Origin of the sequence: uncultured Aquimarina sp., from assembly GCF_947495315.1 — a bacterium.
GTDB lineage: Bacteria > Bacteroidota > Bacteroidia > Flavobacteriales > Flavobacteriaceae > Aquimarina.
On record NZ_CANLYD010000014.1, the window covers coordinates 115,344 to 171,907 of the forward strand.

General features: G+C 32.0%; 67 protein-coding genes and 1 tRNA gene (1 of these 68 only partly in view). 7 read left to right on the forward strand and 61 right to left on the reverse strand.

The features are described 5' to 3' along the window. From Q0910_RS21215 to Q0910_RS21225, 3 genes are all read right to left on the reverse strand, one after another. Nucleotides 1-899 carry the 5' portion of a Gfo/Idh/MocA family oxidoreductase gene (locus Q0910_RS21215; protein ID WP_299221133.1) on the reverse strand. It extends 190 nt beyond the left edge of the window, so 899 of the gene's 1,089 nt are visible here — the first part of the coding sequence; the start codon lies at nt 897-899; the stop codon falls past the left edge of the window. Between the two features lie 210 nt (nt 900-1,109). Beyond that, on the reverse strand, nt 1,110-1,475 hold the full coding sequence (locus Q0910_RS21220) for a cupin domain-containing protein (protein ID WP_299221136.1): 366 nt from the start codon (nt 1,473-1,475) through the stop codon (nt 1,110-1,112). A 15-nt stretch (nt 1,476-1,490) separates the two neighbouring features. Continuing rightward, nucleotides 1,491-1,886 (reverse strand): acyl-CoA thioesterase, encoded by a 396-nt coding sequence (locus tag Q0910_RS21225; protein WP_299221139.1) that lies wholly within the window; start codon nt 1,884-1,886, stop codon nt 1,491-1,493. Nucleotides 1,887-2,010: 124 nt separating this feature from the next. Here Q0910_RS21225 and Q0910_RS21230 point away from each other — a divergent pair, with 124 nt between their 5' ends. Continuing rightward, entirely contained in the window at nt 2,011-2,190 is a 180-nt protein-coding gene (locus Q0910_RS21230) for a hypothetical protein (protein WP_299221141.1), read from the forward strand. Between the two features lie 80 nt (nt 2,191-2,270). Here Q0910_RS21230 and mgtE read toward each other — a convergent pair whose 3' ends face one another. The 8 genes from mgtE to serS all read right to left on the reverse strand — a co-directional run bounded on the left by mgtE (nt 2,271) and on the right by serS (nt 10,618). Continuing rightward, nucleotides 2,271-3,626, reverse strand: a complete 1,356-nt coding sequence (mgtE, locus tag Q0910_RS21235; protein WP_299221144.1) for a magnesium transporter — start codon at nt 3,624-3,626, stop codon at nt 2,271-2,273. Between the two features lie 86 nt (nt 3,627-3,712). Beyond that, a complete protein-coding gene (gene rsmA, locus Q0910_RS21240; protein ID WP_299221147.1) occupies nt 3,713-4,579 on the reverse strand; it encodes a 16S rRNA (adenine(1518)-N(6)/adenine(1519)-N(6))-dimethyltransferase RsmA in 867 nt (288 codons plus the stop codon). Between the two features lies 1 nt (nt 4,580). Beyond that, on the reverse strand, nt 4,581-5,009 hold the full coding sequence (locus tag Q0910_RS21245; protein ID WP_299221149.1) for a hypothetical protein: 429 nt from the start codon (nt 5,007-5,009) through the stop codon (nt 4,581-4,583). A 2-nt stretch (nt 5,010-5,011) separates the two neighbouring features. Further along, on the reverse strand, nt 5,012-5,320 hold the full coding sequence (locus tag Q0910_RS21250) for a DUF4286 family protein (protein WP_299221152.1): 309 nt from the start codon (nt 5,318-5,320) through the stop codon (nt 5,012-5,014). A 324-nt stretch (nt 5,321-5,644) separates the two neighbouring features. Beyond that, nucleotides 5,645-6,517, reverse strand: a complete 873-nt coding sequence (locus tag Q0910_RS21255; RefSeq protein ID WP_299221155.1) for a helix-turn-helix domain-containing protein — start codon at nt 6,515-6,517, stop codon at nt 5,645-5,647. Between the two features lie 67 nt (nt 6,518-6,584). Beyond that, complete coding sequence (locus Q0910_RS21260) at nt 6,585-6,887, reverse strand: antibiotic biosynthesis monooxygenase (protein ID WP_299221158.1); 303 nt, start codon at nt 6,885-6,887, stop codon at nt 6,585-6,587. A gap of 353 nt (nt 6,888-7,240) precedes the next feature. Continuing rightward, nucleotides 7,241-9,028 carry a tetratricopeptide repeat protein gene (locus Q0910_RS21265; RefSeq protein ID WP_299221161.1) on the reverse strand — a complete coding sequence of 596 codons (1,788 nt, stop codon included), beginning with the start codon at nt 9,026-9,028 and terminating at the stop codon, nt 7,241-7,243. A gap of 318 nt (nt 9,029-9,346) precedes the next feature. Beyond that, nucleotides 9,347-10,618, reverse strand: coding sequence for a serine--tRNA ligase (gene serS, locus Q0910_RS21270; RefSeq protein WP_299221164.1), 1,272 nt, complete (start codon nt 10,616-10,618; stop codon nt 9,347-9,349). Nucleotides 10,619-10,875: 257 nt separating this feature from the next. Here serS and Q0910_RS21275 point away from each other — a divergent pair, with 257 nt between their 5' ends. Beyond that, entirely contained in the window at nt 10,876-14,019 is a 3,144-nt protein-coding gene (locus Q0910_RS21275; protein WP_299221167.1) for a CHAT domain-containing tetratricopeptide repeat protein, read from the forward strand. Here Q0910_RS21275 and Q0910_RS21280 read toward each other — a convergent pair. Both Q0910_RS21280 and Q0910_RS21285 read right to left on the reverse strand, forming a co-directional pair. Next, nucleotides 13,999-14,751 (reverse strand): hypothetical protein, encoded by a 753-nt coding sequence (locus tag Q0910_RS21280; protein ID WP_299221170.1) that lies wholly within the window; start codon nt 14,749-14,751, stop codon nt 13,999-14,001. The genes Q0910_RS21275 and Q0910_RS21280 overlap by 21 nt on opposite strands. Nucleotide 14,752: 1 nt before the next feature. After that, nucleotides 14,753-15,349, reverse strand: coding sequence for a hypothetical protein (locus Q0910_RS21285; protein ID WP_299221173.1), 597 nt, complete (start codon nt 15,347-15,349; stop codon nt 14,753-14,755). Nucleotides 15,350-15,646: 297 nt separating this feature from the next. On the opposite strand from Q0910_RS21285, the gene Q0910_RS21290 reads away from it, so the two are divergent. Continuing rightward, nucleotides 15,647-15,889 (forward strand): hypothetical protein, encoded by a 243-nt coding sequence (locus Q0910_RS21290; protein WP_299221175.1) that lies wholly within the window; start codon nt 15,647-15,649, stop codon nt 15,887-15,889. A gap of 242 nt (nt 15,890-16,131) precedes the next feature. Further along, nucleotides 16,132-16,713 carry a M23 family metallopeptidase gene (locus Q0910_RS21295; RefSeq protein ID WP_299221178.1) on the forward strand — a complete coding sequence of 194 codons (582 nt, stop codon included), beginning with the start codon at nt 16,132-16,134 and terminating at the stop codon, nt 16,711-16,713. A gap of 233 nt (nt 16,714-16,946) precedes the next feature. Here the strand turns inward: Q0910_RS21295 and Q0910_RS21300 are convergent, their stop codons facing one another. The 6 genes from Q0910_RS21300 to Q0910_RS21325 all read right to left on the reverse strand — a co-directional run bounded on the left by Q0910_RS21300 (nt 16,947) and on the right by Q0910_RS21325 (nt 23,729). Beyond that, nucleotides 16,947-18,845, reverse strand: coding sequence for a histidine kinase (locus Q0910_RS21300; protein WP_299221181.1), 1,899 nt, complete (start codon nt 18,843-18,845; stop codon nt 16,947-16,949). Next, on the reverse strand, nt 18,832-20,151 hold the full coding sequence (locus Q0910_RS21305) for an HTTM domain-containing protein (protein WP_299221184.1): 1,320 nt from the start codon (nt 20,149-20,151) through the stop codon (nt 18,832-18,834). Before Q0910_RS21305 ends, Q0910_RS21300 begins: the two co-directional genes overlap by 14 nt. After that, nucleotides 20,148-21,080 carry a bifunctional riboflavin kinase/FAD synthetase gene (locus Q0910_RS21310; protein WP_299221187.1) on the reverse strand — a complete coding sequence of 311 codons (933 nt, stop codon included), beginning with the start codon at nt 21,078-21,080 and terminating at the stop codon, nt 20,148-20,150. Before Q0910_RS21310 ends, Q0910_RS21305 begins: the two co-directional genes overlap by 4 nt. A gap of 209 nt (nt 21,081-21,289) precedes the next feature. Continuing rightward, complete coding sequence (pth, locus tag Q0910_RS21315; protein ID WP_299221190.1) at nt 21,290-21,922, reverse strand: aminoacyl-tRNA hydrolase; 633 nt, start codon at nt 21,920-21,922, stop codon at nt 21,290-21,292. Nucleotides 21,923-22,137: 215 nt separating this feature from the next. Continuing rightward, entirely contained in the window at nt 22,138-22,761 is a 624-nt protein-coding gene (locus tag Q0910_RS21320; RefSeq protein ID WP_299221193.1) for a 50S ribosomal protein L25/general stress protein Ctc, read from the reverse strand. Nucleotides 22,762-22,787: 26 nt separating this feature from the next. Further along, entirely contained in the window at nt 22,788-23,729 is a 942-nt protein-coding gene (locus Q0910_RS21325; RefSeq protein WP_299221197.1) for a ribose-phosphate pyrophosphokinase, read from the reverse strand. Between the two features lie 156 nt (nt 23,730-23,885). On the opposite strand from Q0910_RS21325, the gene Q0910_RS21330 reads away from it, so the two are divergent. Then, nucleotides 23,886-23,967 (forward strand) — tRNA-Leu (locus tag Q0910_RS21330). Between the two features lie 386 nt (nt 23,968-24,353). Here Q0910_RS21330 and Q0910_RS21335 read toward each other — a convergent pair. The 23 genes from Q0910_RS21335 to Q0910_RS21445 all read right to left on the reverse strand — a co-directional run bounded on the left by Q0910_RS21335 (nt 24,354) and on the right by Q0910_RS21445 (nt 41,337). Then, nucleotides 24,354-24,722 carry a hypothetical protein gene (locus Q0910_RS21335; RefSeq protein WP_299221200.1) on the reverse strand — a complete coding sequence of 123 codons (369 nt, stop codon included), beginning with the start codon at nt 24,720-24,722 and terminating at the stop codon, nt 24,354-24,356. A gap of 122 nt (nt 24,723-24,844) precedes the next feature. Further along, a complete protein-coding gene (locus tag Q0910_RS21340) occupies nt 24,845-25,348 on the reverse strand; it encodes a hypothetical protein (RefSeq protein WP_299221203.1) in 504 nt (167 codons plus the stop codon). Between the two features lie 98 nt (nt 25,349-25,446). Further along, complete coding sequence (locus Q0910_RS21345) at nt 25,447-25,647, reverse strand: hypothetical protein (RefSeq protein ID WP_299221205.1); 201 nt, start codon at nt 25,645-25,647, stop codon at nt 25,447-25,449. 156 nt (nt 25,648-25,803) lie between these two features. After that, nucleotides 25,804-26,205 carry a hypothetical protein gene (locus tag Q0910_RS21350; RefSeq protein WP_299221208.1) on the reverse strand — a complete coding sequence of 134 codons (402 nt, stop codon included), beginning with the start codon at nt 26,203-26,205 and terminating at the stop codon, nt 25,804-25,806. A 186-nt stretch (nt 26,206-26,391) separates the two neighbouring features. After that, nucleotides 26,392-27,186, reverse strand: coding sequence for a hypothetical protein (locus tag Q0910_RS21355; protein WP_299221211.1), 795 nt, complete (start codon nt 27,184-27,186; stop codon nt 26,392-26,394). Between the two features lie 101 nt (nt 27,187-27,287). After that, nucleotides 27,288-27,911 carry a hypothetical protein gene (locus Q0910_RS21360; protein ID WP_299221214.1) on the reverse strand — a complete coding sequence of 208 codons (624 nt, stop codon included), beginning with the start codon at nt 27,909-27,911 and terminating at the stop codon, nt 27,288-27,290. A 14-nt stretch (nt 27,912-27,925) separates the two neighbouring features. Next, nucleotides 27,926-28,297 carry a hypothetical protein gene (locus Q0910_RS21365; RefSeq protein WP_299221217.1) on the reverse strand — a complete coding sequence of 124 codons (372 nt, stop codon included), beginning with the start codon at nt 28,295-28,297 and terminating at the stop codon, nt 27,926-27,928. A 16-nt stretch (nt 28,298-28,313) separates the two neighbouring features. Then, a complete protein-coding gene (locus Q0910_RS21370) occupies nt 28,314-28,865 on the reverse strand; it encodes a hypothetical protein (protein ID WP_299221219.1) in 552 nt (183 codons plus the stop codon). 248 nt (nt 28,866-29,113) lie between these two features. Continuing rightward, complete coding sequence (locus Q0910_RS21375; RefSeq protein WP_299221222.1) at nt 29,114-29,509, reverse strand: Imm7 family immunity protein; 396 nt, start codon at nt 29,507-29,509, stop codon at nt 29,114-29,116. Nucleotides 29,510-29,663: 154 nt separating this feature from the next. Beyond that, nucleotides 29,664-29,846 carry a hypothetical protein gene (locus tag Q0910_RS21380; protein WP_299221225.1) on the reverse strand — a complete coding sequence of 61 codons (183 nt, stop codon included), beginning with the start codon at nt 29,844-29,846 and terminating at the stop codon, nt 29,664-29,666. A 73-nt stretch (nt 29,847-29,919) separates the two neighbouring features. Continuing rightward, entirely contained in the window at nt 29,920-32,883 is a 2,964-nt protein-coding gene (locus Q0910_RS21385) for a type I restriction enzyme HsdR N-terminal domain-containing protein (RefSeq protein WP_299221228.1), read from the reverse strand. A gap of 137 nt (nt 32,884-33,020) precedes the next feature. Beyond that, entirely contained in the window at nt 33,021-33,479 is a 459-nt protein-coding gene (locus tag Q0910_RS21390) for a hypothetical protein (RefSeq protein WP_299221231.1), read from the reverse strand. Between the two features lie 14 nt (nt 33,480-33,493). Then, entirely contained in the window at nt 33,494-33,838 is a 345-nt protein-coding gene (locus Q0910_RS21395; protein ID WP_299221233.1) for a hypothetical protein, read from the reverse strand. A gap of 14 nt (nt 33,839-33,852) precedes the next feature. Further along, nucleotides 33,853-34,614 (reverse strand): Abi-alpha family protein, encoded by a 762-nt coding sequence (locus tag Q0910_RS21400; RefSeq protein WP_299221236.1) that lies wholly within the window; start codon nt 34,612-34,614, stop codon nt 33,853-33,855. Nucleotides 34,615-34,824: 210 nt separating this feature from the next. Then, nucleotides 34,825-35,091, reverse strand: a complete 267-nt coding sequence (locus tag Q0910_RS21405; protein WP_299221238.1) for a hypothetical protein — start codon at nt 35,089-35,091, stop codon at nt 34,825-34,827. Between the two features lie 51 nt (nt 35,092-35,142). Continuing rightward, a complete protein-coding gene (locus Q0910_RS21410; protein WP_299221240.1) occupies nt 35,143-36,213 on the reverse strand; it encodes a hypothetical protein in 1,071 nt (356 codons plus the stop codon). A gap of 272 nt (nt 36,214-36,485) precedes the next feature. Next, entirely contained in the window at nt 36,486-36,704 is a 219-nt protein-coding gene (locus Q0910_RS21415) for a hypothetical protein (protein WP_299221242.1), read from the reverse strand. After that, nucleotides 36,701-38,617, reverse strand: coding sequence for an AAA family ATPase (locus Q0910_RS21420; protein ID WP_299221244.1), 1,917 nt, complete (start codon nt 38,615-38,617; stop codon nt 36,701-36,703). The genes Q0910_RS21415 and Q0910_RS21420 overlap by 4 nt, the downstream gene beginning before the upstream one ends. After that, complete coding sequence (locus Q0910_RS21425) at nt 38,607-39,125, reverse strand: ABC-three component system middle component 5 (RefSeq protein WP_299221246.1); 519 nt, start codon at nt 39,123-39,125, stop codon at nt 38,607-38,609. The genes Q0910_RS21420 and Q0910_RS21425 overlap by 11 nt, the downstream gene beginning before the upstream one ends. Next, complete coding sequence (locus Q0910_RS21430; RefSeq protein WP_299221248.1) at nt 39,122-39,697, reverse strand: ABC-three component system protein; 576 nt, start codon at nt 39,695-39,697, stop codon at nt 39,122-39,124. Before Q0910_RS21430 ends, Q0910_RS21425 begins: the two co-directional genes overlap by 4 nt. Beyond that, entirely contained in the window at nt 39,697-39,879 is a 183-nt protein-coding gene (locus Q0910_RS21435) for a hypothetical protein (protein WP_299221250.1), read from the reverse strand. The genes Q0910_RS21430 and Q0910_RS21435 overlap by 1 nt, the downstream gene beginning before the upstream one ends. 257 nt (nt 39,880-40,136) lie before the next feature. Then, nucleotides 40,137-40,802 carry a recombinase family protein gene (locus Q0910_RS21440; RefSeq protein ID WP_299221252.1) on the reverse strand — a complete coding sequence of 222 codons (666 nt, stop codon included), beginning with the start codon at nt 40,800-40,802 and terminating at the stop codon, nt 40,137-40,139. 217 nt (nt 40,803-41,019) lie between these two features. After that, nucleotides 41,020-41,337 carry a hypothetical protein gene (locus Q0910_RS21445; RefSeq protein ID WP_299221254.1) on the reverse strand — a complete coding sequence of 106 codons (318 nt, stop codon included), beginning with the start codon at nt 41,335-41,337 and terminating at the stop codon, nt 41,020-41,022. A gap of 230 nt (nt 41,338-41,567) precedes the next feature. On the opposite strand from Q0910_RS21445, the gene Q0910_RS21450 reads away from it, so the two are divergent. Beyond that, the gene (locus Q0910_RS21450) at nt 41,568-42,650 is read left to right on the forward strand and encodes a hypothetical protein (RefSeq protein ID WP_299221256.1); all 1,083 of its coding nucleotides are present in this window, start codon (nt 41,568-41,570) and stop codon (nt 42,648-42,650) included. A 43-nt stretch (nt 42,651-42,693) separates the two neighbouring features. Here the strand turns inward: Q0910_RS21450 and Q0910_RS21455 are convergent, their stop codons facing one another. From Q0910_RS21455 to Q0910_RS21475, 5 genes are all read right to left on the reverse strand, one after another. Further along, nucleotides 42,694-43,341, reverse strand: coding sequence for a hypothetical protein (locus Q0910_RS21455; RefSeq protein ID WP_299221258.1), 648 nt, complete (start codon nt 43,339-43,341; stop codon nt 42,694-42,696). Next, nucleotides 43,338-44,573, reverse strand: coding sequence for an antirestriction protein (locus Q0910_RS21460; protein ID WP_299221260.1), 1,236 nt, complete (start codon nt 44,571-44,573; stop codon nt 43,338-43,340). The genes Q0910_RS21455 and Q0910_RS21460 overlap by 4 nt, the downstream gene beginning before the upstream one ends. 126 nt (nt 44,574-44,699) lie before the next feature. Further along, nucleotides 44,700-46,631 carry a VCBS repeat-containing protein gene (locus Q0910_RS21465; protein WP_299221262.1) on the reverse strand — a complete coding sequence of 644 codons (1,932 nt, stop codon included), beginning with the start codon at nt 46,629-46,631 and terminating at the stop codon, nt 44,700-44,702. Nucleotides 46,632-46,808: 177 nt separating this feature from the next. Beyond that, nucleotides 46,809-48,032, reverse strand: coding sequence for a DNA (cytosine-5-)-methyltransferase (gene dcm, locus Q0910_RS21470; RefSeq protein ID WP_299221265.1), 1,224 nt, complete (start codon nt 48,030-48,032; stop codon nt 46,809-46,811). Beyond that, on the reverse strand, nt 48,029-48,661 hold the full coding sequence (locus Q0910_RS21475) for a JAB domain-containing protein (protein WP_299221268.1): 633 nt from the start codon (nt 48,659-48,661) through the stop codon (nt 48,029-48,031). The genes dcm and Q0910_RS21475 overlap by 4 nt, the downstream gene beginning before the upstream one ends. 285 nt (nt 48,662-48,946) lie before the next feature. Here Q0910_RS21475 and Q0910_RS21480 point away from each other — a divergent pair, with 285 nt between their 5' ends. Beyond that, entirely contained in the window at nt 48,947-49,168 is a 222-nt protein-coding gene (locus tag Q0910_RS21480) for a hypothetical protein (protein ID WP_299221270.1), read from the forward strand. Nucleotides 49,169-49,312: 144 nt separating this feature from the next. Here Q0910_RS21480 and Q0910_RS21485 read toward each other — a convergent pair whose 3' ends face one another. From Q0910_RS21485 to Q0910_RS21550, 14 genes are all read right to left on the reverse strand, one after another. Continuing rightward, nucleotides 49,313-49,543: a DUF4248 domain-containing protein gene (locus Q0910_RS21485; RefSeq protein WP_299221272.1), complete on the reverse strand. Its 231-nt coding sequence runs from the start codon at nt 49,541-49,543 to the stop codon at nt 49,313-49,315. 1 nt (nt 49,544) lies between these two features. Then, nucleotides 49,545-49,772: a hypothetical protein gene (locus tag Q0910_RS21490; RefSeq protein WP_299221274.1), complete on the reverse strand. Its 228-nt coding sequence runs from the start codon at nt 49,770-49,772 to the stop codon at nt 49,545-49,547. Between the two features lie 178 nt (nt 49,773-49,950). Beyond that, nucleotides 49,951-50,637: a hypothetical protein gene (locus tag Q0910_RS21495; RefSeq protein ID WP_299221276.1), complete on the reverse strand. Its 687-nt coding sequence runs from the start codon at nt 50,635-50,637 to the stop codon at nt 49,951-49,953. A gap of 24 nt (nt 50,638-50,661) precedes the next feature. After that, complete coding sequence (locus Q0910_RS21500; RefSeq protein WP_299221278.1) at nt 50,662-51,102, reverse strand: CHAP domain-containing protein; 441 nt, start codon at nt 51,100-51,102, stop codon at nt 50,662-50,664. Nucleotides 51,103-51,155: 53 nt separating this feature from the next. Next, a complete protein-coding gene (locus Q0910_RS21505) occupies nt 51,156-51,548 on the reverse strand; it encodes a hypothetical protein (RefSeq protein ID WP_299221281.1) in 393 nt (130 codons plus the stop codon). Between the two features lie 45 nt (nt 51,549-51,593). Then, nucleotides 51,594-52,583, reverse strand: coding sequence for a hypothetical protein (locus Q0910_RS21510; RefSeq protein ID WP_299221283.1), 990 nt, complete (start codon nt 52,581-52,583; stop codon nt 51,594-51,596). 5 nt (nt 52,584-52,588) lie between these two features. After that, nucleotides 52,589-53,014, reverse strand: coding sequence for a hypothetical protein (locus tag Q0910_RS21515; protein ID WP_299221286.1), 426 nt, complete (start codon nt 53,012-53,014; stop codon nt 52,589-52,591). Nucleotides 53,015-53,017: 3 nt separating this feature from the next. After that, complete coding sequence (locus tag Q0910_RS21520) at nt 53,018-53,200, reverse strand: hypothetical protein (protein WP_299221289.1); 183 nt, start codon at nt 53,198-53,200, stop codon at nt 53,018-53,020. 78 nt (nt 53,201-53,278) lie between these two features. Next, nucleotides 53,279-54,103 (reverse strand): hypothetical protein, encoded by an 825-nt coding sequence (locus Q0910_RS21525; protein ID WP_299221292.1) that lies wholly within the window; start codon nt 54,101-54,103, stop codon nt 53,279-53,281. Beyond that, nucleotides 54,087-54,422, reverse strand: a complete 336-nt coding sequence (locus Q0910_RS21530; RefSeq protein WP_299221294.1) for a hypothetical protein — start codon at nt 54,420-54,422, stop codon at nt 54,087-54,089. Before Q0910_RS21530 ends, Q0910_RS21525 begins: the two co-directional genes overlap by 17 nt. 128 nt (nt 54,423-54,550) lie before the next feature. Beyond that, nucleotides 54,551-54,835 carry a hypothetical protein gene (locus Q0910_RS21535; protein ID WP_299221297.1) on the reverse strand — a complete coding sequence of 95 codons (285 nt, stop codon included), beginning with the start codon at nt 54,833-54,835 and terminating at the stop codon, nt 54,551-54,553. A gap of 15 nt (nt 54,836-54,850) precedes the next feature. Then, complete coding sequence (locus Q0910_RS21540; RefSeq protein ID WP_299221299.1) at nt 54,851-55,372, reverse strand: hypothetical protein; 522 nt, start codon at nt 55,370-55,372, stop codon at nt 54,851-54,853. A 38-nt stretch (nt 55,373-55,410) separates the two neighbouring features. Next, the gene (locus Q0910_RS21545) at nt 55,411-55,815 is read right to left on the reverse strand and encodes a hypothetical protein (protein WP_299219810.1); all 405 of its coding nucleotides are present in this window, start codon (nt 55,813-55,815) and stop codon (nt 55,411-55,413) included. A 52-nt stretch (nt 55,816-55,867) separates the two neighbouring features. Further along, nucleotides 55,868-56,491: a hypothetical protein gene (locus Q0910_RS21550; protein WP_234424215.1), complete on the reverse strand. Its 624-nt coding sequence runs from the start codon at nt 56,489-56,491 to the stop codon at nt 55,868-55,870. Nucleotides 56,492-56,564: the final 73 nt, after the last annotated feature.

Consider the following 56,564-nt stretch of genomic DNA (forward strand, 5'->3'; position numbering starts at 1 on the left):
TCTCCTTGTACGCCAGCATACATAGAAAAAGGTTGTAATTGATACCATCCATTAGTGCAATCCACTCGTAGTCTATGCATATCGTGTCCTACACTAGTTTTTCCGTGAGCAACTGTTCCTGATGGAAATTCTAATGTAAAATGAGTAGTTTCATCAGTTTCGGTAAATATTTTTGGTCTAGTAGTCATTTGTTCTGCTATAACAGATATAGGCTCTTCGCCAGTTGCGTATCTGGCAGCATTCAAAGAATATACACCTAAATCATACATAGTTCCTCCACCTAATTCTGCATTCAATCTCCAACTTTTTGCGGGATTTCCTACATTATAACCTATCTCGGCATAAACTGTTTTAATATTCCCGTAGGGTTTGGTTGTAGCCCATTTTATGATTTGTTGAGTATTGGGTTCATGCTGCATTCTATATCCTATAGAAAGTTTTACCTTGTTTTTATGACAAGCTTTTATAATAGAAAGGCATTCTTCTTCAGTTTTTGCCATAGGTTTTTCACACCAGACATGTTTTCCTGTATTCGCTGCTTTGATAGCATACTTGGCATGCAGGCCTGTGGGCAATACAATATATAATACGTCAATATCTGGATTGTTCGCAATACGATCCATCGTATCATAACTGTATACGTTTTTATCCGGAATACCATATTTTTTCTGCCAGACAGGTATTTTAGAAGGTGTTCCAGTAACTATTCCGGTTAATCGACAATGTTTTGTTAGTTGTAATGCTGGCGCAAGGACAGTAGTACTATAGTTACCTAATGCAACTAGGCATACACCTAGTTGTTTCTGACTTGAATTGGCTAATAAATTGGAATAGGGAAGCAGGCTGCCTCCCAATAATAAACTTGTGTTTTTTATAAAAGTTCTTCTGTCCAGACTCATAACATAAGTTTTATATTATACCATCTGTCATTTGAATTTACTAGAATAAAATGTTCTTTTTTCACTTCAGTTTCAGAATAAAAATAAACTGTACACTATGATTAATTTTTCTTACTCAATAAATTCAAGCAACAACTGGTATTATTATAGAAAAGTCTAACTAACTTTGACCTCTTTTCAGTACTAATACGAACGAGGTTTCAAAAGTTATTAAATATCAATATATTCAGAAACAGTACGGTCAGATGTTGTTTCTCCCGTATGTTTAGTGCTTGCTTTTTCGAATAAAAGAAGATGCACTTCTTCATTGTTTTTTGTAGTAGGGCAGTGTTCTACTCCTTTAGGCACTACAATAATTTCACCAGCTTCGACTTTTACTGTTTTATCTCTAAATTTCATATAAAGTGTACCTTTTACTACCTGAAAAAGTTCATCTTCATGATCATGCTTATGCCATACAAAATCACCACTTACTTTTGCTAGATACACTTGATTGTCATCTACTGTTGCAATTCGATGCGGATGCCAGTGTTTATTAAATTTTGAAAGTTTATCATTAATGTTAATCGCTTCCATGTTTTCAACTTAATTTTATGAAAACAAGTTACTTATTTCTTGATTGATTCTGGTAGGTCTTAACGTTTCTTTATGGAGTAAACACCACATGGTTTTGGCGGTAACGATTACTTTTTGGGTAGAAGTATTTATAATTTTAGTATGTCGCTCACTTTTGGCTCCGTGATGATGATCAATCCACGTTTGGAGGGTTAATTCATCATTTTCAAGAGCAGGCTTATGATATTCTATATAGTGATTTAATACTACCCAAACATAGGTGTTTCTTATTTCTTGATTGGTGTTAGTCTCCCAGTGCTGTTTGGCAATATCCTGTACCCATTGCAGATACATAACATTATTCACATGATTCATATCATCAATTGCTGATTTAGGGACTATAATATGTGATTCGAATATTTCAGAGTTCATTATGTAGGTAATGCTAAAGTTTTTTTGATAATATACTCTAAATGATTTTATAAAAACGTTAAAAGCTTTTTAAACAGTTACAGGATATCATAAATTTATTAGACTAACTTAAAATAGATATTCCATGAAATCAAATCTTTTAAACATCGATGGTGTTAAGATACTCTCCAGAGAGTGTCAGACAATGATCAAAGGACAAGCCGGGATAGACGTATCGTTATGTGGTTGTTCTTGTAGCGGAGCTGTAACGGGTCCAGCTTATTGCAGTGAATTTATTGCTTGTCCACAAGTATATACTTGCTAGGAAATTTATTAATAGTTCTAAAACTTTTTAATTATATCAATACTATTAAAAAGTTTTAGAACTATTTGATTTCTTTTATTTTAAAAACCTAGAATCAATTCTGCAATATAGAAGAACAAGAAAATTCCAAAGATATCGTTGCTTGTTGTTATAAACGGACCCGTTGCTATTGCGGGGTCAATTCCTCTTTTATCAAGAATTATAGGGACAAAGGTGCCAATTAGTGCAGCTACTATAATAACACTCATAAGGGCTATAGCAATCGTTAGACTAAATGAAATTTCATACCCCATTACGATCCCAAATAATATTACCAGAAGTGCCAGAGCAGCTCCATTAATTAAGCTAAGCCCCACTTCTTTTAGTAATCGATTCCAAAGACTACCTTTCACATTGTCATTAGCTAAACCTTGTACTATAATTGCTGATGACTGAACACCTACATTACCTGCCATCGCGGCGATAAGTGGGGTGTAGAAAAATAAGTCACGTATTCTTGGGTTCGTCATAACATCCTCAAAATCTTGCATAATAAATACACTGCCTAATCCTCCAAATAATCCTAAGATTAACCAGGGTAAACGTGCTCTTGTGAGTTCCCAAACATTATCATCTGCTTCTACATCCTGAGATATACCTGCTGCCATCTGATAATCCTTTTCAGCTTCTTCTTTGATAAAATCTACCATATCATCGATCGTAATACGACCGACCAAAACAGTTTCATGATCTACAACTGGGATAGCTTCCAGATCATATTTTTGCATAATTCTGGCAACTTCTTCGCCTTCGGTATCTACAGTTACATAGTCAACTTTAGGAATATAAACTTCGCTAATGTGTGTTTTTGCTGGAGCGGTTAGTAAATCTTTTAGAGATAATCTTCCTTTTAACCTTCCTTCCTTATCTATAACATAAATAGAGTGTACTCGGGTAACATTTTCCGCTTGACGGCGCATTTCTCGTACACATCCCGCAACTGTCCATGTTTCCTTTACTTTTACCAGTTCTTTAGCCATTAATCCTCCTGCAGTGTCTTCTTCATACAAGAGTAACTCTTTTATATCTTCGGCATGTTTTTCGTCTTCTATCTCCGCAATTACTTCTTCAGCACGATGTTCGGGGAGCTCTGCAATAATATCGGCGGCATCATCAGTATCCATTTCTTCTAACTCTTCTGCAATTTCTTTTACAGATAGGTTATCCAGAATACGTTCTCTAAAATCTTCTTCTAGCTCCATAAGAGCTTCAGAAGTTTTCTCACTATCAAACAATTTAATTAGGTAGGTAGCTTGATAAAGGTTTAGCTCTTCAATTATTTCTGCAAAATCAGCAAAGTGGATTTCTTTAAGCATTTCTTGCAAATGAGTATCGCCTTCATCATTAATGAGGCGCTTCACTTGTTCGATAAGCTCATTGGAAATCTCGAATGACATAAAATAGTTGTTTATGGATTTCTTTACAAATGCTCACAAAGATAACCAAAGAAATCAATTGCAGTTTAGATAGGTGTTAAATGAAATCAGTTTACCGATTTTTCAATAAGTAATGTTAGTTCTATAAACTGATCAACATTTAATTGCTCCGGTCTTTTGCTTAGCATATCCATCTCCTTAATTTCATCAATTAACTGGAAAGTTTTTAGACTGTTTCTCAATGTTTTTCTTCGTTGCCCAAAAGCAGTTTTTACTACTTTGTAGAAGAGTTTTTCATCACAAGGCAGTGTGTGTATTGGTTTTCTGATTAAGCGTAATACGCCACTATCTACTTTAGGCGGTGGGTTAAAAACAGATGGCGGGACTGTGAATAAATATTCAGCATCATAAAATGCCTGAGTTAGTACGGACAAGATACCGTAGGTTTTACTCCCAGATTTTTCGCAAATACGTTGAGCAACTTCTTTCTGAAACATTCCTGTAAATTCAGGAATTCTATGACGTTTCTCTAAGGTTTTAAAAACAATTTGAGACGAAATGTTATATGGGAAATTACCAGTAATTGCAAATGGCTCATTGTCAAATAATGTGTCAAGATCATATTTTAGGAAATCTGCTTCGATTACCTGAAACGCTCCTTTTCCGTTTCTGATTTCAGGATGTTCTAAAGGAAAATTGGTGTTGAGGTACTCAATAGATTCGGTGTCTAAATCCATAGCAATTAGGTCAACATCTTTTTGGAGGATGTATTTGGTAAGGACTCCCATACCAGGACCAATCTCAATTACATTGGTGTAGTTATTTAAGGTTAGTGTATCTCCAATTTTTTTTGCAATGTCTTCATCTTTTAAAAAATGCTGACCTAAATGTTTTTTTGCGCGGACAGCAGTCTTTTCTTGGCGGCCTTTATAGTTTGAGGATTGGGCTTTGTTTTTTTTGAATTTGGAGGACATCCTATGATTGTTTTGTGAGTGGTTGGATTTTTTCTAAAATATTTTTTTCTATTTCAGCACGATCCTTTTTTTTAAACCATGAAATTTCAAGATCAATTTTATAATCATCTTTGGTCACAATATAAGGTTCAGAACCTCCTTTAGCGGGATAGAAATTTTTAATAAAATCGTACGCAACTTCTTGACGACCAATGATCATATAATCGTCATAGAAACTAATCGTTGGCTTATTAGATCGTATGATTAAAAATGCAGCTAAAACAAAGGCAATAATAAGGAATATAAATATTACTTTTTCAAAAAATGAACTTTCGACAAAAAAAGTAACAATATCTAGAAATATACTAACTATGAAAATCGAAAAACCAGCACCAACGATAAGACCAAAAATCTTAATTGCATACAAAAATGTTGGTCGGTATTGTTTCATTGTTATTGTTCGCTAATGATTTCTAATTCTGTTCTGAAAGCAACAAAATGTCCTGCAAATCTATTTGTTTTAGCTCGAAGACGTTCTGCATCCTCAGCGTAATATTGTTCGAGTGTCATTTTATTATCTGTAGTATATTGGACAGAATAAGTAAGGCCTCCCATTTCTTCTTCTACTAGAACTTTACTCATTAAAGCTTTACTGAATTTTCCAGTAGCCAGCATATCCGGAATATGTTCATTTTTCATCCAGTCCAACCATTCTTCATGTTTGGTTTCTTCTATGTTGATGGTAACGTTATAAATGTACATTTATAGTGTATGATTTATCGTTGATAGTTTTGTAAAATGCAAAGAAACGAAATTATAATGGTTATCATCTTGTTATATCTATAGGAGTCTATTACTTATTTTTATGCGAATATGTTTTACGCATTTACGTATAAAATAAACTAAAATTCCAAATTGTAAAATAGTGTAGAATACCTTTATCCAAGATTTACTACTATTTATTATGACTGTTACTATTTGTTGGTGTACGGTTAGTTGCGTGACTAGAACAACTAAAAATAGCAAAAGGAGACTGAATATAAATACCTTAGTAATTAATTAAGATACGTTGTTATGTGCTTTTAATTAGCTTTCCTGCTTAGCAAAACCGACTGTTTTACGATAAATATTAGGAGAGACTCCTACTTGTTTTTTAAAAAATCTACTGAAATAATATTCATCTTCATATCCGAGTAAAAAAGCCACTTCCTTTACGGATTTTGATGTAAGATATAGTTCTCTTTTTGCTTCGACAACTATTCGCTGTGCTATTAGTTTGGTTAGTGTTTTGTTAAAATACTCTTTAACAAGTTTACTTAATACACTAGAAGAAATATTTAAAATTTCAGAATAGTCTTTGGGAGTATGTTTTTTCTTGTAATTCGCTTCGATAGAATACATTAATGATTGTAAAATCTGGGGTTTACTATTCTCTTTAGATGATGTTTTTGCATTATTTGTATCTAAATTTTTTATCCTTAAGATTGAAATAAGAAATATCTTCAAATAAGATACAAGTGATTCGTGTTGTCCTATTTTGCCTTGTGCAATTTCTAATTCCATTTGAGTAATAATATTTAGAAGTGTTTCCTCATTTGACAAATTGAAAAAGGAGCGCCCAAAAATATTATGAAACAAGACTCCTTCTGTTTCAATCTCATTTTGATGTTTATAAGTACAAAAAAAGTCAGAGTGAAAATTTAATACGATTCCAGAAACATTTTTGATGGATTTTAAAGAATAGGGTTGATATGGTGAAATACAAATAACTGTTTTATTGGAAATTATATATTTTTCGAGTTCTATTTGTAACTGAACCTCACCTATAAGAATAAGTATGATAGAATAATAATTATGCCTTTGTATATGGTCAAAATTACTATCATCACTAAATGAAAATAGCTTAAATGCTAGCTCTCCATTTGTTTCATTGATAAGTGTTGATGTCTTGTTTTTCACTCTAAAAATAACTTAAATAACTGAAGATTAAGTAGTTTAGGTTAATCTTCAGTTATAAATTTAAAAATTAACTCATTTGGTTTTTTGAGGCTAATATTTCCACTTTTTCAATAGTAGGGTCTTCAGTTAATAATTCAGATGCATTTGCCATAAGTGCATTAGCAATTTTTCCGGTTAAATGTGCTTGTCTTCCTTCCTCGTGAGGGAAAGTATCAAAGATACCAAAAGTAGAAGAGTCAATTTTGATAGCATACCAAGTAATCGTATCTGGTTCATCAATCGCTAAAGGAAGCGCGTTTGTAATAAAGTTTGCTACTTCTTGCTCTTTTCCCGTTTTTACTTGTAGTCTTACTAATAATGCGAATTTCATATTTTTTGTTGTTATGATTAATACTACTACAAAGCTATAGCGAAGGTCTCTTTCTGAAAATAGATAATTTAGGATTAATGATGGACATTTTTTTCTGTAACGAATCAAAAAAGTATCTATTTCAACTTAATACTTTATAAGATTACTTTCGGGAATGAACGAGGTTTATTTGTATGATGAATTGCACATATCACCAATATATTCGAAAATACTAGGTAAAAGAAATAGAATTGAAAATAATGAAAGCAACCTAATTATTATAAGTATGAATATTGTTTTCACGATCTTTTTTAAAGAGCTATTTCTTCTATTAACATAATATACTAAAAGAAAATGGGTTACTTCGCTACCTACTAATTAATAGCATCGCCTCGTAAGGTTCGGTACTTTTTTCTGGCATCTACAAAATAAATACTATCCGCATGATTAAAGATTAGTTTCTCGTATAATTCTTTAGCCTTTTCTGGTTCTCTTAGCACATTTACATATAATTCTGCAAGCCAATAATATGCATCATCAACAAGAATATCATCTGGGTAGAATTCTATAATCTTTAGGTAGTTTACTTTCGCTTTTTCGAACTGTTTTTCCTTTTCGAATAATTTAGCTTGTCTTAGAAATGTTTCATCCTCAATTTTTTCACCTTTATGATTGACAAGTATTTCTCCGTATTTGGCGATGGCTTCTTGATTTTTATTCTGAAAAGCTAATAGATCACCTTTCGCAAAAATCTTTAATGCGGTCTGCGTAGAATCTTCTAATGAATTGTCACTTATGATAAGGCTCAGTTCCATTGCATCATTGGCAATTAATTGCGAGGTAGATGATTTCAGTACATCTAATTGCGTTTGCGCCCAGGCAAAATCGCCTTTGTAATAACTTGTTTTTGCTACTTTGAATCTAGCGTCTTGAGCTAAAAAATTATTTTTTAAAGCGTTTTGTACTTGGGTATAATAAATAAGTGCTTGGTTGAACTTTTGATCTAAAACAAGAATATCTGCAATTTTCATTTTAGCCCTAGAAGATTGAAATCTGGAGAGTTTTTCTTCATCTAATAATCGTTTAAGAAAATCAACAGCTTCTTGTTTTCTATCTTGATTAAAAGCTAGGAAATGTGCATAATCAATTTGTAATCCAATAGTTTCTCTAGATTTTCCGTACGTCTCGAAAATTGTATTATATTGTTGATTAATCGCTTTATATTCTTTCTTGTCAGCAAGGTCAGTTTTGGCTTTGAGAATAATTTTATGAGCGGTTAGTTTCATATCATTTCCAGCAGGCGCTTCGAGAATGTAATCTAAAATCTGTGTTGCAGACTTTATATCTTTAGCTCCTATAGCAATTCGTGCGAGTCCAATAATACCTTGTAATCCTTCATCTTTACGTTTATAAATAGCCTTTTCTTGTACAAAAGCTTTTTTGAAATCTTTTTGCTGTACAAAAAGCCAGCTAAGCATTTCATTATAAATAATATCTGGATTCTGCTGGAGTTTCTTTATTAATAATTTCCTGAAGATAGCATTGGCTTCGTTTAATGGATCATCCGTGATATATTGATTAAAGTTTCTCTGAACAATATTCTTATAATTAGGTTGTAGTTGAAGTAACGAAAGATAACTATCAAACATCTTTTCTAACTTACCTTGCTCACCGTATATTTTAGCAAGTTGGACATTGAAATTAGCACCAGGATTGGAAGCCATTCCTTTTTCATAGATTAAAGCTGCCTGATCGAGGAGATTATATTTTTCGAAACTTTGAGCAAGAGAGTATGCTGCATTTACATTGTTATTGTTAAAACTTTTTATGGCTTTATCATAATATGTTTTTGCTTTTGTAGCATTTTCCTGAACTTCGTAATGATGTCCTAATTCAACAAGTAATTGTGCATTGTTAGGCTTTTTTTCAATTTGTTTTTGCAAGATCTTTTCTGCCTTATCGAATTGCTCTAGCTGTTGGTGTGATTCTACCAATCCCAAAAGATAATTGGTACGATTGGGGTTTTTATTATATAACTTCTGATATACAGAAAGTGCTTTTTCATATTTACCTTGCTGCATATAATTCTTCGCCAGCTGCTCGGATTGACCAAACATTGGGACAGCAAAAAATAAGGCTATATAGAATAAGATAAAGCGCATACTGCAAGTTTTTTTGTAAATATAGCAAATAGTTACTGAGTATTGGAGTGTTAGAGCATTGGAGAGAATAGTTTTAAGAAAAATATAAGTATAAAATTTTCATTTTAGTCCAAATTAAAGACTAATTTCTATATATAAATTCACCATACTAAATAGGTGCCTGGATAAAATATTTGAATCAAGTTCCGAGCTAAAAACTAATAAGTTAGCCTAATCATACCCAACAGGCCATGCTTTAATCAATAATTAAGAATCCTTTTTCGGGATACAATACGTTTCCATAGCTCTCATCTCTCAAAAAACTCACGAACTAAATAGCTAATCAATGTATTCAAAGCCACAATATGGGACTAATACGTCAGGTATTTTAATACCTTTAGATGTTTGATAGTTTTCTAAAATACCTGCTAACACTCTTGGTAATGCTAATGAACTACCGTTAAGGGTATGCGCCAACTGATTTTTACTATTAGTATCTTTAAATCTCAATTTGAGACGATTAGCTTGGTAGGATTCGAAATTAGAGACAGAACTTATTTCTAACCAACGATCCTGTGCTGTAGAAAATACTTCAAAATCATAGGTCAAGGCAGCAGTAAATCCGATATCTCCTCCACAAAGGCGTAAGATACGATATGGTAATTTTAATTCTTTAAGAATCTCTTTTACGTGATCTACCATTCCATCTAATGCTTTATATGAATTTTCCGGTTTTTCGATACGTACAATTTCTACTTTGTCAAATTGATGTAAACGATTCAATCCACGTACATGAGCTCCATAAGAACCAGCTTCTCTTCTAAAACAAGGTGTATATCCTGTACAACAAATAGGAAGATCATTTTCATTTACTAATTCATCCCTAAACATATTAGTAACTGGCACTTCTGCTGTAGGGATTAGGTAAAGATCATCTGCAGTAACGTGATACATTTGTCCTTCTTTATCTGGTAATTGTCCAGTGCCATAACCCGATGCTTCATTGACTAAATGTGGAACTTGATACTCTTTATAACCAGCCTCTGTGTTTTTATCTAGAAAATAACTGATTAACGCACGTTGTAATCTGGCACCTTTCCCTTTATAAACCGGGAATCCGGCACCGGTAATTTTCACACCAAGTTCAAAATCAATGATGTCATATTTTTTTGCTAATTCCCAATGGGGTAGTGCTCCATCTTCCAAAACAGGGATATCACCTTCTCTAAAAACCTCTTCATTATCCTCTTCACTTTGTCCATCAGGAACAGAAGTATGAGGAACATTAGGAATTGTATATAATAGATTTGTCAGTTCCTCCTGGATCTCAGATAACTTATTAGATAGATCTTTAGAACTCTCTTTAAGTTGACTTGTTTTTTCTTTTAAAATAGTAGCTTTTTTAGCTTCACCATTTTTAAACAGCACCCCAATTTCTTTGGATAATCTATTAGAATCTGCAAGCGTATTATCAAGTTGCGCTTGAGTAGCACGTCTTTCTTCATCTAGTTTGATTACCTTTTCCAGTACTGGAGCAGCATCAAAATTACGTTTAGCTAAGGCCTTAATATATTCCTCTTTATTTGCTGTAATTTGTTGTACAAGTAACATGTAGTTTGTTTTGGGCGAAAGAATATAAGCTGTTCCTGAGTTTGTCGAAGGACTGCTATCCTTATCGCAATGAAGAAGCAAATTTAAATAAAAGCATGGTTTTTGTATGAACTAGAAAGAATTTTTTAAAAAAAGTCTCTTGTCCTTAAAAAGGGTTACAAAAATATGGCATTTTAAGTATACATAGCAAGGTTTTAATAAATAGAAAATGAACTTGTAATTTTAGTTACATTTACTCTACTTCTTAAAACTCACAAATGACACTTAAACTCACTCAGGTTTTCAGCTGGACTCTTTTGACAATTATTTGCTTGATTTGCAAAACGGGATATTCACAAATATCCAAGGACACTACCGCAGCTGGTATATATTATAAAAAAGGCGATTCATTATTGTATTATAGAAATTTTAAAGAATCGATTGTGTCTTTTCAAAAAGCAATATCGATATATGAGAAAACTAGATCTTGGGTTCAATTAGCGGAGAGTCATAATAAAATATCAGAAAATTATCTTAGTACTTTCAATTTAAAAAAGACATTATACCATGCAGAAAAAGCATTGGCAATTAGTGAAACCAAAATACCTGATAATGCTAAGGTGAAAGCTGCGGCCTTGGATAATTTGGGTGCTTACCATAGAGTTAGCGGTTCTGATTTTGCAATTGCTCAAGATTATTATAATAAGGCTTTTCAGCTACGATCAGAAAACCTAGCAAAGGATCATCTTGATTTTGCAATCTCTTATTTTAATTTGGGAACGATTTATACCAATACAGGATTGTATCAAGATGCTTTAGAATATTTCGAAAAAGCACTAGCGGTTAGAAGAAAAATCGATATTGAGGAAACTATAGAGATATCCGAAATTTATCGACAAATAGGCAATGTTTTTTACGAACAAGGATTATACGATGATACCTTAATATATCTTGAAAAAGCTTTGGTCATTGCTAACAAGATTTATAAACCTGATAATTTTTATTTTGTTGATTTATACAACAATATAGGGTTGATGTATAATTACAAAAATGAACAAAATAGAGCCCTGGAATATTATATAAAATCCCTTCATTTAAGTGAATCGCAATTGGGAGCGGATCATCCAGATCAGGTGCGTATGCATTATAATATTGCAAATATTTATTATGCTCAAAAAAACAAAGAAAAATCGCTATTTCATTTAGATAAAACTATAAAAATATGCTTAGAAGCTTTTGGTGAAGATTTTCCTAATCTTGCCTTACCCTATAGCCTTAAGGGTTTATTGATAAGAGGAGAAGAAGGCGTGGTATATGTTAAAAAAGCACTTGTTTTAGCGCGTAAAACTTATGGTGAAAATAATGTTAGAACAGCTTATTTTTATACATATTTGGCTGAGCTATATCACGAGATCGACCAGCACAAAGCAGCATTCGAATATGCGAATAAAGGACTGGATATTCGGTTAAAGACTTTTGGAGAACATAGTTTTTATGTAGTCGAATCTTATAACCTTATAGCTACTTTCGAAATATCCAGAAAACAGTATAATAAAGCATTAGACTATTTGGAAAAGGCAATTGTAGCGAATAAACAGACCGAAAATATTGATGGAATACAGCACGGAGAGTTTGATATGTTTTTAAGCCCAACAAGATTACTGACATCTCTAGAACGAAAAGCATTTGTACTAAACGTACTACATAAGAAGGGAAACGATGTACAAATGCTTAAAGAAAGCGCGGCTACCTACGAAAAAGCTAGTCGATTGATAGAAATGATTAGACGTACTCAATATAATAGGGAGGACAAAATGACATTCGCACGAGATGCAAAGAATGTCTTTTTTGGGAATATCTCTACACAGTTATTGTTGGATCCAAACACAAACGAATCTATTAGCAACGCTTTTAATTATTCTGAAAAAAGTAAAGCTGGTTTTTTAAAGGATTTGTTGAATGAGGCGAATGCGAAAGGATATTCTAATTTACCTAAAGAGTTACTGGTTTTAGAAAAGAACCTGAGAAAAGCAAAGGCAGATGCTACATCTAAATTATCTCAACAGAAAACAGAAAAGAGTAATTCTGATACAAATATTTCTGCAATAGAAAATAAAATACTCGATATTTCTAGAAAGCAAGATTCGTTAAAAACTATTCTCGAAAAAGACTACCCTAAGTATTATCAATTGAAGTATGAAAGTGTAGTGGTATCCATTGAGGAAATACAAAACAGATTGAACGAGAACACAACGTTCTTAGAATATTTTGTGGAGCAAAATACAGTATATGCTTTTGTAATTACTAAGAATACTGCTGTAGTAGAAGAATTATCGATTGCTGAACTTGATAAAAAAATAGAAAACTTTAGAAAAAGCATTACTCTTAAAAACACAGATGAGTATATAAAAGAAGGATTACAACTGTATAATGAACTTATCAGTCCCATAAGAAAGAATTTTAAAGGGACACATCTAATTATTGTTCCAGATGAATCTCTATGGCATCTTAATTTTGATCTTATGTTAACTATTGATGTAGATAAAGATACAATGAGTGAATTGCCGTATTTGCTTCATGAATTTGCTATAAGTTATGCCAATTCTGCGAATGTTTTATTTCGTTCCGTAAATAGAAGTGCAATAGAAAATCAACTCCGTAAAGAGTGTCTTGCATTTTCTTTTTCTAATAAAGATGCTATCGAAGAAGGAGATATTTTAGAGTTAGAGAAGTTTAGAAACTCTAAAGAAGACTTACCGGGGACGCGTAATGAAATAAGAGCAATAGCGAATATTGTAAAAGGAAATTATTTTTTCGGTTCAGAGGCGGTAGAATCAAATTTTAAGAAGAACGCCAATCAATATAGTATATTACATTTGGCTTTACACGGAGAAGTGGATAATAAAAATCCAGGAAATTCTAGGATTTATTTTACTAAGGTCAAAGATTCGATAGAGGATAACTTGTTATACAGTCATGAGTTGTACGCCTTGAATATTCCATCTGATTTAACAGTACTTACTGCCTGCAATACAGGAGTAGGAAAAATAGCCAAAGGTGAAGGTATTCTCAGTTTAGGTACTGCATTTCAGTATGCTGGTACTAAGAGCCTTTTGTTAACTAGTTGGGAGGTTCCAGATAAAACTACACCTGGTATTATGAAAGATTTTTATCAGAATCTGAATAAAGGAATGGATAAAGCCAGTGCATTGCAACAAGCGAAAATTCAATATATAAAAACCGCAGATGTATTTACGAATCATCCATTGTATTGGGGAGGATTTTATGTGCTGGGAGATAATTCACCTTTAGAAATTGATGCTCCTACAGCATCCAATTGGATGATATATTTTATTATTGGTTTATGTGGTATAGCAATACTATTGTTTTTTAGAAAGAAATTAGTTCGAAACTTCTTTTAATCGTATTTCAGAATTTTTGTCATCAGGGATATCAAGGTATTTTTTTGCGGATTCCAGATCTTTTATATCCAGATAGATAAGACCTTTATACCATAATGCCTCTTTATAAAGACGTTTTGATGGCAGATTGACTAATGAATCCAATGTTTGTAGTGCAATAGTAGTATGACCAGTTTTATGGTTTGATAATGCACGTATAAGTAATGCGTCTTCATAATATAATTGCGAAGTATTATATTTTTTAAGTACGTTAATTGTTAGATTGTATTCTTTTTTTTCAAAAGATTTATAAGCTTCTAGGATTATTTTTTTAGAAGGTTCTATGTTGTTATTTCTTACGAGATAATTATCAAAACCTACTTTTTTCTTCCACGCATAATCAGTTAGTTCTTCTAAATTAACATGGGTAGTTTGATGTACATAATACCACGAGGAAATTAGAACCACAAGGATAGCCGCAATTCCTCCAATCCATTTAAAAGTTTGATAAGACTTAGAAGGGATTTGTTTGTCAGAAATTAGTTCCTTCCATTTAATAGTTCGCTGTTCTTGTTCTTTATTTTTAAAAGATTGATTAACAAGGTTTTTGCTGTTGTAATACTTTTTTGCTTTATGTTTAAAAGAAGGCTCTTGTGTCATTCTTTTATCGAATTCGATCATTTCTTTTTCAGAAAGATCAAGATCAAAATATCTTGCAATAAGTAATATGTCGTTGGTGTCTCTTTCTTCCATCTTACTTATATGTTATTAATTGGTCAAATATCTCATAAACCTTTTTAATGAGTCTCTTTTTGCAATTATATTTCGCTTGTACTAAAGCTTGATAGTTCTGAAACCCTAGTTGCTGTTGCAAATCTTTTAATTTTATTTCAGGATCTATTTCTGATTCCATTAGTGTTTTGCATTTAGGAGATAAACTTTCTAATGCTTCTGACAGAGCTCTTTTTTGTAACCACTCTTGTTCCAAATCATTAATAGCATCTTGTGTACTCTCATTAGTTACCTGCTCTTTATCTGTTAACTGGTGAAGATCATCTTTTAGAGTAAAAGAATTCCAGAGATTGCGTTTGGAGATCAACCAGGCATTCTTGCACATAGTGTATATATATGCAGTACTATTTTTAGGTAATTGTTCCTGGTTTACAATAAATCGTTCCCAGAATTTTTGCATAGAAACTATAAAAATATCTTGAACTTCGGATTCAGAATTGGTTAGAGATAAGAGTTGTGGTTTCAGTTTTTTAAATACATCTTGAAGGAAATGATCAAAAGCTAATTCATTTCCCTGATTAGCTTCCTCTATTATCTTTTTTAACTTCTGGTCACTCATATAGCTAGTGATTTCCTTTCAAATTTTTGTATTCATTGTTCCAGCATTTTGTATGGAAATCTCTAATGTTTTAGAGAGATACTAAAAGTAATTAAAAAAAAGAATTTGAAAAAAAAGTAAAAATTCCCTGTTATGTTTTTCAATTCTTGCATTGATAGCATGTAGACCTGTGATTTTTTAAACATAAAGGACAGTAATACAAAAGGGGAATAAGTCAAATTTAGGGTATTGGAATGGACATAAACCTTGAGTGTCGTAAAATGTTCAGGGGCTTAATCATTTTTTAAATTATTACTTATGAAAAAATCTTTGTTAAACTTAGGAAAAGCACTTAGTAAATCTGAACAGAAAGAAATATCAGGAGGAATGCTAAGAGGTTTTGAGGCTTGTGGATGTACTAGTAATTACGTTGTAGAATGGGTGGATTCAAGAGGAGAAGTTTGCTCCTATGCTGCTGCCGGAACATCTAATGGATCTCCTTTTCCAGGTGGTAGATGTCTTGGTAGGGTTCAAAATGGAATGTGTTGTCCTGAATATTAATTCAACAATTTTTAAATCATTCTACTTATGAAAAATCAAATTTATTTTTTTGATTAGGTAATAAGTAGGTCTGAAAACTACGGATTAATAGATGAGGTCATTCTACAAACTAATGGCCTGTATTATAAACTAGTTTAAAAGATATTGGTTGCATTAATTTTTTATACAAGAGTTCTGGTTCAGAACTCTTGTTTTTGTTTTGGGTATTATCGATTTTAAATATAGAGCCGTATATTTAAAATATGATTACGAGTACTACACGTCGTTTTTTGACATCACTTTTAATCCTTATGGGTTCTTTATATAGGAATAAAAGAACTCGAAGATTTACGTTAATACCGATGTTAGTCATCGGTTTAGGGTTTTTATTGCCGCAAAAAATGGTTATTCCAATAAAAGAAGCTACGACTAAAGATTGGGATGATAATTCCTTTTGGGCATATCCATGGGGAAGTTCTGTTACACATAAAGGTATTGATATTTTTAAAGAAAAAGGCACTGATGTGATCTCGGCTACTTATGGAATTGTAATCTACACGTATGAAGGTGGTAAAGGAGGGAAGACGGTTATGGTACTCGGACCTAAGTGGCGGTTTCATTATTATGCGCATCTTGATGAGGTAGATGCGTTTCCGTTTCAGCCTGTAACGTCAGGAACCAAATTAGGAACAGTAGGCAATACTGGTAATGCTGTAGGTAAGCCACCACATTTACATTACGCAATCACAACTCCTTTTCCCTATTGGTGGTTAAGAGACCCGGAAGCTATACAGGGAAATCGTAAAATGTTTTATTTAGATCCTGATACCTGGTTAAGAGAATAATACCATTTCTGATTTAAAATTACCCACTAAAATTTGTTCTTTTTCATTTATACATCAAAATAAAATTTAACCGTAGCTTAGGCTATGCTCGCATTTTCTTTTCTGCCTAAACAAAAAATACCTGTGTTTTATTTGAGTGTTTTTAAGTCAGAACTGGTATAAGATTTTATTTTAGAACGGTCCTTATTTTTTTAATATGATTGGATTAAAGCCCATGCTCAAGAAGCAACATTTTATGATACCGGAATTTCTATATTGATTACTGTACCTCTATCTATGGCAGAATCTATGACCATGTTACCTGATAAGGAATGCAGGCGGTTTTTGATGTTCTTAAAACCAATACCTTCAGCTATTTTTTCTGAATTAAAACCAATACCATTATCCTCAAACAGAAGCTGTAGTATGGTCTGATATTGATTAAGGTAGATATCTATTTGATCCGCTTTGGCGTGTTTTAAAGTATTAGTTAATAGTTCCTGAATGATTTTGAAAAGTTCTTCTTTTAAGGGGTTTTCTATCTCATTAATCTTTTCTTCGGGATGAGGATTGAAAGAAATTTTTTGATTACTACCTTGCTCAATATTATTTACGTATTCTTTTATTAATGTTGAAATTCCATTGTTTTGAAACTTTTTTGAAGCAAGGTTATGAGATAAATCACGGACCTGATGGTATGTTTCGTCTATCTGATTTAATATTTTAGTCTGTATGTTTTCATTGTTACTTGTATTAGAAGAAAGCTGTAATTTAATACTTGCCAGATTACCTCCAATACTATCGTGTAATTCTCTAGCCAGACGTTTACGCTCTTTGTTTTGCCCATCCATAGTAGCTTTCACCAGATTGAGCTCCTGATCTTTCATCAATCCATACACTTTTTGAGAGTTTACTTCTTTTTGAGATTTGTTTAATGCTATTTGTGTTTTTAATTTCTGAAAGTATAAAAATAACAAGGCAATTACTGGAATCAATATGACCAGAAAACCAATCAAAAATGCTTTTTTGATAGTTCGTTGTCTTTTAATCTCGCTTTCTTTGTGTAGTTGTTCTTCCTTAAGAGATAAGATTTCTTTTTCTTTTTGTAATGTTTGATACTTAATCTCCATGTCTTTTACAATCTCCTTGTTCTGATTTTTTAGGATTTGGTTAGAAATAGAGAGGTATTGGGTCATAAGATTATAGGCATTCTCATAATCTTTTTCTGCGACTTTTATATTCCTAAGCACCATAATTACATCTCGCTGTAGCTCGAGTTTGTTCCATTGTACAGTATTCACATATGCAGAGGATAAAACTATTTCAGCATCTTGTAGATGTCCTTGATTATAATATACAATTCCCATCTGGATAACAGCGTCTATGTAGAGATCATAAAACTTATTTTGTAATGCAATCTCCTTTACAGATCGAAAATATTGTAGTGCATGGCTAAGGTCATCTTCTAAGATATCTATTCTACCCAGTTTTAGTTGAGTTTCTAACCTGATTTTATTATTCTCATAAATTCGTAAACCATTTAGTACTTCGAGGTAGTTAGATTTTGCTTTCGTAATATCTTTCTCAGCAAAGAATACATCTGCTGAAGATTTTTTTGCTAAAATTAATATCTCATTATCTTGAGTGTTTTTTGCAATAGTTTCGAATATAGATACAGCGGTATCATATTCTTTTTGATAAAGGTAAACAGTACCTAGCCCTAATTGATGGGTGTAGTACATTGTACTCATTTCAGAAACGTGAGAAATAGCAATACCATCAAGATGATGCTTCATGGCATCATCATAGAGCCCTTTCTGTAATTTCCCTTTACCGAGAATATTATAAGATTTAGAAAGATAGAGGTCGTATTCTGGGAATTTGTTAGCTTCAGCCAAAATCTTATTTTGTAAGAGACTTCCATAATGTACTATAGAATCTGTATTCCCTGCCTGGATATGAATTTTGGAAATAGTATCTATAATTTTCACTTTTTCCAGAAGGGTTTTGGCAGTTTTTAGATCCTGGTAATAGTGCTTGTCTACTGTATTAGGAATTTCTCCAAAAAAAGAATACCAATCTTTCTTTTCCTGAGCATTTACAGAAAATGAAATCAGTATGATAAATATATAAAGATGTCTATTCCTCATCATATTTAATTACCCAAGGATTGGTTGTAAAATAATTCCATTCTACACTTGTTAAATCTGTATCAGGGTCGATTAAAACTCTTAGTTTTTTACCATTAACAGATACGTTACTTCGGACATATACTGCTATATCTTTTCCTTCCTTTAGTTGTTCTTCTTTAAGAAATTGAGCGAATTGCCAGATAGCATCGGGTTTAGTATTTACTAAACGGCGTTGTTTTTTCGAAAGGTATTGATTCTTATCTATTTTTAACCTTTTTCCTGGATTATCCTTATGCTCAATATAAAAATTAGTAAATCCTGATCGTCCACGAAGCATCATTCTCCAGCTTAGTTTGTGACCTTCTTCTGTCCATAAAACATCACCGGGAATGAACCAATGACGGACTGGTAAAGCAAGTTGAATCAAAAACCAAATTGACAATGCCGGGATCAAAAATTTTCTGTAAGAAGGCACAATCAATTCATTTGTCGTATAAAACTCTTTTTTTGGCATAAAAATGCGATGTATACGTTCTTTAGAAAAGAAAAATACAGTAAATGCTAATGATAAGTATGGGAATATCCCAATCTGAAATACAATAGAATTAAACAGATGAAAAAAGATACTTATGATAAAAGCCGTGAGACGGGTTCTTCTCCATAGTAATAACGGGATGATTAGCAGATCGAATAAAATCCCAAAATAAGTAATACTTACATGTGCCCAATGTTGTTGTAATACTTCTCCAACAATTGGGTAATTTGCTCTGGAGAGCATTAAATTTCTAGCTACGGTATAATCTAACCAATCTGGATATAATTTAGCAACAGATGCGTATGTGTATACAATCCATAATTGGATGATAATAAATAGAACACACCATCGAGGCATGGATATTCTCTTAAGTGCCGGATTTTTCTTCACATCCATAGAAAAGTAATTCCCTGCAGGTAATGTACTCATAAGAATACATAGCAATAGTAATAAATAATAATGATTGTTATAGGATGCTTTTTGCATATAGTAAACACCGGCCCAGAGGATTGTATAGGTTATCATGCTCCATCGGTATTTAAAACCAATCATAATAAATATTCCGAAAATACCCATTAAGGCAAAATAGTAATACATTCCATTTCCAGGGAGCGGTTGCAAGAAATCTAAACCAATAAAGTTAAAGGTAAATTGAGGTTCTATAAGAGTTCTTCTAACCCAACCGGTAAGAATAGCTCCAAAAGATTCTGCTGTAATAAGAAACCCAAAAAAAACTCTAAATATGATTAAAGCACTATTATCTATTTGTGTAAATAACCAACGATTGATCATACCATAGAATTTATATACTCTCTAGAAAAATCTTCATCTTCTTGCATTGCATTTTTTAAAGCTTCTATAGAGTCAAATTTTTTCTCATCTCTAATGCGTATGAGCATCTCGATTTGAATCTTTTTTTCGTATAAGTTAAATGAAGCGTCAAAGAAGTGGGTTTCGATGGTTTGATGTTTTCCGTTTACGGTTGGATTATTGCCAATATTCATCATCCCGAAATATGTTTTATTATTGATCTGGGATTTTACAACGTATACTCCTTTTTTTGGAATGAGTTTGTAATCTTCTTCTATGTGTAGGTTCGCTGTTGGGTATTCTAATTTTCGTCCTAGTTCTTTTCCTTTTATTATTTTTCCCGTAAGCATGAAATTGTATCCGAGATACCTGTTGGCCTTTATAATATCTCCGTCAAGTAAAGCTTCACGAATTTTCGTAGAGCTAACAGCTACATCATCTATGTCCTGTTTTGAGATTTCTTCTACCGTAAAATCATTCTGAATACCAAAAGAGGCTAGATCGGTAATATTGGAATTACGATTACGCCCAAAACGATGATCGTAGCCAATAATAACGTGACGCAGATTTAGTCTGTTCACTAACATTTCTTCAACATACTCCTTAGCCGAAAGGCGAGAGAATTCTTTAGTAAAAGGATGGATTACTAAACTATCCAATCCAGTTTTTTCTAATATCTGGATTCGCTCTTCGATAGTATTAATCAGCTTAATATTTGTGTCCTTTTGCAAAACCATTCTGGGATGCGGAAAAAAGGTAAGAACTACTGATTCCAGATTGTTTCGCTTGGCAGCTTCAATCAATCTTTCAATTATTTTTTTATGTCCAATATGAACTCCATCAAAAGTTCCAATGGTAACAACCGATGGTGTGTGGTTATCATATGTTTTAGCGTCTGTATAGCGTTTCATCCTTCGTCTTTATTTATTTTCGATTGTCAGGAGGAATTCATTATTATGCACTGTAATTAATGTCGATTCGATAGATGTATTTCGTTTCAAGAAGACTGATTTTTGTAAAACCATTTATTGTAATCTAGGTTTGTTTGACTCTTAATACGTTGACAATGTATTAAAGATTGTTAGCTATAAAATTAAGGAAATGTTGTGAGATCTACTACTTATTTTCCGTTAAAGGTATTCATAGTATTTGCTAATCCTGCAGTTGCAAAGGATTTGATCAGTGCAATTCCTTTATCTAATCGTTCTGGCATAGCAGCTTCTTCTTCAGAATCCCATTCTCCTAAAACGTAATCTACTTGTCTGCCTTTGCTGAATTCTGCTCCTACACCGAACCTAAATCTACAATATTTAGAGGTATTGAGTTGAGCCTCGATATCCTTTAGTCCATTATGTCCGCCTGCACTGCCTTTTGCTTTTACTCTAATGGAACCAAAGGGAAGATTAAGATCATCGGTAATGACTAAAAGATTCTCTAGAGGAACTTTTTCTTTAGTTAACCAATATCTTACAGCTTTTCCGCTAAGATTCATGTAGGTGTTTGGTTTTAACAACAATATGGTACGTCCCTTGTGTTTATAGGTTGTGAGGTCTCCGAGTTTTTCAGTTTCGAAAGACAAGCTTTCTTCTTTTGCCAACGCATCCAGAATTCTAAATCCTATATTATGACGTGTATTGTGATATTTAGGTCCAATATTACCGAGACCTACAACAAGAAATTTTTTCATGAGTTCTTCTTGAGTTTCTTCCTTTTCTTCTTTTTTTGAAAACCATTTTCTGAAAATAGAAAGCATATATGTATTGGTTTTGCGTAAGGGATAGCAGCGGCATCCTTTTTTAATTAGCACCCTGAGCGAAGTCGAAGGGTATTAATTAAAAAAGATACAGCGAATAGCCCGACCGAAGTGAAACGGAGGGAACGCCATCCCAAAATCTTTGTAAAAATAAAAAAAGCACTCTGAAAATGAAATCAGAATGCTTTTTGATTGTTTTCTTTATAAAGAAAAGATTAAGCTTCAGCAGCTGGTGCTTCTGCAGCTGGTGCTTCTCCTTCAGTTTCTTCTTCTTCGTCATCATCTTCAACAGCAGTACGAGAAGTTTTCACCATACAAATTACTGTGTTTTCTGGGTGTAGAATTGTAAAATCCTCACTAGCTACATCCGTAACATATAATTTGTTCCCTATTTTTAGGTCGGTAATATCTCCTTCTAACACGTCTGGTAATTTAGAAGCTAGTCCTTTTACTGTGATACGTCTTAGGTTAAAACGTAACACACCACCATTACGAACACCTTTAGAATTTCCTGTCGTTTTGAAAGGAAGAGCAATGGTGATCGGCTTGTCATCAAAAATTTGAATAAAATCGATGTGTAAGATTCTATCAGTTACAGGATGAAATTGAATATCCTGTAAGATAGCATTTATCTTAGTACCATTATCCAACGCTATTACCACGGTATGAACGTCTGGAGTGTACACTAAATTTTTGAAAGCAATTTCTGGTGCTGCAAAGTGTACAATAGTGTCTCCACCGTAAATAACACAAGGTACCTGTCCAGCATTACGTAAGGCTTTTGTTGCTTTCTTGCCTACGCTTTCTCTTTGAGATGCATTGATTGTTAATGACTTCATTTTAAAATATATTAATAGTTATTAATTTACATTATAAATTTAGAGCTGATAGACTTATTGTTATGAACTCTATTCATAACATCTGCAAATAAATCTGCACAAGTAATCACTCTAATCTTTTCACTTTCTTGTTTTAGAGGAATAGAATCGGTAACGATTAATTCTTCTAGTTTTGAGTTTTCTAATTTTTCATAAGCATTTCCAGAAAGAATAGGATGTGTACAAATTGCTCTTACACTTTTTGCACCTCTTTCTATCATTAGGTCTGCAGCTTTGGTTAGTGTTCCTGCAGTATCTACCATATCATCTACAAGTACTACGTTTTTACCGGTTACATTTCCAATCAATTCCATATGAGAAATTACATTGGCCTTAGCACGTTGCTTATAACAGATTACTACATCGCTTTGTAACGCCTTAGAATATGCATATGCTCTTTTAGAACCACCCATATCCGGAGAAGCTATCGTAAGATCTTCCAGATTTAGCGATTGTAAGTAGGGTAAAAATATGGTTGACGCAAATAAATGATCTACAGGTTTCTCGAAGAATCCCTGAATCTGATCTGCGTGCAAATCCATAGTTATAATTCTTGTTGCACCTGCAGTTTCCAACATTTTAGCAATTAATTTTGCCGCGATAGGAACTCTTGGTTTGTCTTTTCTGTCCTGACGTGCCCATCCGTAATATGGTAATACGGCTGTAATATGTCTTGCTGAAGCTCTTTTTGCTGCATCCAACATTAATAGCATTTCCATTAAGTGGTCAGAACTGGGATGTGTTGATCCAATTATAAAGACTCTTGATCCTCTTACAGATTCTTCAAAAGAAGGTTGAAACTCACCATCACTATATGTTGATGTAATTACTTTACCTAATTTTGCCCCATATGCGGATACGATCTTTTCTGCTAGTTCTGTGCTCTGAGTACATGCAAAAAATTTTGCTTCTGTAATTGAATTAGGCATAGGGTAAAATGTTGTTTTGTAATGAGTTAAAACTTATTTTCTAAAAACAAGGTGCAAATTTAAAAATTTATTTCTACTCTTTACCTTATTTTATTACTTATTTAATGGATGTGATCAAATATTTTTTTAATTTTGCCGTCCGATTTACTTAGAAATGCTCAAGTGGTGGAATTGGTAGACACGTTGGATTCAAAATCCAATGTCGCAAGACGTGCGGGTTCGATTCCCGCCTTGAGTACAAGATAAATAACTCTTTGATTTTCAAGGGGTTATTTTGTTTTTGATTGTTTCTTGTCTTCTGTGTGAATAGTTTAATTTGCTGCTAGTTTCAACATAGTTTCAACATTTTGGCAAAATAGAGTAGGAATGGAATGTTTTTAATAAAGAACGACACCCCTTGCTATTACTCAGATTCTTTAACCAAATAATGGAAACCCATGGTTTTGAACCAATGGAGGAATACACTGAAAAAAAGAGATTTATCGAATATTGAAAAAGAAAAATATTTATATCGTAATAATTTCCCATCTCTTTTATTTATTTCCAATATTAGTTAACAATAATAAAATCGGTTTAATACAGGACTAAGTAAATTCGAACAAGAAAAAAATATTGAGCATATATTTAATCCAACATTCTGTTCGACTTAACTAACTTTTTATTTTGGTCTATGGTAAATTCTGCTACTTCAAAACCTCCAGCACCAGAAAAGATATAATTCCTGAATTTTAAACTATCAATTTTAGGATATTTATTGATAATATACTCATTAATGTTAATGGCAAGAGACTGCATTTCATTCATTGATAAATTATCGTGTGCTACATCTATAAAATAAAAGGAAGCGGAGAGGTCGTAGTAGTCTGATTCTATAGTATTAAATTTATATTTGGAATTAACGTCATTTATTACTTTTGTGTAAAATTTAAAATTTTCACTACATCCGGAAATTATGACTGCGATAAAAAAGAAATAAAATATATTTCTAGACATAGTTAATAAGTTTAAAATTAAAATCAAAAATAATATTATCTAGATAGATAAAGCAAAGATTTACTAATAGAATAAGTTTGAACTTTTAATTTTGTTAGTGGGTTTAATATTTTTTACCCTATTTAAATGAATAAGTTTTTACACTTAAGTTTTATTTCTTTTGCCGTATCTATTATGCTATTTAAGTCTAGAATTTCTCCATGAATAACAAGAGTATTATTGTAAGAGTCATATCCTCTATGACAAGATTCCATACCGAATGAATGTAAAGATGGATTCATAACAAAATCATTATAAGAGCAAATATTGTTGTCTTCAAAAAAATCATCTAATAAATTATCATAGTGTTCGAATTTATTCCTGAATTTTCTACTCTTTAAAACACATCCCGAATCAATTTTCAGAAGTTCCCTAAGATGTTCACCTCTATTTTCATATTTTTTCCTTGTTGGCCAAAGAATTTTGGAAATATTACTTGACGAAATTAAAATAGATTGAATAGCCGACCAAACTGCAACTTTATCAAATTCATCAACAGAATCATTTAATCGTTGAGTAGCCTCTGAGACAAGCTCCGCTTGGAAAATAATTTCTGTTATAAAAGCGCCTTCGTGAATTAGTTTCATAATTTTTTTAAACAAATCTATTTCCTAACTACGCAACTATTTTACGTAATTAAATTTTGCTTATATCATAATTCTATTGAGATCGGTTTATTGAACTTCTATAGCTCTTTAATTTTTATAATTAGCAATTCAATAGGTTGTATCCATTTATCAGCAAATGGTTTTCTATATTTTATCCATTTCTGAATGATATCGCCTTTTGAATTAATTTCTTTTTCAAAACTTGCATATTTTATAAAGTTTTGATTTTTGATTAACCAGTCTTCAACTTTTTTCCTTCTCTTTTCTAAATCATTCATCCACTATGTTACTATCGTTTTATTGAGCTTTTAGTATACTATTCCGCACGGAAAATGTTTCCCGCTATCGGGAAGAAGACTACAAAACTCCGTACTTGAGAGCCTCAATGCGATGATTTTTCGTCGCATCAGGCTACTCAATTGTAAAACGTACTATTAAGTTATATTATGTACTCTACCTTTTAGTGTCCGTCTATTAAAATCACTCACACGAGTTTGATCTTGTTTATTGATAACTACATATGCAAAAATTGGAACGAGTAAAAAACCTCCAATAATATAAATCACATAATGACTCCGACTTCCCGTAAAGACAGGGTTAATTCCGAAAAACATAAGTGGCGTTCCGACAAACAATATCAATCCAGCAATCAATTGAGCAATTTTAGATTGTTTTGCGTATAGTTGATCAACGTGATATTCCGTATCAGTTCCACAATCCTTACAATTCAGAGTCTTTGTTTCTCCATCTTGCATTGCAAATTCCACTCGGGTATTAGCATTCGTTGAGTATTTGTTTTCAATTTCACAGCTTTTACACTTTCCGTAAACTTTCATTTATCTCTCGATTTTAATTTTATATGTTTTACAAAAATTGGAATAAAGTATATATGTCCTTTATTTCGATCGTTTTATTGAACTTTTAGTTTATCTCGCACGGAAAACATTTCCGCTATCGGAATGTGAGAGTTACACTCCCCTCAATCACGGGGAGAGCGTCTATTCCATTGGGCAAAGTATTATTTATCTATAAGGTTTTAAAATTTTCTTTAATATCAATAATGTTTCTTTATTTTCAATACTATCTGATTTAAGAGTTTTTTCTAGAAATAACAATTTTCCAAGATTTTTTTTAATCGACAAAGAGTCTCTAAAATCAATTGAAAGATTGTTATATTCTTTATTATCTGGAATTAAACTGTATTGAGTAATTTCAAAATCATCTTTCCCTAAATCTAAACTCTTTAATTCAGTTGGCGGACAGTCAATTCGTTTTATAGTTTCATTGGCATTAAATGTCAACTTTCCAACAATTCTTTCTTCAGTCGCAACAACTCCTTCTTTTGTTAAATAAGTTGTTTTTAATAATATATGTAAATTTTCAAATTCAGATATTGGTTTGTAATCAAAATCATTTTTGCCTGCTATTATTGTCCCAAATAAATATGTATTATAATTCCCTATTAAGTCAATACGTTTTGAATCTCCAGGTTCTAAGATAGAAAAGAACTCTTTTTCATTTAATTCACTAATTCTTTTGTAAAAACTTTCGTTATTATTTTTAGCTTCTAATGATAGTTGAAAATCAAGTATTGTTTCCACTTGGTTTCCGCTATTTTTTAATAAAATCGGAAAAGTTAAAGTCCTTTTTTCTTCATTTAATATTGGATAAAGTGAAGCATATTTTATTTCATGATTAATATGGAAAAATTGAAAATAAACTGATGAAATCGAGATTGCAATAGCAATATAACTTAATGCTTTTGCAGAAATTTTTTTTCTAATTTTTTTCTTAATTTTTTTGAATCTGCTTTTCATTATATTTTACCTAAAAATGCAAAAAAAGATATATGTCCTTTATATTTCATATAATCTATTAGTTATTTTATTTATTATCGTTTTATTGAACTTTTATTTGATTATTCTAACAATCTATGGTAATAAAAATAATTAACTCTATCGTCTAGTATAGCTTCGATGTTACTAATTATTTCTAATAAATTGATCATGTCTATTTCAACATTTTCATAAGTGTTTAAATAAAAATGATTCTCAAATTTTATGCTAAACGGATATCTGGAAAAATCATTATTATTGGACTTGCTATTTGTTTTAATTGTTTCATTAATTTCATTAATGTAGTCTAACAAAGAAGCGGAAGTACTGGTAAAGTTTTCAAGGGCTTCTTTTCCATCAACAGCTTCTATACTTTCTAAGGATTTATTCATTAAATGATATAGATTATGTGTTTTCGGGAATTTCTCTTCATTTGATTGAATAAGATTTAAAGTCCATATAAGCGCTTTAAAATATAGCTCAATACCGTGGTTTAAGTTCGTTAAAATTGGAAATATTAATTCATCACCAATTTTCTCGTGGTTATCTTTTATACAAAGTTCTAATGTGAATTTACTAGATTTTATGAATCCTTGCCCTATCGAAATCAAATTCCCAATAGGGTCATTTTTATCTACACGCCAATTCAAAAAAGCAGATTTGTTAAAATCGGGATTACCCTGAAATACCTTACTAGATTTTTTCATCAATTTATTGAACTTTAATTATTCTTATTAAATATGTTACGATAATAAATCTCGTACTGAAGATACAATTCCCTAAATTTAGGCTCCATAAACCCCATAACTCTTTCCATTTGGCTCGAATACTTTCCTAGCAAAAGAGATTCACAGTATGATACCTTTAAAGCATTTAATAATTTATCATCTATATGCTCAACTCTACTTTCTTGGAAACTAAAGCATCTCTTTAATTCCTCATTATTGTTGCTTCCTATTTGACTATTGGTATAATCTGAAAAATATTCCATTCTTGTATGGATCATATCAGGATCTTCTGAATTAATATCTTTTTCAAGAATGGGAAACTCCTGAATCAATTCGTAAAAATATGAGGCAGCATTAATTTTCATCGTTTATTTAGACTTTTTATTCGGTTAATTTTCTAAAAAGGAAATCGTTCGTTACAGAAAGAATTTTAATTAGAGGTTCCATTAATATTCTTTGATATTCAACAAAGTCTTTGTTACCATGAAAAATATTACATCGTACATAATAAATAACCTTTAAAATTCCAGTTGCCTTTTTGCCTTTATTTTCAGATTTAAGTTCATTTAGAATTTTTAGATCCTCGTTTCTATTATACCCTCCATAATTAATCTTAATATGAAATGTTTCTTGATCTATCAAATTGATGATAGATTCAATATCATTATCTAAGTTGTTATTTGAAAATTCAAGAAGCAAATCTTCCGGTGTTAGAAATTTAACCACTAATTCCGTAGCTGCTTTATTGTCAAATATTTTATTCGGAACTGGAATTCCTGAAATTATTAACTTGTTTGGAACTTGATTGTATAGGTTATTATAAATGACAAATAAAGTAATGTACTTATCAAAAATATCTGACAGCTCGTTTGTAGAAATAGCATTTGCCTTTGCAATCCAATTATTATGAAAATCTCTAAAGTATTGATTCATAAATTATCGTTTTATTGAACTTTTAATTAAAAAAATATAAAATCCACAATAAGATAAACAGCAAATATTATTACCATAAACTGTTTATTTGATATTCCCAGTTTTAGAATTTTGATAATCTTATCCGATTGCATTGCCAATACTATCATTACAAATAATGCAATTACGGTCTTAATCAAACCGGGATATTCATGGAGTGTATTCATCACTTAATTGCTACGACCACATACTTGGTGTTGTACATAGTTTTATTCTTCAATTTCAGGATTAATAGGTGATAAAAATGGATCATCCAATTCATCAATTTGCCCTTTTCGAATTCTTAATACTTTGAACTTATTTTCGTTACCCCTTTCAATATCTTCGTCATCCATTACATAAATCAATCCGTATGAGCCCACAGCAGTAGATGCTAGCCATTTAAAGAATTCAAAAGGGTGTTCTGAACGGTGATTATGAGCAATTGTAATGTTTAGATAGATTGAACCATTCACACGTTTTATTTCGTAAAACTCATTTCCAAAATCCAATTCTTTCGAAATCTTTGATTCAACTATTCTAACGATTGAATTTAGTTTCGACTCATCTTCGCCTTCTTCTTTGAAGGATTCACGAATACATATCCATCCATTTATATCGATCATCTTAATTTTCCATCGTTTTATTGAACTCTCTTAGAAAAATTGATGCCACAAGACATCGAAAATAAGTTTGTATAAAATCATACCCGCAGCAATCCCTATTGCTAAACTTACCCAATTGGTTTTCTTCTTTTCTTTCATAGTTTATTTGAACTTTTTAATTTGATTTCTTTTCAAAAGCGAAACATTTAAATTCTTCCTCACCTATCTGATCCATTCTTGTTAGGTTACATACTATTTCTTCTTTTGGATCATCTTTCTTTTTACAAATTATACACAAATTCGGAATGGAATATAAATCTGGATTATATTCACTACCATCATCATTAAAATATGCCATTATTTCTTGAATTTTATTTTATACATAACTATCGTTTTATTGAACTTTTATTGAGTCTTCAAAATAATGTAAATCAATGTTTTTTTTCAAATACTTTTTGCACTTCATTCTTGATTAATCTATAAACCCAATTTCTTAGAACACAAACATAATCAACTTTAGGTGTGTTCATTTTATCTATAGTTTTTATTTTATTATAATAATCATTATAAAGAATCATATCCAGAGAGAATCCTTGTAAAGAAATTATCTTATCTTCTTTAAAAGCTTTTTCATGTGTGCTTAAATCAAGTATTCCATGATTAAAAGATATTTTTCCATTCATTGATGTTCGGTATCCAAACATCCCCCATTTTAAAGTATCGTCGTCTTTGAAGTATAAAAAGTACTCGTGAGGCATGGTATTATAAAAAGAAAAGTTGTTCTTAAATGTGGGAAAAAGGTATTCAACAAATTCTTTATAGCAAGATTCCAAATGTCTAAAAAAAGTTTCGATATATAACTTAGCCTGTTCTCTGCTATATTGCCCACGCATCTTTAATCCTATATCAAATTTATTACCTTTATTTTCATTATAAAATCTCTCTGCTTCGACTATTGATTTATCAGGATAAGGTAAATGATGTTCTTCTAATTTGATATAACCCTTTTCTAATAAGATTTCAACGATTTTAGACAATTCTTCGATTGGAGGAAAATCTCCAGTAATTCTTAGCTTTGGGATATCAATATTTTCTTGAATTGCCTTTTCAGCCTTTTCGGAAATAAGACTTCTATCAATTCTACCTATTACTTGCCTCTTGTAATACTCATAAGCTCTAAATCTATAGATTCGTTGTTTTAAATCCTTTAAATCTATAGGATATATTTGTTCAAATCTTGGAATACGATCATCCTTTAGCTCCAACTCGTAACCCAATTTCTTAGAATAATAATAACAGATTAATGCGATTTGCTCTTTAATTAGTATATCCGAATTATATGCATTGAGTCTTCCTTCACTAATCACTTCCTTTAATTGTTTAAAAATATTTTGTTCAATTACTATATTTTGATTTGCAACTAATAGCGATTCGTTACTTCCATAAACCGTATTAACACCTCTCTCAAAAAACAGATTGGAGTCTGAACTTGAAAAGGGATCTCCTAAATCTTCAAGTTGAATTTTACTTTTTGAGTTAGAATCTATTGGCAAAAGAGCGTAACCACCTTTTTTTAAGATGTCTACTGGTAGTAATATTCCTATGTCTCCATTAGTCTTAGGGTCAAATTTATCTTTAAGTTTCTTGAAATTATTGTCTAAATAAGAGTTGTACCCTTCTACATAACTTAAGGCTTTATCTTTTTTGAATTTTGTTAATGTGCCTTTATGATTAATACTTGCATTTTCAATATAAAATGTAATAGCACTTTGACCTATATAATTTTGGTAGAACGTTTCAAGTATAGCGTAAAATTCTTCATTATTTAGTTTGTCTAATTTATATGAATGAAAGCAAATTATATAATCACGAATCTTGGAATAGTAGAATGATACATTATATGAATCTTCCTTGTTAGACCGTATAAGAATATTTCTACTAAATAAATCTTCAGGAATAGTTTCATCAATTGAAAAATCTAGTTGTTCTAGTAAATTATCTATTTCGACCCCTTCCTTATCAAAGGTTTCTATAGAACTGTATTTGTGATTAGTTAATACTTTTCCAATTTTAGAGAGAACTCTCAGACTTTTATGAACACCAATACTTGTTTTTTCAAGAGATTGATTAATATATTTTTTTATTAATTCTTTATCATCTATTATTTGTGGTATTTCTTTTTGGCTGTAAACCTCACTGAATATTCTTAGAAAGAAACCATTTCTTAATTCGTTTTCTAACGATTCTGAGATTCGTCCCTTGAATCCAAAAACGCTTTTATATAAAGGAATTATAGATTTTAATTCTTCACTACTAAAATCTTCTAAAAGAAATCCTGGGCTACTATTTAAACTATTGATTGGGTCGTGAAACTTATTCAGCTCCTCAAATAAATGTGTAGGAGTATTATTGGTTTTTAAAATATTTTCCCAAATATTAGACTTGCAACTAATGAATACCTTAACTTTATTCATATTTCTTAAGCTAAGTGATATTTCACTTAGTTCTAAATTAATATTTGGTGCTATGCTTTCATCAATGGCATCAATAAATATTAGAATGTTTTTATCTAAGAGTTCACCAAGCTCGTCAAGTTTCTTTAAAATATTATCACTTTCACTTCTGCTGGAAAAAACAAGATTTAAGTCTTGAGCAATATGTTCTAAAGGAGATTTATTAATTAATGCAGCATTATAAAAGAAAACAAATTTATCTTCTAAACTTTGAAGGGCTAACGAACAAATTGCGTTTGTTTTACCAACTCCTGCTGACCCTACAATTCCAAAAATTGAGGCATCTGAACCAATAAAGTCATTAAATTTTTTAAGGAGATTTTTTCTTTGAATATGAAGGTTTTTAACAAATTTAGAATAAGGACTATTAATATCACCTAATATTGTACCCATCCTATCATAAACTTGATTTTTACAAAATTGGTTTAAATTTTCTGTCGAGAAAGACACAAATTTTTTAAGTGCTTCATATCTCAATCTTAAGTCTATATCAGTAGATAAAGTACAACCATTTTGCCAATAAGATGATTGATTGATTTTTTTTCCTGTTAATTCTTCTTTTGATATGGAATCAAAAACCTTTGTAATTTTTCCATTAGTAATAATTGTAAAAGGTGCAATGTTACTTTCAAGAAGTCTTGCATAAGAAATTCCTTGATCGATATCTTCCTGAGTAATAGAGATTGCATCGTTTTTCAATTCAATTACAAACAAATTTCTACCATTTCTTTTACATAAAATGTCAGACCTACCTCTTACAATGTGTTTAGACTTTCCAAGTCGAATGGAAAATGACTTTTCCAATGAAATTTCAGAAGAATCAAAACCTAAATCATTTAAAAAAGGTAATAATAAATTACCTCTTATTTCTTCTTCAGTCATTTACTAATTCTTTAATTTTTTTTTAACTATTATAATATTTAAAACGATTTTTTATGCCTGGTATTGGTGCAATAACTATTAATTTGAGTCGTTGCAATCCGTTTGTGAATTCATCATTTAATCGTTTTATTGAACTTTTATTGATACTTTTTTACTCGTTCCCATTCCTCTTTTAATATTTTTTGCGTAACAGATATAATTTGGGCTCTTAAGTTTTCTTCTGGTTGAGTTATTATCCCTGAATCATTATCGACAGACTTAATATAATTATCTAGACTGTTTATCAGTTTTTCTGTTTTCTTTTCTTCTGGGTTTAATAACAATTCTAGTTTATTAATTAGTTCTTGTACATTTCTATATCCCTCATGTTCTTTTTCTTCCCATAATGTTTTCGGTAAGGCATGTAAAATTTCGATATCAATTAATAACCTGCTGATCAGATCCCGAAGGGTGTTAATCCATTCTTGTCTATTAATTGAAAGTACTGATCTTCTACGATCTAATTCTGAACTTTTCTGACTTATCTTAATAGCATAGAAAGTTAAAAAAGTAGCAAAGCAAGATATTATCCAAGGAATAATTACTTCGTATTTCATCGGTTTATTGAACTTTAGTTTTTGTAAAACTCTATTTTGTTATTGTCTATAATAATAAATAGTTCTTTTATGATATTTCTTGACATTATAGAGATGTTTTTTTCTGACTCAAAATTAATTGAGAATTTGATTTCACCAATTGTTAGCATGTAATCTAAATCCTTAATAAGATCAAATTTTACATTTGAATCTGATGTTATTAATTCATTTGATAGTATATGTACTAATCCAAGCGAAAGTTTTGCTTCAAAAGTTGCGTTGATTTTCTTTATGTCGAGATAATATTTTGTTACTTTATCAGAAGTAAAACCAACCCATAGACCTTTTATATCTTCTAAAGTAACTGCATTTTTTTCCATAGTTTTTTCATAAATTAATAGTCATTTTCTTTTTTTTCTTCACACACCGAAACAAATTTAATTCCAAGTGATGTTATTCGGTATCCATAATCATCAGGGTCATATTCAGCCTCAATTTGATGCCATTCTTCACCACCATAATCATTATATTCTGTTTTGAATTCATCAATTATGATTCTGGGAGGTAATTGTCGTAACAATCCTAATCTTTGTAAATTTGAAAATTCATACTCCTCAAGTCCTTCAACATGAAAACCTTCTTGTTGAACTTTATTAACTCTTTTACTCAGATTACTATATTCTGGATTTGCATAACCTTTTTCTTTTCTTATATCCAAAAGTTTAATATGATCAATCATATAGGCCCTTTCTTTTTCACAAAATTCATAGAGTCTTTCATATTCATTAATTGATATTTGGGTTAATATATAAGGGAATATTTGATTTTGTAAATTTTGATCAGAATCTGCAAGATTTCCAATCATAAAACTCCATTTTTTTTGAAGTTCTTCATCTTCTTCAAGTGAAGCATTTTCTAAAAGAGGAACTAAGATTTTAGTTGGGATTTCTTTGATCTTAATGTTTTCCCTTTTTACATATTCCTCTGCTTTAACTAATATTTTGATCTGATTTTTAAATCGAAAATACCTTATTTTATCGGACATAAGTAGCCCAACTTCATCAATAGTGGGGCCAACTAATTTTGTAGCAAAATCCTTTATAAGTTCAAGCCCTTTTTCAATTGTAGTAGATTTAATATTAAGTTCTTTTGTCATTTTATTTTGCGTGTAACTTATATCGGTTTATTGAACTTTAGTTTGTGATTTTTTTAATTAAATAATATAATTCATTAACCCATTTTTGAATAATTCCTCGAGGAGACTTTATTTCTCTCTCAAGTGATCTATAGTTAAGAAATCTTTCGTTTTCTGTTAACCATTTTTTCACCATTGGATTAAAGTCACTTATCGTTTTTTTGAACTTTTCTAATCATTTTTGTCCCTAACTGCAAATGCGTATCCAATTATTGCACCAGCCACAACGGCAACTGTTGAAACTGGTAGTATATCTAATACACACAATACAAATAAAAATGGAAACAATATGGTAACACTAGAGAATTGAATGATTCTAATACCAATTCCTTTTACATTACCATCATTCCCTTTAATACTTCTATTAATCGCAATAAATATTATGCTGATTAGAGCTATTCCTAAAGCTGTATAAATAGAAATTTCTTTAGTATCCATGATTATCGTTTTATTGAACTTTAACGTTAAATATATTATTGGTAATAGTTTTTATTTAATCCTTGTTAAAATCTTATTATTACTATTTTGACCAATATTAAGGTCTTGAGAAAAAACTAAATTGTCTGGTGAATTAAAACTTTTTTCATCTACCCAAAGTATTTCGTCTGTCATTTTAAGTCTGTCTCTATTTTGTATTATAATATCGAAATCTATTTCATTAATATAGTTTGTCAAATAGTTTGATTCCAAATTGATTCCATAATCATATGATGAACGAAGTATTATTTCATCTTTTAGGTCATTTTTATCCCGCCAATGATTTTGAATCAAACTGTCTTGAAGAGAAAACACTATAGCTGCTTTCACAGAGTAGGCATCATTTTCTCTTTTAAGAAAAGGAATTAAATCTTTTTCCCTTTCCGCAGTGTGTGATGCTAAATCTCTTACAAATTCAGATAAATTACCTTGAAATGAACCTGCATTTATAAAGTCACTTTGTGCTTTCCAAACATTATATGCTCGTTCAGAAATATATTCTTTTCCAAACTTTAATTCTCCACTAGAGGTGTACTTTTGAATTACTTCATCCCATCCATCAAAACTTAAATTAAAATGTTCCATTCCCATTGGGAAATCAATCGAATAATCTGGAATAAAAATATCACATTCAACCATTCCTCCAATATAATCTTCCCAACCCGAGAACCAAACTAAATGTTTGGACTTACGATTATATGCTAAATTAACATTTCCAAGACCTTTGTCTTGTATTTCATTGATACCTTTATCTAGCTCGATGAATAGATTTCGTGCAGAATTGACATTGATAGAATAACTAGGATTGTGTTTATAACCATTATAAGCAAGTCGGAAATTCTGAAGAAATTGGACTGAATCTATAGTAATTCCTAAATTTAATAAATCATTAATTAGGTCATAAAAGTTTGAGTTTAATTGTCCTTGGTAAACAATAGATTTTAAAAACTTCTCAATTTCTCCTCCCAATATTTTTATCAATTTCGCAAAGTCTTCTTCATCGTGTGAAATACCAATTAGTCGCTCAATTTCTAAAATTGAATCTTTTATTTTAGTTGATATTGCTTCTCCTTGTGTTCTCATTTTAAATTGCTGCCAACATAGTTATATAGTTAATTAATTCTATCGTTTATTTAGACTTTTTAATTAAAACCTAAAATTATTGGTTTTGACAATCCATATCACAATAATTATTATCACGATACTTAAAAGTCCAAACCATATATCTTTAAATAAATCTTCTTTGTCTATAAAGAAGCGCGCAATCAATCCCACTATACCAATACTGACAAGTATAGTCATCGTAGAACAACCTTTTTTATTATCATTCTTATCGGTCATTGTAAAATAATCGGTTATTTAGACTTTATTACAACTACTTTTATTTTCTCAACTTCACATGTGTAGGGATTATAAACATCATCTTGTTGTATTTCTAGATATGTTCCTTCTATCACTTGATTACTTCCCTTATTAAACGGAATAGTATCTACTCTAATGGGTGTATCTTTATTAATACCATGTTCTTCCATTTTTTCCTTTATGGCAGTGTTTAATTCTTCTATAGTATTCATACGTTTTTTAAACTTGCATTTTGTTCCGTATAGAATTCTCCAACTGTATATTTGTCAATATTTAATTCCGCTGGAATGAATGATGTTGTATAAATCATTTGATATTTTTCTGAATCAAACTTTTCGGCTTCTTCTACAAGTATTTTTTGAAAATTTTCAGCTCTTATTTTTTCAATTCCTTTATCTTCCATATTATCACAGAAAATAAATCTTGGATATCGCATTCTTTCGATACCAAGCGAAGCAAGGAAAATAGAAAATCTTGCAGAAATTTTCAGATAAAAACTTGAACTGGCAGAATACTTTGCGTCTTTGTCAGAAATATAAGCCATATTATTTCTAAAATCAATGTGGAATTCTTTTGCCTGATAGAAATCCTCTTGCCTCTTAAGGTCATTATTTAATAGATAAACACCTTCTTTTTCAATTTTATTTTTGATGTCTAATTTAAGTTTCTCTTGTTCGGCTGATATCTTTTTAATTGAGAAATCCAAAGCTTCAATCTCTTGTTCTAAATCGGACTGAAGTTTTATTAAACTTTGATACATTTCTGCATTTTCAAATAGTGTTCTTAGTTGGATTATTTCTCCTTCTATAAAACCTTTATCTACATATAATTGGTCTAACTTTTCTTGTCTTATTGTTTTTACATCATTAATACTACTATTAACTTTTTGTTGAATATGAAATAACTCTAATTTATTTGATTCTAATTCAGCTTGTAATTCTAGTAGTTGTCTTTTCTTTATGGATATAAGATTTTTTGATTCTCTAATTTGAAAATCAATTTCTTGCTCTATTTTTCTTGCTTGAGTTATACCAAAACTATCATCAATATCAGTTTTACATAGTTTGCAGACATTTTCATTTTCAATTGGTTCAATAGGAGATAAACATTCTGGGCAATTTTGAATAGGAAAATTACCTAATAAATCTCGTGTCAAAATAGATTTATTTAAAGCTTTTAGTTTGTTTTTCAGTGCTTGGATAAAATAATCTGTATCCTCAATTTCATATGAAAAATTCTTAATCTTTTGTTCAAGTTTTTTTACCTTTTGACGTTGTAAAATTGCTTCTGTATTTAGCTTTTCAAAGTCTAATTGAGTTTTTTGAGTGAAACGAACTTTTTTCTCTTGGTTTTTTAAATCAATAATATCACTTTCAATTTGATTGATTTCTTTTTCCTTCTCTGTAATGCGTTGATTTAAACTACTTGGTATAAGGTCATACGGATTTTGAATAAAACGTTTTATTACTTTAATTTCTCTTTTGGTTTCGTCAAGTTCTTTATCAGCTTCAACTTTTCTTTGTTTCTTATCATATAATTCTTGTCTATAAACCCCAAGTAATAAATCAGCTACGGTTTCTCTAGTTAATGTAGTATCAAATTCTTCATAATAGAATAAAGAATTTGTGGGTGAATCTTGGTCTAAATAGAGTAGTCTAAGTATCTGATGAAATGTTATATTGTTTTCACCTTTAACTATAGGAAGGTCGAGATTTTCAAATAATACATTTGAAAAGCTTTTTTTGTTATCGGTTGTATTAAAATTAAATTTTTGCCAACCTTCGGTTTTATTTTCGGCTTCTTCTAAAGTTCCCCAAAAAATGAATAACCCTTCTGTTTTGTTTCCTTTACCGAATTTATTTAGATTGATTTCCCTCTTTAGTGTTAGAGGTGCCTTATTTATCTCTATCTCAGCTATTACGTACGAACACTTCTTTGCTTCTTTTACCCAATCATTAAAAGCTCCACCTAACACATAGAACATAAAATGTGTGATAGTAGATTTCCCACTACTATTATTACCTCTTATAATATTAATTCCTTTATGAAAAATTTCATCATATGCGATTTTACCATTTCTGGTGTAAATTTTCATTCTGTTAAAAAAGAGGTTATTATGCATCATATTTACTTTCCAATAAACCGGTTCTACTTTTTAAACCGTCAATACCAAATAAAGAAATTTGATAAAAATGACTTGTTAAAAGTTTAATTGCATTTTCTTCTTGCACACTTAAGTCTTTAAAGTCATCTACGTAATCATCAAATATGTTTTTATTAATACTTGATATTCTGTTTTCTTGAAGATAATCTTTATTCACTATTCCATATGAAGCTAGACATTTTATAGCAGTCATTTGATATGGTTTAATTTTCTCAAACATTTTTCGGTCATTAATAACCATTTCGTAAGGGTTTTCCTCTTTGACGATATAGTTTTTAATTATTTTTTTGACATCTTGTTCTTCACGTTTTAATCTTATGGTTTTCATTTTATTTGGATAAAGCAAATAGTAATCCCAAATTCTTAATCTGTCTATTTCTATTAATCCGTCTTGTTTAAAATGAGCAAGCAGTTTCATCATTCTGTAAACTGTGTGATATAAATCATATGCTTTTTGATATACAATCATACTTCCCAATTTATATGGCAATTGCCTGTGAGATAATGAAACATTCCCTGAATTTCAGTTGATGATAAACCAATTATATCATCGCATCCTTCTGATTCGATTAAATCCAAAATCGGTTTTACAACGTCACTTGATATCGTTGCTAATATTTCTCTTTCCGGTATGCCTTCCCGTAACATTGGTTTAATTAAGTTAATGTACTTTTCAAGGACTATTGCTAAAATAAAGGCAAATATTTCTTGAGCTGGCTCGTAATTTTGGTAATAAACAAGCTTCTTGTGAAACTCTTGTTTTAGCCAAGCAAAATCTTCATATAAGTAACTTTTGTCTGCATTTAATAATTTTCGTTCAAGACCTATTGTGTCTCTACGTGTAGTATATCTTTTAAGGTTATCTGATATTTTTTCAATTTCTTCGCTATTATCTACACTTCCTTTAAGCTTTTCAAATAGAGATGATAATTTTCCATTTGAGCCAATGTAATTATTGGTTTGCGAATTATCATCACCACCAATTATTTTATTCTTTGAGCCAGATATATTGGCGTTATTTTGATTAGTTTTTTTTAACATTAACCTTTAGAGTTATCGTCACCGCCAATTACTTTATTCTTTTTTCCTTTTATTTTTATATTGTCTTGGTTTGTCTTTGTATTTCGTTTTCGAGATTTATTGATTGAAATCAGAGCACCACCAATTATTGCTGTAACAAGAGCAATAACTGCTATAATTATTTTTGTAGTATTATCTTCCATAGTTTGCTTTTCAGTTTGCTTTCAACAATTATAATAGTAACTGTTATTATTTTCTCATTATAAATTCTATTTTAGTTTTTTATGGTTTTGCAATATCAATAATTTATCAATGTCTTAATTACGGTTTTCCACAGTGGTTGGTTCTTTCAAAAAAACACCCCGTACCCAGAGTGAACCTGGATATGGGGATTATTTATAATTTTTACGTTGCTCCTAAATTACTAAAAAATACAATAAATTAGGATTTATTTCCCTGATTATTTAAAATGTTTACAACAATATGCATTATCTGGTTCTTGATCTTTATCCCAAAACATGGCTTTGCAAACCTTACAATTTCTCCGACCTCGATACGCTAAGTATTTATATAAAGTCGCTTTGGAGTTAATATCTACTAGTTTCATGATTTCAGTAATAGAAAGCTGATTTTTTTCATCCCGGTAATAGTTTTCTGCTAGAATGGCTTGTGCTTCAGCTTTTTTACTTAGCCCTTTTCGTCTGCCAATTACAGCGCCTCTTCTTCTAGCACTTTCCTGCCCAGCCAATGTTCTTTCTACAATAATATTACGCTCCATTTCAGCAACTGCACTAAAAATAGTAAGCACAAATTTTCCATGAGCAGAAGTTGTATCAATAAATGATTCTTGTAAACTTCTAAACCCTACTTCCAATTGTTCAAATTCATCAACGAGCTTTAGCATATGCGAAACACTTCTAGCAATTCGATCCATCTTCCAAACAATAACCACATCTTCTTCACGTAACTTGCTTAAAAGTAAATCAAGGTTTTTTCGATTTGCTTTTGCTCCTGACGAAACATCTTTATAAATATTCTTTTCTTTTACTCCCGCTTTTAATAAAGCATCGATTTGTAAATCAAATTTCTGAGATGAGGTACTTATACGTGCATATCCAAATAACATATCAGTTCATTTAAGTGTTAAATAGTAAACTTAAAAAATGAACCGCTTTATTGAACTTAGCGGGCATAGAGGTCGAATTTATGAGATCCCGCCGGATAGGCGGGATTAATTCAACTTACGGATTTGAGTGCGTCTTTCAGACTTCTCAAATTCGAGTTTCATTAAAACCACCATTTTAGAAGACTTTAATTTCCCTTAATAAGTATATTAATTTTCATCATTTAGATTGATTGTAACTACTCCATGTTTTTGTTTCTGATTCATATTCATACAATAACATTTTTTCCTGAAATCTTTTAGGAGTAAAATGGAAGCAACCATATTTTCGGATTAATCCAAATAAAGTTTTCTTGATATGATAATCATCTTTTGACATGTCAGGAATACCATTGAGCATAAAAATGCCGGTACTCATTTCGGCTCTTCCTTTTTCGTTAGAGATTACTAAAACACCTTTTCTTTTCGCATCTGAGTAAAAAGAATCAAATAATTCTTTATCCAAAATGATATTCTCTGCTATTAAAACCTTTTTCATGACTAGGATTTTTTCCTAGCCAAAAGTATAAAATTTGGAAATATTCCAATAGTAAAGTTGTGAACAGTTTTTTATTTGTTAAAAAAACTTTTAATAATTCTCTGATTTTATAAAACAGACATGAAACTAAGAATGTCAAACTAAGGGAAAATTCAATTTTTTTTTACTTGATTGTTTACTTGTCTAAAATAGAATCTACTAATACTAAATTAACTTTTAAAACAAATACAATGATTACACACAAAAAAACATTCTATTTTTCACGGCTTATTTTATTATTGGTGCTATTAGTTATTTATAGTTGTCAGAAAGATCAACCAGAACTTAACAATCCAGAAAGCACTTCAACTATTATCGATAGTCAGGGCTTTTTGAAAAGATTGAATAGTAATGAGGATTTAGTCAGAACTCATAAAGGATTAGTTGAATTTATTAAAAATGATGATTATTTGCATAAGCGTCTTTACCAAAATGAGGAATTTATAGTTTCTTTTCTTAGAAATTCAAATTTCAATGAAAAGGGAATCATGAGTTTTAATTATAAGATAGTTCACGAATATTATCCAGAGGATGCCGATTATATTTTAAGTGAAATTTCTAAAGGTTTTGGATTTGATTATGATGAAGTTGCCAAGGATCACGAAGGATACACTTGTACTAAAAAGGGTAACTGCTATGCAGCAGCTAATAATATATGTACTAGTAATTGCTCTGTATCGCCAGATCTTTATGTAGAACAAGACATTTATAAATATTTAAATGATTTCTATAAGTATATACAAGTTTATATAGATCCAGATTTTAATAAAAAAGGATTCGATTCAGTTTCAATTCCCAGAAGAATCTCATCCGAACAATTTTTTGAAACTTATAACTTTGAAAAAATGTTTGAAGGAGATGAGCATAGGGAACAGGTTCAGGAGGAAATTTTAAAAGAAAAAATTGTTGTTATGAGCAGTGAATTAGTCATTAATGATGAAATTATTCACCTCGCTTCTTTATTGTTTACAAAAGGGTCAGAATTACAAAAAATATATAATGATACCGCTGGAATACTTGTAGATTCCAGATTTAATGGAGATGATGATATTGATTGCTATTATGGTGGATATGGTAGTGCTTGTTCATCTTGTATGTGGGTAAAGGCAAAAGAGTGTTGGACACATTGTGAGTTTTGTGACTTTCCTTTTAATCCTAATGAGTTAGAAAACCTAGTTAATCCTAAGGTGTGGAATGAAGACCTAATCCTGCTAGGTCAATTACAATTAGGTTCAATTTTAGAAGGACAACCCGTACTTCCTCTCTTAAAATAACAATTGTAAAAGGGCAGAAGGCCTAGCACCCATCTGTCCTTTTTTATCTGAATAGCCCCTTCTTCCTTTCCAAAACCACCGTAAACAAACTATCTGCTTGTGATCCGTGGTTATGAAACTTAATCTCAGCCACTGCTCTTTTTCTACGAAAGAGATTCCAGGGAGACTTACCAGGTTTTTTGTAATAGTAATAGATATCAAAGTTATGCGTGATTTTATAGTTGGCCATCAGGGTATCCAACTCAGGAACATAGATACCATCAAAGTCTAGATCGGGATTATGAATGCCAAATTGTTTTGCTGGTAATGATTTTAATTTGTTAACCACATACACTGTATCCTTGCCTTTTGCTTTAAAGTTTCCTTCAGTCGAAGATTTTACAGCAGAATAACTAATTAGGTTAAGTCTCAGGTTTCCAACTTCTTTTTTCAGTAGTTGCCGGAGTTCTTCATTCATGACCAACTTTGCATTTCTAGCATTGATTTCGGCTATTTCCGCTCTGGCGCGGCTTTTACCTTCCTTATCTTTCCACTTTTCTATCTCCTGGAATAGTGCATGCTGGATTTCCTTAAAGTCGGTCACTTTTTGTCGTTCTCTTTTCCATCCGTAAAACAGAATTCCTATTAGAATGATTAACGCTATCGGCAGTAGCCTCCAGATCGTTTTTATAATATTGAGATAATAGGTCATACCATTGCGATTTGAGATTGTTCTTCTAATTCTTTAGTCTCAGCAGCTCCAATAATTTCTTTTGTTGAGATGTTGTACTTAATACCAGTAATACCATATCGGTTTTTGGTAGTGACTGCATAATTATTTCTGAAGCTGTCATCTACTTTGATCACTTCTATATTAATTCCTGCATCATATAAAGGTGCTGTTCCTCCTCTAATCGTTTTCTGAGTAGTTCGTTGGAATATGACAATAAAAATAGTATCCGGATACTGCTTTCGTAATCGATCAAAATCTTGTGAAGGTAATCCTGTTTTATTCCAACTATCAATAATAATCACATCAAAAGTGCCAACGGCACTTGTAATTGTGCTGTACCCATTAGGGAGTTGATCCGCTCTGGAGATACGATTTCTGTTTTGTGGACTTAGATATTCATCTTTCATCCTGTTAATCAAATCTGATTTACCACCGATCTCCAAAGTGAAAATGGCAACATTATTTCCAATCTCTGCAAAAGCATCTGCTAGTTGATAGGTAAATCTAGTTTTGCCACCTCCTTGATCGCCTTCAATGGTAATGGCTAGCTCAAACTTTTCTAAATCTCCTAACAATTCTCCCATTGCTCCTGGTAATCTAAAAGTAGGAGTAGAGCTAGTGATGGGTTGCTGATCAAATGAGGTAAACAACGTATTGCCTTTGGCGGGAGTTATCGAGATATTTTTGGACTCTTTACAAGCTATGGAATCAACACCTGATAAACTCTCTTTTGGGTTTTGATTTACAATGTTTTTAAGCTCAGATCGCCATTTCCGATTGATTATAATTTTCACCTGTTCCTGCAAGATCATTTCATTATGACGCTTGATGAGTTTATGTTGTAATTGTTCTATGTGCGCTGAGTAGGGGTCATTTTTTGTGATTTCTTTGTTGGATACTGCTTTTTGTAGTGAATAAATAAAGCTCTTCAATTCATCTTTGGATTGAACGGTTCTATGCATATCCAGAAAAGTCCTGATAAAAGAAATAGAAGCATTATTCTTGATCAACTTTTCTTGAGCAGATAGATAAGCATTCAGTTGCTCCAGGTAGATATCAATAGTTTCTTTGATTTCTGGTTCTTGGTGATAAAAATCTTTGGCTTCTAGGAAGAACTGATGCCCTTTTTGTAGAATATCTGGTATATGTTGAATGTGTTTGTTGGATAATATCTTGTGATAATTATCTAATGAAATAGTATCTTTTTTCATTAGACAAGACTACTTAAATCAATGTATTTACTTTCGGGATGGTTCGTGATAAGTTAGCGTAAGTTTCTATGTTAAAAATCACTTGGCTTTTAACATAGAAACTTACGTTACTTTAGTATATCTTATTTAGTTAGTACCTAGCCCAAAAATATATGTGAAATCTGGAGTTGTATCAACGTCGTAATTCATTAAAATGGTATTTCCTTTTCTAACAGCAATATTATCTTTACCATCACCATTCCAATCTCCTACTAAATATTCATCTTCACTATTGCCAAGTCCATAAAAATAACTTTGATCTGCCGTTCCGTCCATATTGTAATCTATAATAATTTGATTTTCTCGTCTCACAGCAATATCTTCCGTATTATCTCCATTAAAATCACCTATTAGATATTGGTCTTCTTGATTGCCATTACCATAAGACACGGTTTGATATATGTTTGGGTTATCAAAATTCAAATTCATTGTGATATACTGGTTTTTTCTAATACCAATATTGTCCCTACCGTCTTTGTTCCAATCTCCTGATAGATATTCATCCTCACTATCTCCAGATCCGAAATAAAAGATTTTATCTGCCACTCCATCAAAGTTATAATCCATACTAATACCATTACTTCGTCTCACGGCAATATTATCTCTACCATCACCATCCCAATCTCCTACTAAATAGTCATCTTGGTTACCTAGTCCAAAGAAAAAAGAGAAATCAGAAATTCCATCATAATTATAATCCATAATAATCTGATTACTTCGTCTCACAGCTATATTATCTCTACCGTCACCATCCCAATCTCCTACTAAATATTCGTCTTCGTAGGCCAAGTCATATTCATTTTGATTTACTTGAAATTGTACAGTTCCCGTATTGTATAAATGACCATATCCTCCGGTAGCGTCACAATATTCCACAACGGATTCTCCTAATATATCATCTTTATCTGTTACCGTTTTTTTAATTTCAAAACTTTGAGTCGTGTTATCATCAAACTTAGAAGTAAAACCTGATTTGATTTCAACGGGATCTCCAGGATCTTCCTCGACCCAAGAATATAGCATTGCATCTCCATAAATGGTTTTATCCCAGTTTACAATTTCTACATCCAAATTCAACCATTTGGTGGTTTTCATATCTTTTTCTCGAGTATAGAAGTTTTTAGATATTTGTGAAATAGCACCATTCGCTTGTCCAAAAAATACGGTAAGTTTCAACTCTAATCCACCATCGAACCAACCATCTTTAGCATTATTAAAAGCTGTTTTATTATTAAATTTTACACGTTTAATTTTATCTTTTCCAGCTCTTCTATCTCGATCACAACCAGAAGATTTTTCATGAGAACCAATCTTAATAGGAAAATTAATACATTCTGAAAGTTTTTCTTTTAGGAAGAAATTTGTGTTCGAATATTTATAATAAGGAACAGATGATTCTTTGGAACAAAAGATCTTATTTTCAATTTCAGATTGCGCTATAACCTTTACCCTTTCATTCTCATTTAATACTACTACCAATTCTGTTGGTTGTTGAGTTTTGCTTAAAGTTATTTCATTTCCATATTGATCATAAGCAAGAATATGATCTTCTGATCCGTTTGATGAAATAAAAGCTACAATAGGTACTTCCTTTTCAGTATCCCAGTCTTTTGAATTTATCTCACCAAGATCAGGAATCTTTATTTGCAACAAAGGATAATGATTTCCTATATAAGTAATAAGATTTTCAAAAGAAATTTGGTTTTGGGATGAAATAGCTAATAAATGATTTCCAAAGGATAAAGATTCTTCTTTAATCTTTAATTGTTTTTGTAATGCTTCTATCGCTAATACATTATAATCACCATCGAATTGTTTATTAACTTCATTTTTTAAAAATTCTCTTACTTCTTCTTCCTTTAATAAGACAGATAATCTTTTAGTAAGATCTTTTAATAAAGCATCTTTTGTGGTATAAATATCTTGTTCTTGTATCTCAGTTTCAACATTATCATCTTGTGAGCAACTGACAGATAATAATATTATCATCATAAATAAAAATGAGCTTATTTTATTCATTGTTTTAATTTTCTATTTCTTGTTGTATCTACTTTTATTTTAAGGTGTTATTTTGACTAATTCCCACCGTGTTATGTTTCAAAGCTTTGATAACATTAATGTGATACAAGACATAAATGTTACCCCCTATGCTAAAAAAAAATCTAAAGTTCAGTAGATATATACGTATCTTATATATTATGATGCAGATAATAAAAGTTGAAATCGTAAAGCTTTTGATTTCAGAATACTTTTTTCTCTATCACTACTCCTAGAAGTGGTTTCTTTCTCTATAAAACTTTCAAGTAGTTTCAATCCCACAGTTTTAACCACTGGAACACTTACGGCATTTCCAATCAGTTGATATCGTCTGCTATCACTCAATTCTATTTGTTTACCATCTTGTACACCATATTTTGTCCAGTGATCCGGAAAACCCTGTAAGCGTTCACATTCTAATGGAGTAAACTTCCTAACACAATCCAAATTGGTTAACAGATTGTCTCGATATCCTTGTGCTAGAATTGCATTTGCCTTACCATTAGTACTTGGAACAAATTGCTTCTCACTAAAAGGAGTATAATCTTTTCCTTTGCTCTGATGATTCTTTCTAATTCTTTTAGCTTTTTTTGTACGCTCAGTTCGTAGTGGCAACCAGTTGTTAAGAAATAAATTATCTTCAGGAACACCAGTAAGACAATTGATATTGCCATCTTTTCGGAATTCTACTTTTGATCCTCCTTTTACATTTCTACCGCTTCTAATGGTTAAGATGTAAGGATTGTCCTTTACATAAGAGTCACCTACTTTGGTATGTATTGTTGAAGAAATGTTGGCTTTCGAGAGTTTTCTTCGAGCGCAATTTTCAGTCTTTTGACAGCTTTCTCCGATAGGAAATATTTGCGGCCTGGGTTTGCTTCTAAGTGATCCGACAAGGTAGATACGTTCTCGATTCTGGGGGAGAAACCAGGAAGTATTAAGCAATTGCCATTGGATGTCATATATCCCAAGGTTGGCAAATGATCTAAGTACGATTTCAAAGTCTTTGCCCTCGTTACTGGAGAAAAGCCCTTTGACATTTTCAAAGATAAACAGACGGGGCATATAGAGGTCAAGGATTCTAATTGCTTCAAAAAAGAGTCTGCTTTTGCTTCCTTTGATGCCTTCCCGTTTTCCAGCCATCGAAAGATCCTGGCATGGGGAACCGAAGGTGATGATATCCGGTTTTGTGATGGTGTGTTTTTTGATGTTTTCGATAGGTCCTGCATATGTAGAATGTTTAAAATTGTACAAGTAATTAGCTATTGCAAAAGGGTCAATTTCACTGAAGTAATGTTTTTTGAATTTAAATCCGGCCTCTATTAACCCTTTAGGAAAACCTCCTATTCCAGAAAACAGGTCTAACAATACTAGCTCTTTCATAGTTTCCCTTCTTCGGCAAATGAATAGAAATCACCCTTAGTAAGAATGATATGATCCAAAAGTTGAATATCTAGTAATTCTCCAGCTCTTTTAATCTTGGTAGTTATTCTGATATCTGAAGTACTGGGTCTCAATGCTCCAGATGGATGATTGTGAGCAATAATGATACTTGTCGCCAAACTTTTTAGCGCAACGGAAAAGAGAATTCTTAGATCTACAACACTTCCTTTGATACCTCCAACAGAATGTGTATGATACCCTAGTACTTTGTTGCTGTTATCTAAATAAAGAACGAAGAATTGTTCTCTTACCTCAATAGTGTTTTTTGTATAAAATTTGGAAACCGTGGTAGCTACATCCCTTGCAGAACCAATTTTTCCTTCAACCTTTCTTTTCCTAATAAAAGTGATCTTAACTTCTGCAATAGGAGTGTTTTTAGCAGATCCTGTTAAATTATCTAATCCACTAATGGTATAAGAAGGAATTTTTGAAGTTGCTCCAAGTGCATGCTTCTTTGATTTTAATTCTTTGGATGCTCTTTTGATTGCATCTGTCCATTTTTCTCCTTTCTTTCGAATTCGTTTAGCTCGTTTGCTGATGTGAGCAACAGTATTTTTTCTCTTGATCATTACTTTAGAATATCTGGAGGTAATGATATAGAATCACTAGGAGTTAGTTTCGGGTTGAGTTCTCATACTACTTAAAAAAGAAAAAGTAGCTTATTAGAACGCTTTTGAATGTTTTAATAAAAAAGTTGAAAATTATATTTCTTCCTATAATATGAGGAATCTTATATTAGTAAAAAAATCTGGTACGAATGTGCCCAATCGCACAAAAATGGAGGTAAAGAAGTTAAGTTTAATTATTTAAACAGCTAAATTCCCATAATTAATCTAAAATATCTTATAAATATTATGAAGAAGGTTTTTACAGAATTAAAGAATTATGAATTATTATCTAGGGAACAATTAAAACACATTGGGGGTAGCGAATCAATTGCTATGGCTGGTGTATATTCTTGTAAATGTTTTAATAATCCAGGTAGTTGGGTCGGATGGTATGATTCGGATTCTCAAGCTGATAGTGCTATTTCTACATATTGCGACCATAATGGAGGTTATTGCTTAGCCTATTAGTTTATTATAATTTTTTTGCTCTAAGCCTATGGAATAATATATTTAATAGGCTTAGAGTTTAGTGATATAATCGTAAAAAAAGATAAATAGCTTCCTGTATTATGTTTATACCTGCTTTATATCTCCTTTAAATATTATTTTGCTTTAAGGCTCTCCCAATCGTTCAAACAAAAAACGCACGACTTCAGGTCTCAGAAGTTTGGTGCTTTTTTTATACCCAAACTTTTGCAATTCCTCTAAATAAGTGTGAATCCAAGAAGAAAAAGTTTTGGTGCATACATTATACAAAGCTGCTAGTTCATATTTATAATAAGCCTTTAGCTTGGTGGGTTGTTCCCCTTCAAAATATGTTCCTTTTAACTGTGAAGACTCCATACTACTTTGCTAAATCTTTATTTGTGAAAGAATTAAACCCTTCTTTTCCTTCCCATAGGGATTCCAGAGATTCTGTATCATCATCTACTTCATAGGTAATCCTTTGTGGGTTTTCTAAAACATATGGAGCTCCAAAGCTATCAATCGCTACTCCATACTCAGATGATATTTTTTCCAAAGCTTTGATAAAAGCTCTGCATCGTTTTCTTTTATCCTTTTGAAGTTTCATATTCCATTTCATAGTGCGTTGTTGTCTGCATTTAACTCTTCTCCAAGACAGGTGCCGATAAACCCACCAATTAATATGAAGGGATAGGTTTCCTTCTTGGCGTATTTTTTAGCTACAATAAATCCAAGCATACTCCCTATGAGTATCCAACCAGCTTTCTGTGTGTTTTTCGATATTCTCATGAGTTCATTATGTTCTTGTTCTGAGCTTGTCGAACTGATAGTAATAGCAATCCTCCGGCAGCAGCTATTGATCCCCAAGCTGCTAATTGTAATCGCCTCCTTCTTTCATCTCTAAAATCTACTAACGTTACTGTAAAAGAATTTCCATATCGTTTTCTGTGTTCATTAGAAAGTTTTAGAAAACGTTCAAAATCATTAGCATTGGCAAATACCAAACACCCTGCAGAAAAATCATCAATCACTTTGGTAGTTCCTTGTTTTCTGGCTCGGTGGATGTTGATTCCAAATCTTCCTGTATCCTGAAATCCAGATTCGAACCATTTAAAAAGCCCTTTTCGTTCATAATTCCTAATGATATTAACAGGAGCTTTTTGTACTAATGCCTGATAGACACCTCGATGTAATCCTAAACTATATGCATCTACATACTGTCCTTTTTTTAGAAAAGCAGTTCCTTGAGAATGCATAGGATTGTCTAACCAATATTGCCCGGGATCTGTAGTCGCTTTAAACATATGATATACCCATTTTCCTTTATCATTTGTGTAAAACACATGGATCTCATCATCAAAACGATTACTATGTATAAAACGACTGCGATACCCAACAATATTAAGTCTATATGGCTGTCTATAAATTTTATATCCTTTGTTTTGTAATATCTGTAAACTCTTTACTAACATCTACTTTAATGTTACATATTGATGCTAATTGTTACCAATGAAATCAGAAACTACCCATATTTGTTTTTTGAGTCTACGTTTTCTGTAAACACCATCACCTTCTCTGGATCTGTTATCGTTCGTATTTCCTTCTACTGTGACAACCCATGTCGAACCCCACTGATCTATAAATCCGATATGCGCAGGACGCTTTAGTGTATGGTACCAAACCATAAATACATCTCCTGTTTGTGGCGTTTGCTTTTCAAACTTTCCCCGATGATAGATACGTTTATCCTTCAATGCGAAACTTGGAACCCATGCGCTTTGTGGAGCCTTAACTTCTGCATTTTGATAACACCAAGAAACAAACGCAGCGCACCAAGCATATGATGGACCTAAATCCACACTTGCCAGATACATTTCTACATGGGGACCTCTATTAGCACCACCAAATTCGCGAACTCCTATCTGAGAATCATACAATTCTTTGACACATTCACGTTTGTGTCGCTCATCATTTTGAATTTCTGTCCGGCTTACAAAGCCCTGGCCAGTAATGCTACTGCAAACAAGAAAGCAAAGAATATAAAAGTGGATAATTTTAGCTTTTGCCATGGTGTTATGGTATTAAAATCGTTTCTAAAATGATGGTCTAAATAATCTTCTGAGGTAGGCCAGATCAGTTTCATTAGTATGCGTACAATTCCGTGCAGGATAAAAATTCCAATAATGGCAAACAGATATACCTGAAATACTCCGGCATCATAGGTTCCTGCTGTAGGATCGATCCATCTAAGGAAAACCGCACTATGGATCCAAAGAATAAGCCCAACTGCTAATGATGATAACTCTCGCCATACCTTGAAATAACTCCAAAGCGGTTGGAACTTATCAAAAATTGGTTGTAACCATCGAATTACTTTTTTCATGTTTTTACTTTTAAATTTTGCATTATGAGTTTTTCAGTTTTACATTTAGATTGAGGATAGGTTTCTGGTAGGAGCAAAGACAGTTTCTCCAGATTGTGTTAGAATCCTGGTAGTACCATTCTCCATTCCTGTGATGTATCCAACCACAGTATTGGGAGTTAGTTCCGGAACAATAAAGGATCCATCTATGGCTTTAAGTAATGTTGGTTTAACCGCTATTGCCAGATTCCATTCGTTGTTGATTTGATTATCATTATTGTCGAAAGCACCTATGGTACCGAGTCCTGGGATAAACCATACGCCTCGTGCATTTTGTTTGAGTCCCATACGCCTGAACTCTGATCTTATCTTTATCTTCTCAAGTTCCTTTTGTTTGAAAGCCACACTAAGAAGTGCATTTACTAAAGAAGTGACCCTGATCCCGGCAATCCGTACTCCCTGAAAAAAAGTACTGACTTGTTGATATTGATCTACAGAATTTATTTTCTTCAATCCACCAAGTACTCCAAACAGGTTTCTTTTATTAGCTGCTTCTATAATTTCCCTGGAAATAGATGCTGCATCAAATCCTGATGCGTTGTTTTTTCCAACTAAACTGGTGAAAATACTTTGTGTAATTGCCGAAGGAAAACCAGCAGCCCTCAATGCTCTTTCTGTTCCTTTACCAAAAATTCCATCCACACGACCGTTCTTAAAACTTGTTTCTTTAATAATCATAGCAGCTTGTCCGCCTTTAACTAGGAGTGCATTTTGTATCATACTCACCAAAGCACCTCGAGCACCTCTCTTAACTGGAAAGCTGCCAGAGGCAGCAATTGGCAAGTTTGGTGTTGTTATCGTGCCTTCAGAAGGAATTGTAATTGGATCATTTGTAAAACTTCGCCTTGTAGCAGCTTTATTTCTAAAGTGGTTATAAGCAAGGTATCCTAACCCTAATGCTACGCCACCACCAAGTCCTATCATTACGATTTGTTTCTGCGATAAGGATTTCTTTTTATTTTTTCTTCTGACCGCAGTTGTTGTATTTCGTCTCATAGGTTTTATCTTTTTGAATTAATAATTTCATTAGCAATAGCAAACTCCTCAGTAGTGAGTTCGCTTTGCAAGTCAGCTGCCAAATTTCTACCTTCCAAATCTCTATAAGCACGCCGAACTTTTCGCATCATTGTAGCCGTTGGGATTTGCTCTAAGGTTCTGAATAAGGATTCTTCATCTGTTCCCCATCCGAAGGCATTGTCATTTTCAAATGCCATTACCAATCGAATGGCAAAATTGGCTGGGTTTCCTTCAATCAAAGCTTGTCCTTCCCTTATATCCCTTTTGAATTTTTTTACCAATGCACGAATCCCGAAAAATGCTGCGGCTCCTAATCCTACGGCTAATAGTATTGAGGTGGTAGTTTTGCCAACACTTATCTTTGGTTTACTCTTTATGGTTCGTATTGCGAGTGCTGCTGGAATTGCCATGGATTATCCTTTCTTTATCTTCATTTTTACCAGATTTCGTATAAAGGCGTCATTCAAAAACATATGTTCCATTTTTATAATGCCTTTAGCTCCAAAATTTCTGTTCATTGTTTCAAAGGCTTTTCGTACCTGATGCGCTTCTGATTTATCTTTTACGGCTATGTTTATGGTGATTGGTGTTTTCATTTTTCTTGTTTTTTTAGTTTCAAAGTGACAAAGAATCAAAGTTTAAGAGTTGACTTTGTGACTCTGATGCTTTGTCTCCTAGCTGTCGCCTTGCGACTTTTTCTCTTTCAATTGATTGAGGTAATAGGCTATTTTCTGGATGATTCCTCCATCATCTTTTATCTGATCTCCTAGCTGGAGCATTAGTTGCAGGACCTGCTCAAACTGTTCCTCAGTAAAAACTTCATGAAGGTGATTTAAAATTTGAATTAGATATTCTTTATCATCTCCGTTTTCGCTATTCTCAGGTGTCTCATTGAACCCCAACCTCCCCAGTGTTCCCGCAATTCCTTTCATCTGATTTGGGTACTGTCTGGCTAATCCAGAGATAGCACCAGGAAGTAAGGCTTTTCCTAATTCTACGAATCCTAATTTTTTGACCAGTGCTTCGATTTCCTGTTGTTTGGTTTCTGCTTCTTTTTTGGACTCAACGAGGTTTTTTTCGAGTTTCTCTATATCTTTTTTGCTTTTTGCAAAAGACTCTTTGAGTCTTTCAAAATCTCGTTTCTGAAGTTCTTCCTGAAGCATGCTATGCACTTTATGGTGTACTCCGTTTAAGGTTTCTTGACTGTTTTTGGTCATCTCCTCCAGCTTTTCCTGGAGTTTTCGGTTCTCCATAGAAAGTCGCTGGATAGTTAGTTGATCTTCAACTGCAGGAGTTCCTGATAGTTTTTGATGCGCTACAGGAAGCATTTTTACATTTGATTCTGATAAAGGAACTTTTAGCGTGTCTAATCTAGACTGACCTTGCTCCATTTTATATTTTACATAGGCACTTTCGCTTGAAAAGCCTAGACGATCCATATCTGCATATTGCTCATCATTTAATCGTACTGATCCAGGTTTTCTATTCCTTGCTTCCATCATCTTTTGTCTTTAATATCACCTGCAGAAAACGAATGGTTCGTTGATACTTTCGGGTATTGATAATCTCAATACGATCTGCATGTTCGTGAACATTCTCCACAATTCCCTGTGTATACCAATTGTCGTAGCGTCCATAATCAGATTTTACAATCAATCCCCAAGAGATATAAGTAACCAACCAGATTTCGTTGTTCGCCTGAAACTTCAGCACCCCCATAGGGGGTATAGTAAAGTCCCTATGAATAATCCTATAGTTTTCAAACCCTCGCTCTTTAGCTCTTCTGTCTGCATACTGCAGTGCAAATTCCTCACGCATCACACAATGTGTGTTTTATTATCTCACGCGCATAGCGCTATTTGGTATCTCACTCTTACGGACACTTGGTGTCTTTAAGTTCAATTGTCTTTAGAGATAATTGATTCATATTTCATTTTAAATGCCTCTTATAGACCTACCTCTGGCAGCTCTTCGATTAATAACCATATGGTGATTTCATATGGATATTCCGCCTGTCCTTGATCCTGATAAAATGCAGTGATGTAATCTGTATTCCCAGATTCATCTACAGCCAATAATTGTTGGTTTTTTGGTACATCCAGCAAGTCTAATTGCATATCAGGAGTGAGTTCTGTTTCAATCACTTGGGAGAAAGTATCTTCTGAACGTAACTGCTGTTCTTTATAGAAAATTCCTCGTTTCTGAAATAATGATAATGTCCCTAGTACCATACTGTGAGATGCAGATTACGTATATTCTTCAAAGGTTATAAAAGTCGTTCCTGTGTGAATTCCACTCCATAAAAAGAAAAGATCAGGATTACATTGTCCTTGGAATTGAAGGTTTAATTCCTTGTATTCTTCAAGCGGTTCCAAAAAACCATCTCCCTGATAAAAAGGAAACCGGTCTGTAGCAGGGTGTGCAAAATACCACCATCCTTCAGTTTGCTGTTCTACATAAATATCAGGTGGATAAGTGTCATTATATTCAATACCATCATTCAGTTGAAGAAAACGTTCATCTTCCATTTTAGAATCTGTAATTCCAAAATAATACATGGGAGTGATAGGTGAATCACTGCAATTATTTTCTAGTTTAGAAGTAACTAAAAGTGCATTGACTTTTGCAGTAGTGAATGGAAGTTTTGCCCCTGCGTTCAAAAATTGGTTTTCCCTTTGGATTGTAAATTTTATAGGGACAAACTTCCTCCGCACTATAACAGTGCTATTGCTACTTTTATTGTTTTCTTCTTTAATTATACACTTCATAACTGGAAATCATTAAGCTTTCCTTTGGTTGACTTTATCTACAACCGTTCACTAATTAACAGGATAATTGTAACTGTGTAACCTCTTTCAAAAGTTGCATTACTATGATCTTTATCTTCAAAACGTACCTTTACTGAAAGATCACCTGGTAATACATCTCCTAACTCAAAGAAGCGTTCTCTTGGCGCAACACTTAAGGAAGACATCAAAATTTTACTTTCAAAACCATCTGGGAATAGTTCTTCGCCACCAATTTCAATACGTTGTTTTCCTCTATAGTATAATCGATCTGGATACTCTGATATCAATTGAATTCCCTTCACCAGTTTGGTGTGTTTTGGTAACTCAAAATTATCTACGGTAATCAGCCCGTTCTGCTTTTCCACCTTAAAGGAAAATATTACTCTGGTTTCTTTGGTGTTTTCTTTTTCTTCTAAATTCATTTAACAAGTATTACACATTCATTTCGTTATTAAATGTCGATTATCGACCGACCTATGCGGGGACGGTTGCTGTTCCAGCGAGAACTACTTTGATCAATGCTTTTTCCGGAGCATCATCACCCAGTTCGATATTGAATTCAAATTCTTCATCATCACGGATAAAGCGCGGACTTTCTAAAAAATACGTTCCCAAATTGAGCATTGTGTTTCCATCGGTAGCAAATTCCTGCATTGGACGTTCATCGATAATGATCTTTTTATTAGCAATCAGTGAGAAGACACCATTCTGCAATCCACCAACTTTTTTGATACTATCAAAATTGGTTTGCTTGATTACTCTTTTCAATTCTGAATCACTTCCTGGAAGGTCTCCTTCAATTTCTGCTGCTAAGAGAATAATCCTGTTACAAAGGAAAAGACGATCTTTCTGAAGCTTAGCCTGAGTAACATTGGTAATCCCAATCTCTTTGGCATCTTGGGTTTCGAACATATCGATGTTAGCTTTGTTTCCTGCAAATTTGATCGCATAGTATGCAGTATCTGCTAGTTGTAGCCTTCCTTCTTTAATTCCTGTAGCTACATTTACCATAGCGGGATCATATTTCTTAGCCTGATCTCTAAGTGAGATATGCGCATTCACAATTTCTAAGAACTGTGATCTTGAACTTTTTTTCATTGTATTCATCATTATTAGTATTAAGTAATTAGTATTGAGTATTAAGTACAAAGTGTTAGGTAAATAGTGTTTT

What these genes read in the sequence shown, in the direction of transcription:
- Q0910_RS21290 (WP_299221175.1), top strand. Translation starts at nt 15,647, where the DNA reads ATGAAAAAATCTTTGTTAAACTTAGGAAAAGCACTTAGTAAATCTGAA.
- Q0910_RS21405 (WP_299221238.1), bottom strand. Translation starts at nt 35,091, where the DNA reads ATGGATACTAAAGAAATTTCTATTTATACAGCTTTAGGAATAGCTCTA.
- Q0910_RS21455 (WP_299221258.1), bottom strand. Translation starts at nt 43,341, where the DNA reads ATGACCTATTATCTCAATATTATAAAAACGATCTGGAGGCTACTGCCG.
- Q0910_RS21345 (WP_299221205.1), bottom strand. Translation starts at nt 25,647, where the DNA reads ATGAATGATTTAGAAAAGAGAAGGAAAAAAGTTGAAGACTGGTTAATC.
- Q0910_RS21545 (WP_299219810.1), bottom strand. Translation starts at nt 55,815, where the DNA reads ATGAATTTAGAAGAAAAAGAAAACACCAAAGAAACCAGAGTAATATTT.
- Q0910_RS21515 (WP_299221286.1), bottom strand. Translation starts at nt 53,014, where the DNA reads ATGGCAATTCCAGCAGCACTCGCAATACGAACCATAAAGAGTAAACCA.
- Q0910_RS21355 (WP_299221211.1), bottom strand. Translation starts at nt 27,186, where the DNA reads ATGAAAAGCAGATTCAAAAAAATTAAGAAAAAAATTAGAAAAAAAATT.
- rsmA (WP_299221147.1), bottom strand. Translation starts at nt 4,579, where the DNA reads ATGTCCTCCAAATTCAAAAAAAACAAAGCCCAATCCTCAAACTATAAA.
- Q0910_RS21550 (WP_234424215.1), bottom strand. Translation starts at nt 56,491, where the DNA reads ATGAAAAAAAGTTCAAGATCACAGTTCTTAGAAATTGTGAATGCGCAT.
- Q0910_RS21265 (WP_299221161.1), bottom strand. Translation starts at nt 9,028, where the DNA reads ATGCGCTTTATCTTATTCTATATAGCCTTATTTTTTGCTGTCCCAATG.
- Q0910_RS21445 (WP_299221254.1), bottom strand. Translation starts at nt 41,337, where the DNA reads ATGAAAAAGGTTTTAATAGCAGAGAATATCATTTTGGATAAAGAATTA.
- Q0910_RS21465 (WP_299221262.1), bottom strand. Translation starts at nt 46,631, where the DNA reads ATGAATAAAATAAGCTCATTTTTATTTATGATGATAATATTATTATCT.
- Q0910_RS21540 (WP_299221299.1), bottom strand. Translation starts at nt 55,372, where the DNA reads ATGAAGTGTATAATTAAAGAAGAAAACAATAAAAGTAGCAATAGCACT.
- Q0910_RS21425 (WP_299221246.1), bottom strand. Translation starts at nt 39,125, where the DNA reads ATGATTGTATATCAAAAAGCATATGATTTATATCACACAGTTTACAGA.
- Q0910_RS21495 (WP_299221276.1), bottom strand. Translation starts at nt 50,637, where the DNA reads ATGTTAGTAAAGAGTTTACAGATATTACAAAACAAAGGATATAAAATT.
- serS (WP_299221164.1), bottom strand. Translation starts at nt 10,618, where the DNA reads ATGTTACTTGTACAACAAATTACAGCAAATAAAGAGGAATATATTAAG.
- pth (WP_299221190.1), bottom strand. Translation starts at nt 21,922, where the DNA reads ATGCTTTCTATTTTCAGAAAATGGTTTTCAAAAAAAGAAGAAAAGGAA.
- Q0910_RS21285 (WP_299221173.1), bottom strand. Translation starts at nt 15,349, where the DNA reads ATGAGTGACCAGAAGTTAAAAAAGATAATAGAGGAAGCTAATCAGGGA.
- Q0910_RS21415 (WP_299221242.1), bottom strand. Translation starts at nt 36,704, where the DNA reads ATGAATACTATAGAAGAATTAAACACTGCCATAAAGGAAAAAATGGAA.
- Q0910_RS21250 (WP_299221152.1), bottom strand. Translation starts at nt 5,320, where the DNA reads ATGTACATTTATAACGTTACCATCAACATAGAAGAAACCAAACATGAA.
- Q0910_RS21280 (WP_299221170.1), bottom strand. Translation starts at nt 14,751, where the DNA reads ATGGAAGAAAGAGACACCAACGACATATTACTTATTGCAAGATATTTT.
- Q0910_RS21420 (WP_299221244.1), bottom strand. Translation starts at nt 38,617, where the DNA reads ATGATGCATAATAACCTCTTTTTTAACAGAATGAAAATTTACACCAGA.
- Q0910_RS21305 (WP_299221184.1), bottom strand. Translation starts at nt 20,151, where the DNA reads ATGATCAATCGTTGGTTATTTACACAAATAGATAATAGTGCTTTAATC.
- Q0910_RS21430 (WP_299221248.1), bottom strand. Translation starts at nt 39,697, where the DNA reads ATGTTAAAAAAAACTAATCAAAATAACGCCAATATATCTGGCTCAAAG.
- Q0910_RS21220 (WP_299221136.1), bottom strand. Translation starts at nt 1,475, where the DNA reads ATGGAAGCGATTAACATTAATGATAAACTTTCAAAATTTAATAAACAC.
- Q0910_RS21525 (WP_299221292.1), bottom strand. Translation starts at nt 54,103, where the DNA reads ATGGAAGCAAGGAATAGAAAACCTGGATCAGTACGATTAAATGATGAG.
- Q0910_RS21245 (WP_299221149.1), bottom strand. Translation starts at nt 5,009, where the DNA reads ATGAAACAATACCGACCAACATTTTTGTATGCAATTAAGATTTTTGGT.
- Q0910_RS21435 (WP_299221250.1), bottom strand. Translation starts at nt 39,879, where the DNA reads ATGGAAGATAATACTACAAAAATAATTATAGCAGTTATTGCTCTTGTT.
- Q0910_RS21360 (WP_299221214.1), bottom strand. Translation starts at nt 27,911, where the DNA reads ATGAAAAAATCTAGTAAGGTATTTCAGGGTAATCCCGATTTTAACAAA.
- Q0910_RS21385 (WP_299221228.1), bottom strand. Translation starts at nt 32,883, where the DNA reads ATGACTGAAGAAGAAATAAGAGGTAATTTATTATTACCTTTTTTAAAT.
- Q0910_RS21440 (WP_299221252.1), bottom strand. Translation starts at nt 40,802, where the DNA reads ATGTTATTTGGATATGCACGTATAAGTACCTCATCTCAGAAATTTGAT.
- Q0910_RS21475 (WP_299221268.1), bottom strand. Translation starts at nt 48,661, where the DNA reads ATGATCAAGAGAAAAAATACTGTTGCTCACATCAGCAAACGAGCTAAA.
- Q0910_RS21450 (WP_299221256.1), top strand. Translation starts at nt 41,568, where the DNA reads ATGATTACACACAAAAAAACATTCTATTTTTCACGGCTTATTTTATTA.
- Q0910_RS21485 (WP_299221272.1), bottom strand. Translation starts at nt 49,543, where the DNA reads ATGGAGTCTTCACAGTTAAAAGGAACATATTTTGAAGGGGAACAACCC.
- Q0910_RS21365 (WP_299221217.1), bottom strand. Translation starts at nt 28,297, where the DNA reads ATGAAAATTAATGCTGCCTCATATTTTTACGAATTGATTCAGGAGTTT.
- Q0910_RS21535 (WP_299221297.1), bottom strand. Translation starts at nt 54,835, where the DNA reads ATGGTACTAGGGACATTATCATTATTTCAGAAACGAGGAATTTTCTAT.
- Q0910_RS21300 (WP_299221181.1), bottom strand. Translation starts at nt 18,845, where the DNA reads ATGATGAGGAATAGACATCTTTATATATTTATCATACTGATTTCATTT.
- Q0910_RS21375 (WP_299221222.1), bottom strand. Translation starts at nt 29,509, where the DNA reads ATGATCGATATAAATGGATGGATATGTATTCGTGAATCCTTCAAAGAA.
- Q0910_RS21480 (WP_299221270.1), top strand. Translation starts at nt 48,947, where the DNA reads ATGAAGAAGGTTTTTACAGAATTAAAGAATTATGAATTATTATCTAGG.
- Q0910_RS21310 (WP_299221187.1), bottom strand. Translation starts at nt 21,080, where the DNA reads ATGAAACGCTATACAGACGCTAAAACATATGATAACCACACACCATCG.
- Q0910_RS21505 (WP_299221281.1), bottom strand. Translation starts at nt 51,548, where the DNA reads ATGAAAAAAGTAATTCGATGGTTACAACCAATTTTTGATAAGTTCCAA.
- dcm (WP_299221265.1), bottom strand. Translation starts at nt 48,032, where the DNA reads ATGAAAGAGCTAGTATTGTTAGACCTGTTTTCTGGAATAGGAGGTTTT.
- Q0910_RS21370 (WP_299221219.1), bottom strand. Translation starts at nt 28,865, where the DNA reads ATGAATCAATACTTTAGAGATTTTCATAATAATTGGATTGCAAAGGCA.
- Q0910_RS21520 (WP_299221289.1), bottom strand. Translation starts at nt 53,200, where the DNA reads ATGAAAACACCAATCACCATAAACATAGCCGTAAAAGATAAATCAGAA.
- Q0910_RS21340 (WP_299221203.1), bottom strand. Translation starts at nt 25,348, where the DNA reads ATGAAACTAATTCACGAAGGCGCTTTTATAACAGAAATTATTTTCCAA.
- Q0910_RS21335 (WP_299221200.1), bottom strand. Translation starts at nt 24,722, where the DNA reads ATGTCTAGAAATATATTTTATTTCTTTTTTATCGCAGTCATAATTTCC.
- Q0910_RS21275 (WP_299221167.1), top strand. Translation starts at nt 10,876, where the DNA reads ATGACACTTAAACTCACTCAGGTTTTCAGCTGGACTCTTTTGACAATT.
- Q0910_RS21400 (WP_299221236.1), bottom strand. Translation starts at nt 34,614, where the DNA reads ATGACAAAAGAACTTAATATTAAATCTACTACAATTGAAAAAGGGCTT.
- Q0910_RS21320 (WP_299221193.1), bottom strand. Translation starts at nt 22,761, where the DNA reads ATGAAGTCATTAACAATCAATGCATCTCAAAGAGAAAGCGTAGGCAAG.
- Q0910_RS21510 (WP_299221283.1), bottom strand. Translation starts at nt 52,583, where the DNA reads ATGAGACGAAATACAACAACTGCGGTCAGAAGAAAAAATAAAAAGAAA.
- Q0910_RS21460 (WP_299221260.1), bottom strand. Translation starts at nt 44,573, where the DNA reads ATGAAAAAAGATACTATTTCATTAGATAATTATCACAAGATATTATCC.
- Q0910_RS21395 (WP_299221233.1), bottom strand. Translation starts at nt 33,838, where the DNA reads ATGGAAAAAAATGCAGTTACTTTAGAAGATATAAAAGGTCTATGGGTT.
- Q0910_RS21410 (WP_299221240.1), bottom strand. Translation starts at nt 36,213, where the DNA reads ATGAGAACACAAGGAGAAGCAATATCAACTAAAATAAAAGATTCAATT.
- Q0910_RS21390 (WP_299221231.1), bottom strand. Translation starts at nt 33,479, where the DNA reads ATGAAATACGAAGTAATTATTCCTTGGATAATATCTTGCTTTGCTACT.
- Q0910_RS21325 (WP_299221197.1), bottom strand. Translation starts at nt 23,729, where the DNA reads ATGCCTAATTCAATTACAGAAGCAAAATTTTTTGCATGTACTCAGAGC.
- Q0910_RS21225 (WP_299221139.1), bottom strand. Translation starts at nt 1,886, where the DNA reads ATGAACTCTGAAATATTCGAATCACATATTATAGTCCCTAAATCAGCA.
- Q0910_RS21295 (WP_299221178.1), top strand. Translation starts at nt 16,132, where the DNA reads ATGATTACGAGTACTACACGTCGTTTTTTGACATCACTTTTAATCCTT.
- Q0910_RS21230 (WP_299221141.1), top strand. Translation starts at nt 2,011, where the DNA reads ATGAAATCAAATCTTTTAAACATCGATGGTGTTAAGATACTCTCCAGA.
- Q0910_RS21530 (WP_299221294.1), bottom strand. Translation starts at nt 54,422, where the DNA reads ATGCGTGAGGAATTTGCACTGCAGTATGCAGACAGAAGAGCTAAAGAG.
- mgtE (WP_299221144.1), bottom strand. Translation starts at nt 3,626, where the DNA reads ATGTCATTCGAGATTTCCAATGAGCTTATCGAACAAGTGAAGCGCCTC.
- Q0910_RS21380 (WP_299221225.1), bottom strand. Translation starts at nt 29,846, where the DNA reads ATGGCATATTTTAATGATGATGGTAGTGAATATAATCCAGATTTATAT.
- Q0910_RS21260 (WP_299221158.1), bottom strand. Translation starts at nt 6,887, where the DNA reads ATGAAATTCGCATTATTAGTAAGACTACAAGTAAAAACGGGAAAAGAG.
- Q0910_RS21350 (WP_299221208.1), bottom strand. Translation starts at nt 26,205, where the DNA reads ATGAAAGTTTACGGAAAGTGTAAAAGCTGTGAAATTGAAAACAAATAC.
- Q0910_RS21490 (WP_299221274.1), bottom strand. Translation starts at nt 49,772, where the DNA reads ATGAAACTTCAAAAGGATAAAAGAAAACGATGCAGAGCTTTTATCAAA.